Genomic DNA, 57,671 nt, shown 5'->3' on the forward strand with positions numbered 1-57,671 from the left:
GGCCAATTTCTGGATTAGGAGAAAAAATAGTTACCATACCATTTTCCGCAATCTTAATAAATGCATTAAAATCTGCAAAATTTAACTTCGTTATATCTATTGGCATCTCTGCCTTTTGTTTACATGCTGTAAAAAGGTTAAAACCAATTAACAATCCGCCACTTGCTAAAGAAGAAGCTTTTAAAAACCCTCTTCTACTAAAATTAGTATTATTTTCTGTACTCATTTTTTTTAGTTTTTAAGGTTATCCTATTTTCTCTGAGGCAATTGCAACTGCTTTCTGTATACGGTTATATGCAGAGCAACGGCATATATTACCATTCATTGCAATTTTAATTTCTTCTTCTGTAGGTTTAGGATTTGTTTCTAAAAATGCCGAAGCTGTCATTATTTGACCCGCCTGGCAGTAACCACATTGTGGCACATCTACTTCTTTCCAAGCTTGTTGCACTGGATGCGAACCGTTTTCTGAAAGTCCTTCTATTGTTGTTATTTCTTTATCTTCTAGTGCAGAAACAGGCAATAGGCAACTCCTTGTTGCTGTACCATTTACATGTACTGTACAAGCCCCACACTGCCCTATTCCACAACCAAATTTAGTACCTACTAAATCTAAATGATCTCTAAGCGCCCATAATAAGGGGGTATCTGACTCTGCTTCAACTACTTGTTTTTCTCCGTTAACTTTTAAATTGTATGTTGGCATAATTAGTAATGATTGGATTATTAAAAAAACTTACATAAGATAGTCTAAAAATAATTATAAAAGATACTACCTATATAGAATAAATGTATTTTTAACTTTTAATTATGTTAACACATAGGCTTATTTTTTATTTACTACCTGAGCATTATTTGGCATCTTAAAATACCCTTCTTTTATTAAATTTGAATTTAATACTACATTTTTAAACTCTAAAACATGGCCTGGTTCTATTAAATTTCTACCCTCATAGGTATACCATGAAATAGATTTTGGAAGCACTACATTATTAACAGTTTGCCAATTGTTGTAATGAATCCACTTTACATTTTCAGAAACCTCGCCAGTCCTATAGGTAACAGTATACCCCAACCATTCCATCTTATACGTTTCTGGATTATAATGTAGGTAATAATTATCTTTAGAAGAGGTTCCTACACCTGAATTAAAGTTAATTTTTATTCCAGGGAAAGACACTCCATTAAATTCTAAATCTTGGGTCTCACTATATACAATTCCATCATCCGCTAAAACAAATGGCATTGCATAAAAATAAAAATATAGATTGTGAAAAAATATTGGATCTCCTTTAAAAAGACGCTTCTCATTTAATTCCCAAATATTTTCTCCATCAAAACCAAAAGAATACCCTGGTGCATCTACCCTATCTTTTCTAGATTTTAAATCTATAGAATGTTTTTCTGAATATCCTTCTTTAGCAATTTCAAAAGTAAGCAACCTATTTTCTTTCCAAGCATTTAATCCCCCATGCGCATTAAGAACTTTCTTAAAAACATCTGGATAATTATGTAGAGCAGATGTTTCTATTTTTTCTTTCTCCTGTTTTACTGTTTCTACTTTTTTAGTATCCTCTTTACATGAAAAAAGCATAACAGATAAACACATTCCGATAATGGACTTTCTAATCATATTTCTTTAATTTTTTGATTTTTAGTATTGTCACTCTATTAAAGTTTGAATTACACTATTTTTGTAATAATGAGCAAAATTAAACATTTAAGTAGTCTTCAAAATTCTTTAATTAAGAAAGTATTGCTACTCAAAGATAAATCTAGAGAACGCAAAAAAGCAGCACTTTTTGTAGCGGAAGGTCAAAGAGAGTTAGAATTAGCCCTAAAAGGAGGATATAGTATTTCTACTTTATTTTTTGAACCTTCTTTATTTTCAGAAACATCCTTAGAAAAATACAATGCTGCCAAAGAAATAATCTCTGTAAGCAAAGAAGTTTATCAAAAAATAGCCTATAGAGGTACAACCGAAGGTATAGTCGCTCTTGTTGAAAGCAAAAACAACACTTTAGAAAACTTAAAATTTAAAAACAAAACTCCCTTAATTCTTATTGCAGAAGCCCCTGAAAAACCAGGAAATATTGGTGCTTTGTTACGAACGGCAGATGCTGCAAATTTAGATGCTGTATTAATCGCAAACCCTAAAACAGATTTGTACAACCCTAATATTATACGTTCTAGCGTAGGTTGCGTTTTTACAGTTCCTGTAGCCATGGGGAACACCAGTGAAATTATCTCTTTTTTAAAAACCAAGAACATAGCTATTTACTGTGCGGCATTAACAGCATCTGCAAACTATACGAGCATGGATTACACAAATGCAACTGCAATTGTAGTTGGCACAGAAGCTACTGGCTTAACGGACACTTGGTTAAATGCTTCTAAAAAAAACATAATTATACCTATGGAGGGTGAAATAGACTCCATGAATGTATCCGTATCAGCTTCTATAATAATCTTTGAAGCAAAAAGACAACGCCAATTTTCTTAATAGCAGAACTTTACACAATGAATAGTACTACTTTATATTATGTAATAATTGGAATTTTAGTTTTTCAGTTTATTCTTGAAACAATTTTAGATTATTTAAATGAAAAAAAATATAACGATCCTATACCAGAAGAACTACAAGATGTTTTTGATGCCAAAGCTTACAAAAAGTCGCAAGAATATAAAAAAACAAACTATCGTTTTGGGGTACTAACCTCTACATTTTCTTTAGCATTAACATTGGGGTTTTTACTATTTGGAGGATTTAACTTTGTAGACCAATTTGTACACACTAGTACCAATAATTCTATTTTACAAACCCTATTATTTTTTGGTATTATATTAATAGGTAGTGATATTATTACAACTCCTTTTTCTTATTATCAAACATTTACAATTGAAGAAAAATTTGGATTCAATACATCTACACCTGCTCTTTTTTTTAAAGATAAAATAAAAAGCTGGGTAATGATGAGTATTGTTGGCGGTAGTATTTTAGCTTTAATAGTGTGGTTTTTTCAATGGGCAAGCACTAATTTCTGGATATACACTTGGGTATTAATTTCTGTATTTACGCTATTCATGAATCTTTTTTATAGCAAATTAATAGTCCCTTTGTTTAACAAACAAAATCCTTTAGAAGAAGGAACATTAAAAAACAAGATTAAAACGTATGCACAAAAAGTGGGGTTTGCTTTAAATAATATCTATATTATAGATGGTTCTAAACGCTCTACAAAAGCTAATGCTTACTTTTCTGGATTTGGAAAAGAAAAACGAGTAACACTTTATGATACATTAGTAAATGATTTAGAAGAAGACGAAATTGTAGCTGTTCTAGCACATGAAGTTGGGCATTATAAAAGAAAACATATAATTTTTAATTTAATTTCTTCTATTGCGCTTACTGGTTTTATGCTTTTTATTCTTTCCTTATTTATTAATAACCCAGAAGTTTCCTTGGCAATTGGAGTTTTAAAACCAAGTTTCCATGCAGCATTAATTAGTTTTGGCATTTTATATAGTCCTATTTCTGAACTAACAGGATTAGTAATGAATAGTATCTCTAGAAAATTTGAATACCAAGCAGATGATTATGCTAAAAATACCTATGCGGCAGATCCACTAATTAGTGGTTTAAAAAAACTTTCAGAAAATAGCTTAAGTAATCTTACTCCACATCCAGCATATGTTTTTATGCATTACTCCCATCCACCATTAATTAAAAGAATACGCAATTTAAAGGAATAGTTTTTGTTGTATACCAATAAAGAATGTATTAATTTTAATGTAGTATGACGGATGTAGAAATAGAAAAAGAGAATAAACAAATTGCAAAGCAATACAAAGAGTTGCTTCGTATTAGCTACCAAACATTGTCTGATGATGATAAGAAGCTAATACGTTCCGCTTTTGAAATTGCTGTAGATGCCCATAAAGACCAACGTAGAAAATCTGGCGAAGCTTATATTTTTCATCCTATTGCGGTTGCAAAAATTGTAGCATCAGAAATTGGTTTAGATGCTGTTTCTATAGCATCTGCCCTATTACATGATGTGGTTGAAGACACGGAATATACGCTAGATGATATAGACCGTATGTTTGGAGAAACCGTTGCACGTATTGTAGATGGTCTTACAAAAATAGCGCATCTAAAAAAAGACATGAATATCTCCCAACAAGCGGAGAACTTTAGAAAAATGCTATTAACCCTTAATGATGATGTAAGAGTAATTATTATTAAGATTGCAGACCGTTACCACAACATGCTTACCATGGATTCCATGCCAGAGCATAAGCAAGTTAAAATAGCATCAGAAACTCTCTATATTTATGCGCCACTAGCACATAGAATTGGCCTATATAATATTAAAACAGAACTAGAAGATTTAAGTCTTAAATACACAGAACCTAATGTGTATAGAGATATAAAAAGTGAAATAGAAGACTCTAAAGAGGACAACCTAGCATACATTGATGCCTTTTCTGATGTAATTGATACTTCTTTAAAGAAAGAAGGACTAAACTACATTATAAAAGGGCGCATGAAATCTATCTTTTCTATTCGTAAGAAAATGAAGGTTCAGAATGTTGTCTTTGATGAAATATATGACAAGTTTGCAATTCGAATTATTTATAAATCGGACCGAGCAAATGAAAAGTTTTTAGCATGGAAAATATACTCCATCGTAACAGACCACTTTACTCCTAACCCAGTACGTTTACGAGACTGGATTTCTTCTCCAAAATCTACAGGCTACGAGGCGTTACACATAACCGTAATGGGACCAAAAAGACGTTGGGTAGAAGTTCAAATTAGAAGTGAGCGCATGCATGAAATTGCAGAAAAAGGATATGCTGCACACTTTAAATACAAACATGGCGACCAAAAAGAACAAGGTATAGAAGTTTGGCTAAATCGTTTACAGGAAGCTTTAGAAAATGCGAACACGAATGCTGTAGATTTTGTTGAAGAATTTAAATTAAACCTATACTCTAAAGAAATATTTGTTTTTACCCCAAAAGGAGAATTAAAGTCTTTGCCTAAAGGAGCTACTCCTTTAGATTTTGCATTTAGCATACACACCCAAGTTGGTATGCGAACTCGTGGAGCAAAAGTAAACGGAAAGCTTATACCATTAAATACGACTCTTAATAGTGGCGACCAAGTAGAAATTATTACTTCAGAACAAGCAAAACCTAATCAAAACTGGTTAGATTATGCCACAACGGCAAGAGCAAGAGCCAAAATTAAATCTTCCTTAAGAGAAGAGAAAAAAGCTATGGCTCTGGAGGGCAAGGAAATTTTGCGTAGAAAATTAAAATCGCAAAAAATTACCCTTAATGAAGATACTATTAACAAAATGGTTACTTTTTTTAAGCTAAAAACCAGTTTGGATTTATTTTATAGAATTGGTATTGGCTCTATAGATAACCAAATGCTTAAAGACTTTGCTTCTTCTTACAGCAATGCCTTTATAAGTTTCTTTAAAAATAAAATTAGAAGAAGTCCTGTTCCTGAAAATGTAGACAAAGATGAAATTACAAGTAAATATGATGTATTAGTATTTGGAAAGGAAGAAGAAAAATTAGACTATACCTTATCCCAATGTTGTAACCCAATTCCTGGAGACCCAGTTTTTGGTTTTGTTAGCGTATCTGATGGAATAAAAGTGCATAAAAAAAACTGTCCAAATGCTATTTCGCTTCAGTCTAATTATGCTTATAGAATTATTACAGCAAAATGGATAGATTCTTCTCAAGAGGAATTTAAATCCGATATTATGCTTACAGGTATAGACAATCTTGGACTTGTTAGTCAAATCACAGAAATGATATCTAAAAACATGCATGTAAATATTAAACATATAAGTTTTAACACAGATGGCGGCACATTTAAAGGAAAAATAACGGTAGTAGTAAAAAATATTGCAATCCTTAAAAAATTAATAGGGAACCTAAAACAAATTAACGGCATTGATAAAGTAACAAGACTATAGAAGAATGTATCAAAATTTAGCTGTACATTTGCACATTAATGCTGTAAAAAAGTATGGCTCAGAATAAGAATCAAGACATTGTAAAAAACGTTTTTACCACTTTCCTAGAAGAAAATGGGCATAGAAAAACACCCGAACGTTACGCTATTCTTCAAGAAATATATGAAAGTGAGGATCATTTTGATATAGAATCTCTCTATATTAATATGAAAAACAAAAACTATCGTGTAAGTAGAGCAACGCTATACAACACTATAGAACTTCTTATGGATTGTAAGTTGGTTCGTAAACACCAATTTGGAAAAAACCAGGCACAATACGAAAAATCATATTTTGACAGACAGCATGACCATGTTATTTTAACAGACACTGGTGAGGTTATGGAATTTTGTGACCCTCGTATTCAATCTATAAAAAAAACAATAGAAGAGGTTTTTGATATTAAAATTAACAACCACTCCTTATACTTTTACGGAACAAAAAATAAAACAAATAATAAAACCAATTAACTAGTTACTTAAATGGCAGTAGATTTATTGTTAGGGCTTCAATGGGGAGACGAAGGAAAAGGAAAAATCGTTGATGTACTAACCAAGGACTATGATATCATAGCAAGATTCCAAGGAGGACCAAACGCAGGACACACTTTAGAATTTGATGGAATTAAACACGTTTTACACACTATCCCCTCTGGAATATTTCACAAAACAGCCATGAATGTTGTTGGTAATGGTGTTGTTATAGACCCTGTTATTTTTAAAAAAGAATTAGATGCCCTAAGGAAGTTTAATATAGATTTTAAATCTAAACTATTAATTTCTAGAAAAGCACACCTAATTTTACCTACACATAGGTTATTAGACGCTGCTTCGGAAGCCTCTAAAGGAAAAGCAAAAATTGGTTCTACATTAAAAGGTATTGGCCCAACATATATGGACAAAACCGGTAGAAACGGAATGCGTATTGGAGACTTAGAGTTATCAGACTGGAAAGAAAAATACCGCTCATTAGCAGACAAACACGAAGCTATGATTGGTTTTTACAATGTAGACATACAATATGATTTACCAGAGTTAGAAACTGCATTTTTTGAAGCTGTTGAAGAATTAAAAGAACTTACCTTTATTGATAGTGAAGAGTATTTATACCAAGCACAAAAAGATGGTAAAAAAATACTAGCAGAAGGTGCGCAAGGCTCCTTATTAGATATAGATTTTGGAACCTACCCTTTTGTAACTTCTTCTAATACCACTGCAGCAGGTGCCTGTACTGGCCTTGGTGTTGCTCCAAACCAAATTGGTGGTGTTTTTGGAATTTTTAAAGCATACACTACTCGTGTAGGTAGCGGCCCTTTCCCTACGGAATTATTTGATGAAGACGGGGAAACCATGGGAAGAGTTGGTAATGAGTTTGGCGCTACCACAGGTAGACCAAGACGTTGCGGATGGTTAGATTTAGTTGCCCTAAAATATGCAGTACGAGTAAATGGTGTTACCGAATTAATGATGATGAAAGGAGATGTACTTAGCGGTTTCCCTAAATTAAAAGTATGTACAGCATACCAATATAAAGGAGAAACTATTACACATTTACCTTACAATATAGAACCAGAAAACGTTACCCCAATATACACAGAAATGGATGGTTGGGATAAAGATTTAACAAAAATGAGAAGCCCAGAAGAGTTTCCAGAAGCGTTAAATAACTATATAAACTATTTAGAAAAAGAATTGGAAGTGCCAATTAAAATAGTTTCTGTAGGACCAGACAGAACGCAAACAATACATAGATAAAAAAAAGAGCCATTTAAAAATGGCTTTTTTTTATACACATACTTTATTAAATGTATCCTAAAGGTGGTAACACTCTTTTAAAAAATCCTATTTTTGAAAAAAAGATTGAATTGCAACAAATATACTACACAATACTACTTCTACTAATTACTTCTATACTATGGTCGCAAGACGCCAGCACAGAAGAAAGCAACCAAATTAATATTGTTTACGGCGCTAATTTTACTAAAAATGAAGCCAAATATCCTGGAGCTTCTATTTTTAGTAAAGATGAAAAACAAGTGCAATTTGAGCACCAAGGAGCAGATTTATGGTGTGATATTGCTATTTTTTATCAACATGAAAATAGATTAAAAGCAATAGGAAACATACGCTTACAGCAAGGGGACTCTGTAAAAATGACCAGTGGAAAAATTGAGTATGATGGCAATATAAAACTTGCAAAAGCTTACGAAAGTGTGGTATTAGAAAATACTGACATGACACTAAAAACAGATACGTTACGCTTAGACCGCGAAAAGCAAGAAGCTTTTTACCAAGACTTTGGTACCGTTGTAGATTCTGCAAATACACTAACCAGTGAAATTGGAAAGTATTTTATGGAAACTAAAAAATATCAATTTTTAGATAGTGTTCATGTACAAAACCCAGAATACACTTTAGATTCTGAGCAATTAGATTATTACACGACTTCTAAAAATGCATACATGTATGGCCCATCCACCATTATAGGTAAATCCTATAAAATTTACTGCGAGAGAGGTTTTTATGACACTAAGGTAGAAAGTGGTTATGGTATAAAAAACACAAGGATAGATTATAATGACCGTATTATTGAAGGAGATAGTGTTTACTTTAATAAAGCTAAAGAATTTGCATCTGCCACCAATAATATAGTAGTAACAGACACTATAAATAATGGCTTAATAAGAGCGCATTATGCCGAAGTTTATAAAGCAAAAGATTCCTTATTTGCAACAAAAAGAGCCGTGTCTATTAGTGTCATGGAAAAAGATTCGCTATACATGCACGGAGACACTTTAATGATAACCGGCAAACCCGAAGAACGCATATTAAGAGCTTTTAGAAACGCTAAATTTTACAAGAAAGATTTAAGTGGTAAGTGTGATTCTATACATTCTGAACAAAAAACCGGAATTACGCAATTAATTAGAAATCCTATTTTATGGAATGGTGAAAACCAAATGACAGGAGATAGTATACACCTAATATCGAATCTAAAAACAGAAAAGCTAGATTCTTTAAAAGTATTAAACAATGCTTTTATTATTTCGCAAGATACGATTGGAAAAACTGGGTTTAACCAAGCTAAAGGAAAAGATTTATTTGGTCAGTTTGAAGAAAATGAACTAAAAATAATTGATTTAATTAAAAATACCGAAGTCATTTATTACATGTATAATGATGACGATGAACTTATTGGAATTAATAAAACAATTTGTAGTGAAATACGAATTACAATGGCCAATAATGATGTAGAAGATTTAGTATTTAAAACAAACCCAGATGGCACTATTTTCCCGGAAACCGAACTACCCGAAAATAGCAGAAAACTAAAAGGATTTATCTGGAGAGGAGAAGAAAGAATACGAACAAAAGACGACATCTTTGATGAAGATGACAACAATATAGAACTTGTAACTATACGTGGTATAAGCAACCCAATAGACATTGATGCCGAAGAAGAAGAACGCAGCAAAAATGAAGGAGACCCAATAAACAATCCAAATAAAGATGCTAGAAAACCAAAGGAAACTAAGGTGAAAAAATAATATTTACCCTACATTGTTTTAACAAAACATGCAATATGTATTTTTATGAAAGATGATTTTTTAAAATACCAAGCACAAACCTCTCCTCACCCACTAGCCTTACAAGTATCTCATGCTAAAGGCTCTTATATATACGATTCTGAAAATAATGCACACTTAGATTTTGTTGCAGGTGTTTCGGCTTGTACACTAGGTCATTGCCACCCTGCGGTGGTAGATGCCATACAAAAACAAGCAGAAAGCTATATGCATGTTATGGTGTACGGAGAATACATTCAAGAACCAGCAGTTAAGTACACCAAAGAACTGGCTTCTATTTTACCCGATTCTTTAAACGCAACGTATCTGGTAAATTCTGGTACCGAAGCAGTAGAAGGCGCCCTTAAATTAGCCAGAAAATTTACTGGTCGCTCCCAAATAATTGCTGCAAAAAATGCATACCATGGCAATACTATGGGAAGTTTAAGTTTAATGGGCTTAGAAGAACGTAAAGCTCCTTTTAGACCTCTTATTCCCGATGTTGCCTATATTTCTTTTAATTCTTTTCCTGAAATAGAAAAAATCACCTCCAAAACTGCAGCTGTAATATTAGAAACCATACAAGGTGGCGCTGGATTTATTGTTCCAAAACAGGAATACCTAACAAAAGTTAAAAAACGCTGTGCAGAAGTTGGAGCACTCTTAATATTAGATGAAATTCAACCAGGATTTGGAAGAACAGGAAAATGGTTTTCTTTTGAGCACTATAATTGTACTCCAGACATCTTAGTTATTGGAAAAGGCATGGCATCTGGAATGCCAGTTGGCGCTTTTGTAGCCTCTAAAAAAATAATGGACTCCTTAAAAGACAAGCCTAAATTAGGTCACATTACTACATTTGGAGGAAACCCCGTTATTGCTGCAGCAAGTTTAGCGACATTAACAGAGCTTAAAAAAACAAAACTCATACATCAAACCACAGAAAAGGAAATTTTATTTAAAAAATTACTAATACATCCACTCATAAAAGAAGTAAGAGGAAAAGGCTTAATGCTTGCTATACTTTTAGAATCTGGAGATTTAGCCACAAAAATAATAATAGAAGCAGCTAAAGAAAAACTAATACTTTTTTGGTTATTATTTGAACCAAAAGCAATTAGAATTTCTCCTCCTTTAACTATTTCAACAGCCGAAATAGAGAAAGGTTGTACTATAATTCTTACTATTCTAGACAAGCATTTACAATAATTTGTTAACTAATTTGTTAATAATATAGCTGCAACAAGGAAGATAAAGTAACAGCAATAGCGTACTTTTAATTCTATAGACCAACTAAAATGTTCCTATGGCATTAGAATCTAACGAAAGGCCAAACAGGCCTATAGCGAAGTTTGAATCCATGTTAAAGACGGATGATGTATATTTCTTTGACTCAGAAGATTTTGAAGATATTATTCATCATTACCTAAACAACGGAAAAATTTCTTTAGCTAAAAAAGCCATTAAAATAAGTTTAAAACAACACCCAGACTCTATAGAGCTAAAACTCTTAGACGTGGAAGTTATGGTGTTTGAAAATAATTTTGAAGCAGCAGAACAGCTTTTAGATAAACTTCAGCTATTAGATAATAGTAACGAAGAAATTTATATTCAAAGAGCAAATATTTTCTCTAAAAAAGATAATCATCAAGGCGCCATACAGCTTTTAAATAAAGCGCTAGAATTATCCGATAACACTTTTGATATTCACTCCCTTTTAGGAATGGAATACCTTTTTATGGATGATTTTAAAAAAGCTAGAGAAAATTTTATGAAATGCGTCTCTTTTGATGAACAAGATTATTCTTCACTTTACAATGTTATTTACTGTTTTGAATTTCTAGAAGATTATGAAGGTGCCATTCTATACTTAAATGATTATTTAGACAGAAACCCCTATTGTGAAGTTGCTTGGCATCAATTAGGAAAACAATATTATGCAGAGAAAATGTATAAAGAAGCGCTTGCTGCTTTTGATTTTGCCATAATTTCTGATGACAATTTTATTGGAGCTTATTTTGAAAAAGGAAAAGTTTTAGAAAAACTTGGAAAATATAAAGAAGCAATAGAAAATTATGAAACTACTATAAAAATAGAGGATCCAACATCTCATGCTTTTTTACGCATTGGAAAATGCTATGAAAAACTAGAAGATTATGAAATGGCTAAGTATTATTATTACCAAACCGTTCATGAAGACCCTCTTTTAGATAAAGGCTGGTTAGCAATAACCCGTTTTTATATGAATAGAAAAAACTACGACAAAGCGTTATACTATATTAACAAAGCTCTTAATATAGATGGAGAAAGCCCTATTTATTGGAAAAAATGTGCAAAGATAAATACCGAGTTACAAAATTATGATCAAGCAGATTTTGCATATAAACAAGCTGTAGATTTGGGCAACTATGAATTAGAAACATGGTTAAACTGGTCCACTATTGCTGTTCATAATGAAGATATTCCTTCCGCTTTACAAATATTAGCACAAGGAAAACAATTTTATCCAGACAGTCCTGAAATAAATTATAAAATTCCGGGTTTATATTTACTAGAACAAGATTTAATAAACGCAAGAATTACGCTTATAGATGCTCTAAAGCAAAACTTTAATGCTTTTTCCATTTTTAAAGAACAGTTTCCGCAATACAGCGAAACAGAATGGACGCAAGAAATAGTAAATTCTATGAAGAATAAAATGTAACTATTACGTACGAATGACAGAAAAAAGAACCCCAATTCAATACCTGTTTATTACACTTAAAGGAATAGCAATGGGAGCTGCAGATGTAGTCCCTGGAGTATCTGGTGGAACAATTGCCTTTATTTCTGGTATTTATGAAGAACTTATAAACTCTATAAACAATGTAAGACCATCCCTTTTTACAACCTTAAAAAATGATGGACTAAAACCTTTTTGGAAGCATGCAAATGGCAATTTTCTCGCTGCACTATTTTTAGGCATATTTATTAGCCTATTCTCATTAGCAACTATTGTAAGCTGGCTATTAGAAAACGAACCTATTTTATTATGGTCTTTCTTTTTTGGGCTAGTATCTGCCAGTATATTTTTTGTTGGCAAGGAAATAGAAAAGTGGAATGCAACCGCAGTTATTGCTCTTATATTTGGTGCCGCCATAGCTTTTTACATTACAACACTCCCTCCAAATGAAAACGTAGAAAGTTTACCATTTCTATTTTTATCAGGAGCTCTTGCAGTTTGCGCTATGATTTTACCAGGAATATCTGGGGCGTTTATACTTGTATTACTAGGGTCTTATAAAACCATACTTGAAGCGGTACATGAACGTAATATAAAAATTGTAATTACAGTAGGTCTAGGGGCTATATTTGGTTTACTAAGTTTTGCAAAGCTATTAAAATGGATGTTTGCTAATTACAAAAATATTACGCTAGCACTACTAACAGGATTCATTGTTGGTTCGTTAAATAAAATATGGCCTTGGAAAAAAGTTTTAGAAACCAAAGTTTTTGACGATAAAATAATACCTATAAATGAGCAGAGTATATCTCCTTTTTCTTTTGATGGAGATCCAAAAATTATGTTTGCCATACTACTTGCTATCCTAGGTTTTTCCCTTATTTTTATCATGGAAAAAGTAGCAAACAAAAAATAAACGCTGCTTTAGCAAACTACCTCGGGGCAAGCTCACGAGGCATTAGAAGGAAAATTAGCATTGATTTCGACGCAAGGTCGGAGCATTTAAATCTCGATTATCGAGTAAAAGCATGAGCAGCGTAAGAACTACAAAAGACCAATTACTTTTAATCCTAAAAGGGTTATTTATGGGTGCTGCAAACAAAGTACCTGGAGTATCTGGAGGAATTGTTGCCTTTGTTGGTGGTTTTTATGAAGAATTTATTTATTCGTTACAAAAAATAAATCTAAAAGCCTTTAAATTACTAATTAGCGGTAGATTAAGAAGCTTTGTTCAATACACAAACGGAAGATTTTTAGCGCTTTTAATATTGGGTATGCTAATAAGTTATTTTAGCATTTCTAAGGTATTAGATTACTTTTTAGCTCAAAAAGAACTTTACGTTTGGTCTGCTTTTTTTGGGATGATTCTTGGGTCCATATATTATATAGCCAAAGATTTTAATCATTGGAATAAAAAAACTATTAGCATTGGTTTTATCGGTTTGCTAATTGGCATTTCAATAAGTTTTTTAAACCCAGCCAAAGAAAACGACAACTTAGTATTTATTTTTATTTGTGGAATGATAAGTGTTTCTGGCATGACACTTCCAGGGCTATCTGGTTCCTTTATCTTAATGCTCCTTGGTAATTACGTATTACTCTTAGTAGACTCTGTAAATGCCTTATATGATACTTTTTCAGAAATCGTTACTGGAGATTTAAGTTTTGTAAAAAATCCTAAAAGAATTAATACTTTAAAAATACTAGCTGTCTTTACAACAGGTTCTGCAACCGGTTTGGTTACGTTATCGCATGTACTAAGTTATGTTTTAAAAAATTACAAAAACAATACTACAGTATTAATAATTGGTTTTATAACAGGTTCCTTAGGGGTTGTATGGCCATGGAAAAAAACTATTTACAAAACTAGTGCTAGCGGAAACATTCTTCTAGACAGTAATGATAAAAAAATAATTAGCAACTATGAACGGTATTTTCCCAATTTTGAAATTAGCGAAACATGGTGGGCTATACTTTTTATAGTAGTAGGAATATTTATTTTATTAGGAATTGATTGGTATGGAAAAAAAAGAAGAGAAACAATATAAGTTTGGGTTAGTAGGCAAAAATATATCCTACTCCTTTTCAAGAGGATATTTTTCAGATAAATTCAAGAATATGGGATTAGATAATTACTCCTACGTTAATTTTGATTTAGAAAACATAGAAGAGTTTTCCAAAATAATACAAAAACCTAAAGCTATACATGGCTTTAACGTAACTATCCCATATAAAGAAGCAATAATTCCTTTTCTTAATAACTTAGATGCAGACGCTAAAAAAATTGGGGCCGTAAACACTATAAAAATCACCCCAGAAGGACTAAAAGGCTTTAACACAGACACCTACGGATTTAAACACACCATTCTTCCACATTTACAAAAACACCATACAAAAGCATTAATATTAGGAACTGGTGGCGCTTCTAAAGCTGTTGCGTTTGTTTTTAAGGAGTTAGGCATTGCATACACTTTTGTTTCCAGAAATTCTGGAGAAAACAAATTATCCTACCAGGAATTAACCAAAACTGTATTGCAAGAGTATACCGTGATTGTAAATTGCACGCCACTTGGCACACATCCTAATATTACAGAAAAACCAGCACTACCCTACAACCATATAACAAAAGAGCACTTACTTTTTGATTTAATATACAATCCAGAAAAAACTGCTTTTTTACTTGCCGGAAAAGCCCAAGGCGCATCTATTTGTAATGGACAAAAAATGTTAGAATTACAGGCTGAAAAGTCGTGGGAAATATGGAATTCTTAACACCTATTTCCCAAATTAAAAGAATATGAGATTACCTTTTTAATTACAGTTTTTAGTAAACTACCTCTGGGCAAGTCCACGAGGCATTAGTAGAAAAATTAGATTGATTTCGACGCAAGCGTCAGAGCATTTAAATCTCGATTATGGAGTAAACAAGAAAACAGCATTTTTTTATTTAAATCATTGTAACAAAAAAGAAAGTCTTTTATCTTTTGCTATATGTTTTGTTGTCACTATCTTAACAGTGTACTTTTTTTAGAACAAAAAAACACAGTATAATGCAGGAAGAAAAAGACGATAATCTACAAGAAAATGTAGAAGAACAAAATAGCTCAGAAACTACCAACACTACTAGTGGGTTGGAGAAAAGCACTGAAAACTCTACTCCAGAAACAGCTGAAGACACTAATGGCGAAGAATCTATACATAAAGAAATAGATGAAGAAAACGCTGAAGATGCCGAGGATACAAACAACCAACAAAGGCATGAAATTCCTATTCTAGACTACCATTCCATGAGTATGGAAAATTTAGTTGGGGAACTGCAACGTCTTGTTCGTAATGAAAAAGTACAAGCCATAAAAAAGCATGTAGAGGGTATTAAAACAGAATTTGATTTAAAATTTCAAGAATTTTTAGATCAGAAAAAAGAAGAATTTATTGCTTCAGGCGGTAATGAAATTGATTTTAGATACAACTCTGTTACCAAAAGACAATTTAATGAAGTTTATGGGGATTACAGAGAAAAGAAAAACACTTACTATAAAAGCTTAGAAAAAAGTTTAAACGAAAACCTTAAGAACAGACTTAACCTTATCGAGAATCTTAAAGGCTTAGTTAATGTAGAAGAAGATATTAATACTACCTACAAAAACTTTAAAGACATTCAAGAACAATGGCGTAACGCAGGACCAATTCCTAGAACAAATTATAATGATGTTTGGAAAACATACCAGCATCATATTGAAATCTTTTATGACTTTTTAAATATTAATAGAGAGCTCAGAGATTTAGATTTTAAACACAATCTAGAAGAAAAACAAAAAATTGTAGAAAAAGCAGAAGAGTTAGGTAGTGAACCAGATTTAAATAAAGCTTTTAGAGAATTACAAACCCTACACAAAATCTGGAAAGAAGATATTGGACCTGTCGGCAAAGATCATAGAGAAGAAATTTGGGCTCGTTTTAGTACTGCAACAAAAGTTTTACATAATAGAAGGCAAGAATATTATATAGAACAGGACAAAATTTATGAGAAAAACTTAGAGGTTAAAAAAGGGATTATAGAAGAAATTACTGTTTTATCTAAAAATGTATCTCATAATCACAAACAGCTACAACAACAAATTAAAACACTAGAATCGCTTAGAGAATCTTTTTTTAAAGCTGGTAAAGTTCCCCAAAAAGAAAACGAAAAAACATGGGCTCTTTTTAAAGAAGCAGTAAGGGAATTTAATCGTAATAAAAACAGTTTTTACAAAAACTTAAAGAAAGAACAGCAAATAAATCTTGATAAAAAGAGAGAGTTGTTACACTTAGCTATTTCTCTTAAAGATAGTGAAGATTGGGATAGCACTACTCCCAAAATGAAACGCATACAAAGCGATTGGAAAAAAATAGGGCACGTACCAAGAAAATATTCCGACAAAATCTGGAACGAGTTTAAAACCGCTTGCAATCATTATTTTGATAGAGTTCATGCTGTTAAAAACAAGTCCAATAAAGAAGAAGAAGCTAATTATGAATTAAAAAATGCTTTTTTAGAAAAATTAAAAGCATTTACGCTTTCTGGAGAAAGAAACGAAGATTTAACTGCTATAAAATCATTCATTGCCGAATGGAAAAGCTTTGGCAGAGTTCCATTTAACAAAAAGCATATCAACCAAAAATTTAATAAAATACTGGATGCTCTTTTTAATAAATTAGATGTTAGCAGACAGGAATCTGAGCTTTTAAAATACGGTAATAAAATACAACAACTTGCTAACTCTCAAGATAATGAAAGAGCCATTTACAATGAACGCACTTTTATTCGTAAAAAAATTAAGGAGAGTAAAGATGAAATTAGGCAGCTAGAAAATAATTTACAGTTTTTCTCCAATGCATCCGAAGATAACCCTTTAGTAAAAGAAGTGATTAAGAGTGTGCAAAAACATAAAGATGATTTAGCCACATGGACAGAAAAATTGAAAAAATTAAATGTTCTAGAAAATAATCTAAATAAAGAAGAATCAGAAGCAAACGGAGCTACTTCATCTGAAGAAGAATAAATTTAATACTATAGGTGTTAAGATATACTCTAACTTTACCTTAACACCCATAGTACTTTTTCTAATGTATACCGTTTAACTGTTTATCGAATTTTATAACCAATAAACGTATTTGCAAAAGTGCATTTTATCGAAAAAATACACTTTCATAAAAACCAAAAAATACAATCAAAAAACTGCTTCCCTTGTGTTTTATTACTTGTTTGCGTACTAGCCTATTTTATTTTCAAAGATTATTAGAATCTAATTTTTATTTTTTTTTGCCAAGAGAGAAATCTGTAATTATATTTGGTCAAAAGCTTAAAAACTTTTCTCCCAAATATTCCCTACTAAGATTTAACGTATACGTTAAACCTGTGCCTATATAGAGAATGTTATAGTTTATGGTATGGATAAAATTTAAGTTACGTTTCTAAGTAGAAGAATGAGAAAATTTAAAAAATCGCATTTAATTATACCTATAACTATTATACTACATTTATGTATAATAAATGGTACACTTTTATTACTTACTCCAGAAACATATTTACCCATAAACAACATTCTGTATTATAATTTTTCATGGTTATTAATAACCTATGGTTTAAACTATTACCCTACTGGTCGTAAAGATACTTTTATGACAAATGTCACAAAAATGTTTCAACTGTATCTTATTTACGGTTTGGCATACTTGGCTCTTTTTTCCATTACCAGAACCCCTATAGAATCATTACGGCACCAACTTTTAGTATATTTATTAATTTGCTCTTCTTTAACTTGGTATCGTATCATTTTCTTCTGGGGCAGAAGAAACTATAGAATGATTGGAGGAAACTTTGTTAATGTTGTTGTATTAGGAAGAGACCCTAACTTAAAAAAAATACGTCGAATTTTTGATGACCCATATTTAGGGTATCGGTATAAAGGCTATTTTGATAATGAAAAATCGAAAAGCCCTACGTATTTGGGTAACATAGATACTAGTTTTAGGTATATTTTAGAAAATGATATTGATGAAATTTATTGTGTAGCTTCCAATTTTAATACCGAAGAGCTAAAAAATTTAGTGCATTTTGCAGATAATAACCTTATTAAATTCAAAATTATACTAGACAACAAAGAAGTCTTCTCTAAAGCTATGTCTATAGAAGCGTACCAAAATATTCCGGTACTTAACCTTAGAAAAGTTCCCTTAGATACAGAATACGCACAAATAGTGAAACGAACTTTTGATATTCTTTTCTCTCTTTTTGTAATTATTGGTATTTTATCTTGGTTAACCCCTATTCTTTATATTTTAATAAAACTAGAATCTAAAGGTCCACTATATTTTAAACAAAAAAGACATGGTTTTAAACGTAGGGTATTTTGGTGTTACAAATACCGTTCTATGACTGTTAATAGTGATTCGGACTCTAAAATGGCTACCAAGAATGATGCGAGAATTACCAAAATAGGGAAATTTATGCGTAAAACCAGTATAGATGAGTTACCACAATTTATTAATGTTCTCAAAGGAGAAATGAGTGTTGTTGGCCCAAGACCGCATATGGAAGCACATACAGAAGATTACCAAGGTTCCGTAGACAAATACTTAGTACGCCACTTTGTAAAACCAGGTATTACAGGCTTAGCACAAACCAAAGGGTATCGTGGAGAAATTGGAGCTAAATCTGATATATTAAATAGAACCCGCTTAGATATATTTTACGTAGAAAGATGGTCCTTAACTTTAGATATCAGTATTATTTATTACACCGTTGCTAATATATTTATAGGAGAAGAAAAAGCGTATTGATAATTTTAAAAGTATTATTAAAAAAATTATTTTTTTTAATAATCATAACAAAGTCGCAACTTAAAAAAAAAACAGCTATAAAGAATGAAAATTTACATTAAAAGAATATGTTAAATTCAAAAAAATACTAGTCGAAATTCCTCCAAATAACCATATAAATCTAGCTATAGATGAAGTTAAGGGTCTAACTGAACTAGGATACAATTGCAAAACCATTACATACGCAATAAATAATTACAATTTTAGATAAAACTACTTAAGAATCACAATCCAATAATTATTTAAATATGCTACAATAATTAATTTTTCTTTATTATATTTTTCTTTATTTTCTGCTTAACAAAACTAAAGATTGTCAATATCTTTTCTAACAAATTCGTATTCTTTTTAGAATATTCATTTTTATAAAACTCCTCATCATTACCATATCCATAACCGTAGTTATAATTTTTGGAATTGCCCAAATCAACATCATTAAGCACAAAAGCCATATTATGTAATTTTTTAGTGTTTTTTAAGTTTTCTGCAAAGTCAATTGCTCCTTTATCCGTGTATCCAGCTCTAATTACAAATAAGCTAACATCTGCGTATTCAGAAATTAACAATGTATCAGTCACCAGTAAGGTTGGGGAGGTATCTACCACAATATAATCAAATTCTGCTTTTGCTTCTTCAATAAATTCTCCAAAACGATTTCCTGATAATAGTTCCGCAGCATTTAAAGGAATGGAACCACCAATACACACCTTATGAAACTCCATATTTCTTTTACTATCATATACACACGACTTCCAATCCAATGTCGAATCACTTAGGTAATCACTAAGACCATGTTTCCCTTTACTATCAAAGTGATTATTTAATGCTGGACTACGTAAATCGGCACCAACAAGCAGTACTTTTTTCTTGATACTAGCATATGCTAAAGAAAGGTTAAGCGCAACTAAAGTCTTCCCTTCCCCTTTTACTCCAGAGGTTACAAATATAACTTGAGCTTGTCCTTTAGATTTTTTAGGCAACAAATAATTTACATTGGTACAACCTATACGAAACAACTCTGCTAGAATAGAATCATCATTAGGCCCATCAAAAGTCTTTTTTTCTTTTAATAAAGGAATTTCAGATACAATGGGAATATCTGATACTAATTTTTCTATATCAGATCTATCATTAACTTTAGTATCTAGAGTAAATCGTAGATATAGCAACAAAAAGGGAACTAAAAAACCAATAAATAAACAAAATAAATATATAATTTTTGTCTTAGGCGAAATTGGAATTTTACCAGTTAAAGCATAATCTATCACTTTTATAGAAGGTACAGTTGCTGCTAATGTTATAGCAGCTTCTTCACGTTTCTGCAATAATAGTAAAAATAAATTTTCTTTAATACTTTGTTGCCTTTCTATAGAACGTAACTCTTTTTCTTTTTCAGGCAGTTTTGAAAATAAATCTCCTGTTATATTCTTTTTCTTATTTAACCTATTCAGTGAATTATTTAATTGTGCTTGATAAACATTTATTGATTTGAGTATATTGACTTTACCTCTTTCTAATGCTCCTGAAAGTTCGAGCAAAGAAGGATGATTACTACTCACACTTGTATTTAGTTTCTCCCTTTTTAAAGCAAGTTTATTATAGTCTTGCACAAAGGTGTTTAAACCATCATTTTCCAAACCTATATCAGCAGGGAGTAAACTATATTCCGCCTGCCTAACTATTGTATTTTTTAGCATTTGTGCTAATGAAATCTGAGCTTCCAACTGAAAAACTTCAGATTCAGTATCTGATTTTTTCTGCAAAGCTTCTCCTGCGTCTGCTTCTATATAAGAAAGTTTATTTGCTTGTTTAAAAGCCTGTTTACCAATCTCAATGGAATCTAATTCACCAGCCAAATACACAAAACGCTTATCTATTACCTCTAACGTACGTTTAGAGACCAATTGGCGATCCAATATACCATCTTGATCAAAATTATTTATGACTGCATTAATTATTTTTTCAGACTTCTTAGGATTTTCTCCTTTAATAGAAAGTGAAATAATATCACTGTTTTTTGAAGTAACATTTGCCTCTAAACTTTTAGAAAGACCTAATACTGCGTCCTTAAAAGGAGAGATTATTAAATTATAGCATTCCCCAACATAAGCTTGTAAACTACTCTCTTCTAAAATATTAATACTAAAAGGCAAGCCTTCAACAGCCATAGTATTTTCTTTAAAATTTAATTTATAGTCTTTATCCTCTTGGTCTGTTATTAAAAAAAAGTCTTTATAAATAACAATATTATATGCTACTGTATTTTGTAAAGTATCTAAATTAGAACCTTTATTAATTGAAATTGGAAAATTCCAAATATTTTTGGTTCTAAATCTTCCTTTTTTATATAGATTAACATCTAATTTTAAATCTGAAACTACCTGACTTAGAAGGCGATAAGATTTTATAACTTCAATCTCGTTTTCTAAATTAATTGCCCCTTTTCCAATAAGTGAAAGAGCGTCTGCAGCAACATTCAATTCTTTACTATCATCTATAATTCTAATTTTTCCCGTTGTTTCATATTCTTTAGGTGTAATCTTTGCATAAAATAAACCAACAAGTAAGCATAAAAACATTGTAAGTAAAAACCATCGCCAATAAGTAAAATATTTTAACAAAGACACTTTTAAGTTAAAATCCTTAGAGGGTTCATCAAAATTTAAATTATCTACATTAAAAGGGGTCTCTTTCATTTTTCTAGGAATAGAGTATAATTGTTTTAAGGACTGCTAAAATAATAATAATAAACACATTACTATATTTTGCAATTAAAAAGTATTATTTATAAGCTGACAATAACTTAGACTGCACTATTGAGGAGGTAAATTTACTAGCAACTATATCTTGCATATCCTTAGAAAATTTTGTCCAGTCATTTTTCTCCCATATGTCAATAATTAAATTACTATACAATTTTACATCAAACTCATTTAAAATTAAACTATCAGAATTTACAATCTCACGGTTAAACCCATAATTGCTACATATAGGTATAATACCCAATGACATTGCTTCTGTTAAAGAGTTAGAATGACCTTCTCTTGGTTCTTCAGTCGGAAATATAAAAAAATGTTTACCCTTTAACCTATCTACTAAATCATCACCAAACAATGGTGGAGATAATTTTACACAATCAGATAGTTTTTCTTTATTAATTTTTTCCTTTATAAGATTTATATAATCCAAAGGTCCTTCTCCAATTAATTCTAATTTAAAAGGAATTTTTTTACTTTTCAAATCTATACAAATATCCAATGTAAATAGAACATTTTTAGTTGGAGACATTCTTCCAAAATATACCAATTCAATGAGTTCATTTTCTTCTAAAATATTTGTTTTTCTTGGTATTACATTACCTAAAATATAGTTCGGATAATGCACCACTTTTTTTGCTCCTAACCCCTCTAATAAATTTACATACCTTTCTCCTTGTACCATTACCATGTCGGAAATGATAATTGCCTTTCTAAATAAAAATCTATAAATACTTGTACGATTCTCATAAGCTTTTTTAACCCCTCCAGCTCTTAACTCATAAATACATTTTTTATTTAAAAGTTTAATAATACAAATACAAAACAGTTCTTTAAAAATAAGCTGTTCATAAAAACCAGATATATGAACAATTTTAACATCATTATTTTTTAACATCTTTACAAGAAGAAATAAGGGCATAAAACTTAAATGCAAAATATGTGTTATTTTCCCTACTATATTTTTGGAAGGATATGGTTTTCTAAATTGTAATACTGTATATCCTGACTTTTCTAAAACTGAAATAGTTTTAAGATTACCAGATTCACCACCACCAACAACTTTAGAATTCTCTCTACCTAAAGGACCATAAAATATAACTTTTTCCATTAATTATTTTTTTTAACAACTCTTGCTGGGTTACCAACAACAATTGAGTTTGGAGGAACATCTTTAATAACCACACTACCGGCTCCAACTATAGAATTTTCACCAATATTAATTTCGCCTATAATAACAGTATTTGCACCAACTACAACATTATCTCCAATAACAGGTGATTTACCTCCTGATTTAGAATTACCAATAGTAGTATTATGACGTAAAGTGACATATTTACCAATAAGGGCATTATTATTTACAACTAAACCTTGCCCATGAAGTACTTTAAAACCTTCTCCAACACAAGTTGTATCTGGAATTTCAATACCTAAAACCCATTCTACAAAAAATTTATAAAATACTCGAATTGGTAATCCAATAATCTTTAAAATTAAATTTTTTGTAAAAAACTGACTTACTCTAAACAGAATTATAAATAACAATCCCTTAGTATTTTTTTTATTCACTAAAAAATCTGCTTTCATCATTTATCTAAAAGTAAATTATACATATCAACATACTGAGTTGTCATATTGTTTAAACTAAATTTAGTTTTGATCGTACTTTTTGCAGCATGAGAAAGCTTAATTTTTAATTTTTCATTATTTAATATTTCGCAAATTCTCTCACTTAAAATCTGACTATTATGCTCTTCAATTAAAAAACCATTAACATCTGTTTCTACTATTTCTGGAGTTCCTCCATCATTTGTAGCAATTACGGGAACACCAAAAGCAAAAGATTCCATAATTGCATTAGACACCCCTTCTTTATGTTTACTAGGGTTTGTACATAAAACTGAAACATCAGTTATACTTAAGATGTTTTCCACATCAGACCGAAAGCCAAGAAAATAAATGTAAAGGCTTTCAAACTCTGTAATAAGAGTTTGTAAATATTCTAAATTTGGCCCTCCTCCAATAATAAGAAAAGTAACATCTTTTCTTTTTCTTATTATTTCTTTAGCTGCAAGTATAAATGTTTCTTGATCTTTATTAGCGTCTAAACGAGCAATCATTGATACTACATATGTAGAACTAACACCTATATCCTCTTTAAATTTAACTTTATTAAAATCATTATTAATATATCTTTCTTCATTAAATCCATTATAAATCACTTTAGCTTTTCTTCTAGGTATACTATAAGCTTTTATTCCTGCTTCAGAATTACCAATAACATAATTAGATAACAAAGAATTCAGTCGAATATTAAAATTTTCAATTGAAAACTTTTTTGGTTTATTACAGTTTGCTACATAAGACCCAATATATTTAAATCGCATAATACAACGAATTGGGTTTATAAAAAATGTAGAAAAAACACCCCAGACTTGTACAATATCTGAGTTAAATTTTCTTAATAAGTAATATAGTATTATAAATGTTTGTAAAATATTTAACCCTCTTTTTTTTCTATCAATTATATGTAACTGTGCATCAACAAGGTATAATTCTTCATATGCAACATCATTATTTACTATTATTATTTGAATATCAGTATAACCTTGCTTATTTAATCCCTGTAAAAGCTGGAGGCATCTACGTTCTTTACCTCCACCACCAAAAGTATCTAGAACAAATGTAATTTTCATTTTACCTTAGAGAATTCTTTTTTATAAAGCCGTCTGATGGCATTTTTTCTAATAATTGTTTTTTACCGTTATTATTTTTAAGATCTGTATTTAGTTGCAACATTTTTAATTTATATTCTTCTGTTGTGCAAATATACCTTGCAGGAACCCCAGCAACCACCATATTATCTGGTATACTTTTAGTAACTACGCTATTTGCTCCTATTACACAGTTTTTTCCAATATGAACTCCAGGCATTATAACGGCATTATTACCTATATAAGTATTATCATCAATAGTTATTTTCCCAAATACATCAAAACCTGGAATTTCGTCACGAAATACCCATACCCCTCCATCATGATTAATAAACTGAACATTTGTAGTAATATGCACATGGTTTCCCAACTTAATAAGATAAGGCTCTGAACCCCAATTTTTAATTGCAATTTTGCAATTTTCCCCAATGGAAACTCCTAAACTTTTAGCATAATCTATAGGGCTTTTTCTATATTTATTTATGATTGCAATTATTTTGTTCCACATTTTAAATTTCTTTTAAAAAATTATGAATTTTAAGAGATAACACTTTGTAGTCAAAATTATTTTTAGAAACTTTATAAGCTCTATCTGAAATTTCTTTTGCCTTCTCAAAAGTTATATTATTTATTTTATCTACATAGTCATTAACATTATAACTATTTATCAAAAAACAATTGTCCTTACTAAAATAATTACTCACCTCACCCCAATTATTAGAAATAAACGGTGTATTACATGCTGTATATTCTGCAATTTTATGCGGAAACCTAGCTTTATGTTGTTCTATTTCGGGTAATGGTATTAATAACAAATCCGCTCCTTTATACAGCCCAATTAATTCATTATAAGGTATTCGGCTTTTTAAATGTATATAATTACGTTTTGTAGACTTCTGTATTAATTCCTTTACTGTTTTCATTTGCACCTCACTTCCAGACACAACTAAAATAAGATTTAACTCTCTAGTTATTTTTTCAAAAACTTCAATTACAAACTTTAGAGTGTCTAAATATGCTGCAGATGCACAATAAAGCAAACTTTTTTCTCTCAAATTAACAGCATCAATTTCATCTAGTTTTGCAATATCACATATTACAGGAATTTTTAATTTAGGAATTTTCGATTTATAACTATTCATTAAACTATCACTAATTAACAATACTCCATCATATAAAAATTGACCATATTTATCAAAAAATTTATCGTTTACACTAGCATCTTTCGTAGCTCCTAAAGCTTCGTTAATATCTCCAATGTATTTATATCCTAATATATATGAAAGACCCCTATAATATAGCGTACTATAAAGACTCGTTCTTACAGTAAATAATATATTTTTAGTTTTTAACTTTCTGTTTTTAATTATATAATAGGTTTCTAAAAATGTTCCTAAAACTTTATTTCCTGAACGTAATATAAAATTAGAAGGCCTATAAGCAACAGGACTAGAACATAAATAATGTACCCCTTCTACTTTGCCTTTTCGTTTAATAATTTTTTTATTTTCTTGCACCCCAAACCTAGAAAGCACAAGACAAGTATTACCCTGCAAAACAAAGCCTTTTGCAATTAATAATTGGCGTTGTATTGTTGCCATACCAAAAGGAAAGCCATTTGCTCCTACATATATAATATTCATAATTATTTTAGATATTTTTATAATAAAATCGTTCCGTAAATTCTTCAAACGGTTTTAAAATATTCTTATTTGGCACACCAACAGCTACCGAATTATCTGGTATATCTTTATTAACTAGCGCATTAGCACCTATTACGACGTTATTACCAACATTTACTCCACCAACTATTACAACTCCTGGAGAAATCCTAACTTTATTGCCAATAGTTGGAGCTTCATTTTTTTCAGAAGCTAATGTTACACTATGCGTTAGCATTACATTATCGCCAATAATAGATTTAGAATTTACAACCAAAGCCATACCGTGGTTAATTTTTAAACCATAGCCAACTTTTACGGTTAATGGAAAGTCTATGGAATATTTTGCACTTAACCTATTAAATATTAACCTTGTAATAATGGAGAAAATGTACGTTGCTTTATTTTTATTTAAAATATTATAATGACGTGCCATTCTAAACCAAACAATAAATCGGAATAATTTATTAGTTCTATATGCTTTTAAAAAGGATTTTTTAGATATACCCATTCCTAATCTATATAAATCAGATTTGATATATGTAGTAAAATTTATGTTATCTTCAGTCATAAATTTAATTTTTCAAATCTTTAATTACTTTACAAGGATTACCGGCTGCTAGCACATTTGATGGTATGTCTTTTGTCACAACACTATTAATACCTATAATAGTGTTTTTTCCAATCGTTACTCCTTTCATCACAACAACACCATAACCTAACCATACATTATCATTAATAAAAACTGGTTTTGGACCGGAAACCCTTGGATCATCTAAATGCCAATCACTGTCGGTAATTAATACATTAGCACCAACTTTAACGTTATTCCCAATGATGATTTTTTCAAAACAACCTATAGAAACACCACTAAAACCTGATTTAGAACCAATTTCCAAAACAGCCCCATTATTCAATGTAGAAATCATACATCTATGGTTAATTCCTATTCTATTGGAAGTGGTTCTAGAATTAAAACGACAATTTTCACCTATTTTAATATTAGAATCATTTGCAAGCTCAAAAGACGGCCATCCCCTAAAACTTGTGTTTTTACCAAGATTCACACCTATCGACTTTAAATAAAAACACTCCAAAAGAGAAATTAAACTATTCTTAAAATTTGCTATTATATAATTAAGTTTGTTGAAAATTTTATTTGTTATTTTTTTCATTATTTAACAATGGTTAATTTAATTCAAATTTGATTTTTCTTCAACTGTTGTATTTTAAAATCGACCTTATACATATTTAAAGGGGATGATTTATAAAAAAAATATTTAAGCTTATCCTTCAATGTATAGTTTTTAATTTTTAAATAATGCGCTTTTGATTTTAATAAAGCTTTGTTTTTATTGTAAAAAATAATAAACTCTTGAGTATCCCATATATGACGACTAAATGACAAAGTAGCTTGTAGATTTCTATAAATTATATATTCAAAAAAAACTCTATCATCATTAGAAACATAATTATTTTTAAATTCTTCTAATGAATAAAAAATCGAAACTAAATCTTCTAGGTTTTTAATTTTAATGTTTCTCATTATAGAACCCGAACTTCTTAATAAATAATTATAGACAGGTTCTTTTAAAATATCTAATTTATTAGCACTGTATAACATTTTTGGACCAAATTCAGCATCTTCGTGCAAAACATTTGGCATAAAAAAAAGTTTGTTCTTAATTAAAAATTCTCTTTTAATAATAAAACGTTGAGCAGTACCTGATTTTAATCCTTTAAATAAATATTCTTTCCCTTTAATAACTCCATTAATATTTGGAAAATCTTCTATTTCTACATCTCCATTTAATTCATTTACTCTATTAAGTTTAGTAACAAGGACATCAACATTATTAAACTGTATTGCTTCGTAAACTAACTTTAATGCATTATTTTCAATAGTATCATCACTATCAACAAACCAAACGTATTTTCCAATTGCCATATTTAAGCCTGTATTTCTTGCAATACTTAAACCTCTATTTTTTTGTCTAATTAATTTAATATTATTAAACTTTTCTATAAAGGTATTGACTGTTCTTATACTATTATCTGGACTACCGTCATCTACAATAATAATTTCATAGTCTTCATTTATTTTTTCTTGATTCACAACACTTTCTAAGCAATTGTAAATATATTTTTCAACGTTGTAGACAGGAATAATTATGGATATAAACATATTATAATTTATTTACTTTTTTCCATTTCTCAATAATCTTGTCATAAGATCTAACTAATATATACTCCATAGTTATTATATTTTTCAAAAAGTTATATTTAGATTTTATTTTTCTTAAAAATTCTTTAATAAATTTTAATCTAAATTCAGGATTATGGATTTCTTTATAGTTCTGTATAAGATAATTTTGATCTAAAGACTTTAGAAATAATTCTTCCCATTGCAATAAAATTACTTCGAAAGAAAAATTAGACTTGATAAAAGCTAAAACATCTTTATATTCATTACTCTGTTCTATTAAAAGTTTAGTAATTTGATTTGTTAATGAGCTTGCTGATTGATACAAATTGTTTTTATTAAAAACAGTATCTAAATAACCTGGACATTTAATAGTGGTTACATTACAGCCCATTGCTTGCATTTCTATTGAAGTAAAACCAAATGTTTCACTTATTCCAGAAGGGTTTGGCACACCTACTTTACATTTAAGCAATAAGTTATTTTTTTCTTCACCTAAAACACCCATAAAATGTACAGATGGATGAATTTTATTATCTTCAACCAAAAATTTCATAAATTTATTTTCATAATCTTTTTCAGCTATTCCCCATTTACCTAATTTTAATTTTCTATCATATAATTTTCCAGAACCTAAAATAAATAATTGAGCATCTGGAACTTTTTTTAAAATATTTGGCCAAGCTTGTGCTAAAAGGTGAAACCCCTTTGACGGCACTATACTTCCCATATATATTACATTGTTCTTTCGTTTTTGAAAAGGGTATGAAGAGACATTGTATTTTTTAATTGAAGATAGTGATAAAGCGTTATAAATGTAGTCAAGTTTATAGGCTATTTTATGATCTCTGTGTAAATCTCTTTGCTCACGACCAACATTAATAATTCGAATTACATTTGCAGCGTTATAATAAAATTCAAGATCACTCTCATTCATAAAATTATGGGCCCAAATAACAAATTTAACTGTTGGATATTTTGAAATAAGTTCTTTAGGTATACGTTTATGATCCACAAGAAAATAGTCAACTTTTTTTTTTATAGAGCTTAATATTGCGTTTTCTATGGTGTTAATAATATTGCAACATATTTCCTTTGGAAATAATCCTTTCCTTTCTGTAAATAATATAACATTTAGTGCGTTTTTTCTAACTGATAGTGAATGTGCGATAGAAAGTATTGCATATTCACTGCCTCCAATGCCAGGGTTGGAATTTGCTAAGTTTCTACAATCAATGGATTCTATGCCTATATTGTTTAAATAAAAAGCGACGTTTCTCATATTTTATTCTGGTTAACATATATAAAAGTAATGCTTGTATAAGCATACTGCTTTGCTGGTAAGCTTCTGGATGCGTTATGGAAATAATTAACAAAAAGATAAACCATGCCCCTATGTATTTATAGGGCTTTGGCACCTTCATTCTAATTGCCTTTATCATATAACCTATAATACATAACACTAATGGAATACCCCCAATCCAACTCAACCCTAACAATCCCCAATCGGCTAAATTAATACCTTCATTTCTTAGATCCATTACATATTTTCCATAAGGAGAATCCCCTATAAGACCTGAACCAAAGAAATATTCTATATTACTTTTAAAATGATCGTTAAAAAAATATACTAGCTGAATTGTTCTTGCATAATCTTCATTGTCTAAGGTCTCTCCGCCACTTTGCCTTTCTAACATATGATTCAAAGCCTCTTGAACAGGCGGGATGAAATACGATGCTGCTAGAAATATTAGTATACCAAAAAACGTTGCTAAATTTTTTACAGTAAAAAGTTTTTTATTATGAGCATAAATCAAATACATACTAGACACAACCATAGAAAAAAGCATAATTCTAAAACCACGCATCAAAACGGCAATGAAACAAATTATTATTAATATTAAATATTTGTATTGTTTTGTAGTTAAAAATTTATTCAATCCATAAAAAACACCTAAGGATAAAAGAGATTGTCCATGAACTTGTATAAAACGCCATGCAGTTTTACTATTTATTATCCAATCATAACTTGATGCAATAAAATAAATTCTAGGAAACATGATTTGTTGAAAGAAATAACAAAAAGCAGCGCCTAAAGTTAAATAAAGCATAGCTTTTTCAAGCTTACTTACAGAAATATTGATGTAAGCCAAAAAATAAAAAAAGAAAATATCCAAGATATAGAAAGCTGCCTTAAAACTTGTAAATAAACCTTGTCCTCTATAGTAGAAGCTAGAAATAGCATTAAAGACTAAAGCAAATATAATCGCAACAAAATAACCTTTAAATTCTTTTTTTTTATTAAAACCTAAAATTGTTCCTAATGCGAGAATTGCTAAATGAATAGTATTCCCTAAAGGCACATTTTTAAAAGCTATAAAGCCATAAAAATATGTCAACAATAAAAATAGAGAAATAACTTTAACATTTTTACTCATAAAATATATTCACTACTATTTAAAGTTTTATTAGTTTTAATTTATTAATTAGAATTTATTCTCCTTTCTAATTGAACTTGTTTTTTAGTAATACTATTTTTTCTTCTACAAATGCTTTTTCCACTTTATTTAGACCAACAAAGTAAATCGCTAAGCTGACAGAAAACACACAACTTAAACCAACAATTACAAAAGAAAGAAAATCTTCTGTTAGATTTAAAGCAAGTATAATTGGTATTATAATAGAAATAGCTACTACCTTTAAACTAGTAATTACAACTTCATTGAAATAACTTAACAAAGAAAGGTTAATCATATTTTTAATTACAAGTAACCTTGCTATTTCAGCTATAATCGAAATTATGATTTGTACAATAAAAACATATTCTGGCACTGAATACATTTTAAGAATAAAATAAGCAATTGGTACTATGGTAATATTAATGCCTCCCACAATTAATTGAAAGTTACGTATTTTACCTTGTGATCCTGCAGCCGCGGATATTGGATTTCCCACAGCGGTCAATATTCCTATAAATATCATCAACTGTACAAATTGTATAGTATGGTCTGGGACTTCTTTTAGCCAAATAGAAAGAATATACTCGGTTTTAAGAAGTACAGGAAGGGATAAAAATAATAGAAGATAAAATGAATATTTGCAAGCAGAAAGAAGTAACTCATGCATATACTTAAGGTTTCCAGAAGCATAAGACTTATGTAATTGCGGATTTAGAGCTTGCTGAAAGCCAGATGTAAATTTTTGAAGTGCCATTTGAATTTGAACGGCTATTCCCCTCGCGGCATTAACAGCAGGATTAAAGAAAATATTTAACAGGATATTAATCCCTTCTACAGTTAATAAATTAGTTATACTGCCGCTTAAACTCCAAAATGCATAAGAAGACATTTCTTTTACAAGTTCTTTCTCTACTTTAAAACTAAATTTTACATTTGTAAAATTTTTTCTACAATAAATCTGATAAACTACTCTAGTAACTAGGTTTACTAATAACATAAAAGATGCATATGTAATTAATTTATCCCCTGAAAACTTAACTAACAGAAGAACCAAAAAAAGCTTTAAGGCAGTTTCTATTATTGATACATAAGCGTAAATATTCATTTTTTCATGAGCAATAATTAGAGCATTATAAGGTACGCTTAAAACCATTATCATGGTTGAAGCAACGGATAAATGAAAAACCCAATTTGCAGCTACAATTCTATCACTTGGGATTGTCATCTTATTGTTTAAAAACCAAAGCCCTATAATTTCTGCAAAAATGAAGATTAATATTGCAATAAAAATATGAATTAAAACACTTGTACTAAAGACAATATTTAATTTTGATTTTTTTTCATCAACTAGATAGAAAGACATAAACCTATTAGTAGCACTCCCCATCGCATAATTAATAAAAGTAAATAATACCACAACACCTCCTATGACATTATATATTCCATAATTAGTTTCTCCCAACTCTTCTAGTACTATCCGAGCAGTAAATAGGCTTACACCCATTATTACCAACATACGTATGTATAGTAAGCCAGTATTTTTTGCGATTTTTTTATTTTTTTCTCTACTCAAAATACTTACAATTCAATTTCATACTACTTCCTAGAATACTATTTTAATGAGCTTCATTATTAAAAAAAACAATCATAAAAAATTAAATATCTCTATTATATTCTTTAAACCAATTTACAAAATTAGCTACTCCTTTATCTAAATTTATCTTAGGTTTATATCCCACATTTTTTTCTAATGCAGTAGTATCTGCCCAAGTTCTTTTTACATCCCCATCTTGCATAGGCATAAAATTCTTTTCTGCTTTTTTACCTAATTCATTTTCTAAACAACTAATAAAATCCATAAGTTTTACAGGTTTAGAATTACCAATATTATAAACTACAGCTAGTTTTTTGTTTGGCAGTGCTGTAATACATCTTGCAACCCCCTCTACAATATCATCAATATAAGTGAAATCACGTTCCATATTGCCATTATTAAATACTTTAATAGCCTCCTCTTTATTAATTGCTGTAGCAAAAAGCATAGGAGCCATATCTGGGCGCCCCCATGGGCCATATACCGTAAAAAAACGTAAGCCCGTAGTAGGTAAATTATACAAATGGCTATACGTATGCGCCATTAGCTCGTTACTCTTTTTGGTTGCAGCATATAAAGAAACTGGATGATCTACCCTATCTTCTTCAGAAAAAGGAATTTTTGCATTAGCACCATATACCGAAGAGCTAGAAGCATATAAAAAATGTGCTATCTTATAATTTCTACAACATTCCAATAAATTTACAAAACCAACTACATTAGATTGTACATAAGCATGGGGGTTTTCTAAAGAATAACGAACCCCTGCCTGCGCTGCTAAATTAACAACATGCGTAAAGTTTTCCTGCTTAAAAAGTTCTTCTAATTTTGGTAAATTAGTAATATCTGTTTTAATAAAACGATAATTGCCATATATTTCACTAAAAACTAATGTCCCATCTTCTGGGATATTAGTTTGTTGTATTCCCGTTTCTGCTAATCGTGCATATTTTAAATTAACATCGTAATAGTCATTAATACTATCTAAACCAATTAACTCTACACCACCTTTAATTAATTCCATTACTAAATGAAAGCCAATAAAACCTGCTGCACCCGTAACTAATATTTTCATCTCTTCTTTTTATTTTTTAAAATTCAAAAACAATTCTTCCTAAAAACAAAGCTGTCATTATAATTTCTTCCTAAAAAATAGAGAGTTTTTTTAATTTCTTTAATTATTAGGGAACAAAACTTTTACAAATTTAGAATTGCAAGATACTGTATTATTAAAAATTCTACTTTAAGCATCTCTTATTATTCGATAAATAGCATATAAATTATGTTTAATATTAAACAAGACGAATTTGTTAAGGAAGTTGTGCCTTAGTTAAAGTACTAGAGGAGTTATCTATACTTTTCCAATCTAGCTCATGCAAATCGGAATATTCCCAATTACCAAACCTACCAAAAGGCATAATAGCATTTTGCTTTACAATTTCAATACTTTGTTGTGTTTTCACACCACTAACGGTTTCTAAAGGGTATGCCATTTCTACAAATAATTCTTTTGCAAAATGTAAGTCTATAATATTAGGTACTAATTGTTCTACACGTTTTTTAACTGTTTCTGGAGTAACTTTACCACGGCTTTGACCACCAAGTTGTGCTAATAAAAAATTATCTTTTACCGAAAATATTCGGGTAGTAGCAGAGGTATAGTCACAATCGTAAATCATTTGGTTTTCTTTAAAACCAGAATCGTAAGTAAAAAAATAAAATAAGGCACTAGCACAAGCAGTATTATGATCCTGCTCTAAACCACAATAATGTAATAAATTATGCAACGGTATCGTAGATAGTAAAGTATCATACCTAATAATACTATTATTTAAATGTACCTCCTTTTTTTCCACATCAATATGCTCTATACTATTATACAACCATTCATTTGGGTTTAATTGATCCACAGCATATTTATAAAGTGATTTTCCGTTAACATAGCCTAATCTAGTATTACCAGAAGAAGACATATAATGCTTAGCAATTTTATATTGCACCTGACTTAGAGGTTGTTGTAGCATACTTTTACCCCATTGCTTAAGCCCTAAACATAAATTACGATCTATACCTTGTTTATTAATCATAAAAGATGCTAAAGAATCTTTACTCGCTTTTATGTTGTTCAAATTAAAATTTTCTAAAGGAGAAAAGCTTACTTTAATTGGGTCTTGCTTTGGGATACTTTTAAACAAACTAGAACTATACAATGTAGATTCTTCTACAGGGTAAATAGGTAAGGGGCTAAAGTCTTCACCATTATGTTCTATGGTAAAAATAGAGGACGAAGTCTTGTTTTTAAGAATCAGAATATCCTCTTTTTTATGTGTTAATGCTAATTTATGGTAAGCAACTAAAGAAGCATAGCCATAACCAAGAAGACAATATTTTACATGCTTTGTGTTTTTTTGCATTGGATATGTTGAGTGGTGTAATCTCTATTATTAAAATACGTTAGAAAATTAATGCTTTTAGGTAATTAATAAAAACATATCGGTTTAATACCCCAAAAGGCTCTGTATAACGCTAAAAGCACTTCATTTATTTTAGATAATTTATTGAAATAAAAAACAGCTCCCAATATATTTACTAACAGTACTGTAAGTTTTTTAGGTTTATTTTAAATTTAAAATAAATAACTTTACTTGTACAAAATACAATAATTAATACCCAATTATTGTTAGCAATAAACTTTAGTAATCATGCCCATCATAATATTTATAGAGTAGTACATGAAGAAAGTTTTATTAAGTGCCTATGCTTGTTCCCCATTTAGAGGATCCGAGTGGAATGTAGGATGGTCTTGGGCAACAGGGCTTGCCCAAAAAGGGTATAAGGTATTTTGTGTTATAAACGTAGAAGATCAGGAAGATTGCGAAAAAGAAAAAAAACGGTTACAATTACACAACCTTACTTTTGTTCCAATAGGCTTATCCTATAATCTAGATAAATACCTGTTAAACAATTCTTCTAAAACTATTTACTTACACTATTACCTTTGGAAAAAAAAGGCCGCCAATAGTATACAAAAACTACATAAAAAAGAATGTTTTGCTATTGCACACCATGTTAGTTATGGCAGTTTTCAACAAGGTAGTCCGTTATATAAATTAGAAAATTGTAAAATTATTTTTGGACCAGTCGGTGGCGGACAAATGGCATTACCTATTTTTAAACCCTATTTTGGAACTTCTTGGCGTATCGAAATTATTCGTAAATATGTATCTAAATTTCATATGCGTTATAACCACTCTTTAAAGGCTACCTTAAAAAAAGCAACTATAATTTTAACCGCAAACCAAGAAACTACAGCGCTATTAAAAACTTCTAAATTTTACAAAGAAGGTAGTGATTTTTATGTAAGCGATTCTGCTTTACCCGTACGTTTTGAAAAAAATACATTTACGCCTAAACTAGCTAAAAAAGAATTTAGAATTTTATGGGTTGGTAGGTTATTAGCGCGTAGAGGTTTAGAACTTTCTCTAAAATCTTTATCGTATTTACCGGACAGTATACCTTATAGACTAATAATTGTAGGGGATGGGGAGCAAGCCAATAAAATAGACTGCTGGATAACAAAATACCAATTAGACAAAACCAAAATAGAACATTTGGGTTGGGTTGCTTATGACCAAATGCATCAAGAGTACAAAAATGCCGATATACTCCTTTTTTGTCCTCTACGAGATACGGCGGGTTTACAAGCTACCGAGGCAATGGGGTTTGGCCTACCTGTAATTACCCTAAATATTAGTGGTATGCGTACCATTGTTCCGAGCAATTGTGGTATAAAAATAGACCCTACTACTACCAATGGCACAGCAAAAGATATTGCACTTGCCATAGAACAAATGTATAAAGACGAGGATTTTAGAAAAAAAGCTAGTGAAAACGCTTTTAACGAAGCAATACAAAATACTTGGAAACGTAAGATAGACCGTATTACCCGTAAGTTTTACGAAACAAAAGATAAATAATATCTCCTACCCTATTTACTACTACTTTGTTATATCGATTTTATTTACCAAATAACTAATATAAAAAGAGGTATCGTATTTATTTAATAAATTTACAAATTGATGTAAAAACCTATTAAGTTAAATAGGTATTAGAAAAATGCTATGAAAAATTTACTTCTTATACTTCTATTTATTTATACCAATTTAGTAATTGGTCAAATTAAAATTGGAGATAATCCGGAAATACTAGACACAAACTCTTTACTAGAATTAGAAAGCGACTCTAAAGTATTAGTTATTAGCAGAATGTCTGAAGCACAAATACTTGCCTTAACTCCTTTACAAGGAGCCATGGTATACAATACAGATGCATCTTGCATTTTCTATTTTGATGGAAGTAACTGGAATAATTTGTGCGAAGGAGGAAGTACTGGCGCCATTTCATGGGGAAATATTACAGGTACCATAACCGACCAAGCAGATTTAGTTACCGAATTACAAAATTATGTAGACCTAACAACTGCGCAAAATATAGCAGGTGAAAAAACATTAACGGAAAAATTTACGGTAAACACTGGAGACACCAGTGCACAAATTGCAGAATTTTTAGGAAGAGTAAAAGGTGAAAATGCCGTAGATCCTGAAGATTTTATAACTAAATTTCAATTAGATACTTTATCTACAACGGGGAGTGCAACTACCACTTGGGCAGACATTACAGGAGATATTGTAGATAATACAGACTTAACTACAGAATTAGCAAATTATGTAAATCTAACAACTGCTCAAAATGTAGCAGGTGAAAAAACATTAACCGAAAAATTTACAGTAAACACTGGAGACACCAGTGCACAAATTGCAGAGTTTTTAGGGCGAGTAAAAGGTGAAAATGGAACAGAGGATGAAGATTTTGCAACAATGCAACAGCTAAATGCTGTTAGTGCAGGGGCACTAACTGGAACACCTGGATCTATCTTTTTTGCAGATGATTATACCGAACCTACAGTAGATAATGCCAATTTATTTTGGGATGAAGATAACAAACAACTTAGGGTTGGTGATAATTCTCCTCCTTCTGGAACAAATGAATTAACAACATTAAACTTACAAGGTTCTATTTCTACACCAATAGGTTACCCAACAACTTTAACTGAAGAACATCATACAACTATTATCGACTGGTCTACATGGGTAACACTACCCAATCCTGAAACCTGTGTAGGAAGAATATATATAATAAAAACATCTGAACTAAATAAAAACAACCCTAGTGAAACAACTAGGGTTAGAATAAGAAATAATGCTGGATATAATGCAAGCTATTATGATACAGGATCTGTAGAAAGATATGAATTTCCACCAGGTACTGTAACACAGATACAAAGTTCGGGTACTAGATGGGAGCAAATTAACTAAACCTACCTAAAGTTTGTAAACCCTAAAACTGCTCCAACATATAATTCAATAAATCTGTAGTACTAATAATACCCACTAATTTTTTATCGTCTATTACTGGAATGGCATGAAATTCTTTTTTAGATAATAACTGTGCTACTTCTCTAATAGTAGTCTTAGAAGTTACACTTACTAAATTTTTAGCCATTACCTGTTCCAAAGTAAACATATTATAAACCACAGTTTCTACAGAGTCATCATCTTCATCTACAGAATCGGCAAAACTAATACGTAATAGATCGGTATAACTTAATATACCTTTTACTTCTTCCCCATTAACAATAGGTATATGTCGTATATGATGCTTTTTAAATAAATGTTCTGCTTTATCTAAAGAATCTACAGTATTTAGAGTAATGACCTCTTTTGTCATTATTTCAGAAATTGGTGTGCTCTTTTTCATAGGATTAATTTTTGTTTCTTCCCTTAAAGTTATACACAACAAATTCTACCACACATGATAAATATCAGTCATAAAAAAAAGCTATTACAAAACATATTTACATGTTTTGCAATAGCTTTTAAAATTATCTGTTTTTTAGCGAAAATGCTTACTTAGCCACATTAACAGCTCTTGTTTCTCTAATAACTGTAACTTTTACTTGTCCAGGATAGGTCATATCCGTTTGTATTTTTTGTGAAATTTCAAAAGACAATTCAGCAGCTTTATCATCATTCACCTTTTCGCTTTCTACAATTACACGTAACTCTCTACCCGCTTGTATTGCGTATGCTTTTTGTACGCCATTGAATCCAAATGCTATTTCTTCTAAATCTTTTAAACGTTGTATATAAGAATCTAATACTTGTCTTCTTGCCCCTGGTCTTGCGCCACTAATAGCATCACAAACTTGTACTATTGGAGAAATTAACGTTTTCATTTCTATCTCGTCATGGTGCGCTCCAATAGCATTACAAACGTCTGGTTTTTCACCAAATTTTTCTGCCCATTGCATACCCAAAATAGCATGTGGTGTTTCTACTTCTGCCTCTGTATTTGGCACCTTACCAATATCATGTAACAAACCAGCTCTTTTAGCTAGCTTAGGATTCAACCCTAATTCTGCTGCCATAACACCACAAAGTTTTGCTACTTCTCTAGAGTGCTGTAATAAGTTTTGTCCGTAAGAAGAACGGTACTTCATTCTACCAACCGCTTTTATTAATTCTGGATGCAATCCATGAATTCCTAAATCTATAACCGTACGCTTTCCTATTTCTACAATTTCTTGTTCTATTTGCTTTTCGGTTTTCCTAACTACTTCTTCTATACGTGCTGGGTGTATTCTACCATCGGTAACTAATTTGTGTAACGATAAACGAGCTACCTCTCTACGAACAGAATCAAAACAAGAAAGTATAATAGCCTCTGGGGTATCATCCACAATAATTTCTACACCTGTAGCAGCTTCTATAGCTCTAATGTTTCTACCTTCTCTACCTATTATACGTCCTTTTACATCATCCGATTCTAAATTAAAAACAGACACGCAATTCTCTACAGCTTCTTCTGTCCCTATACGTTGTATACTATTTATTACAATCTTTTTAGCTTCTTGCTGTGCTGTTAATTTAGCTTCTTCGATTGTAGATTGTATGTAAGACATAGCGTCTGACTTTGCAGTTTCTTTTAATGACGCTAATAGTTGGCTTTTTGCTTCCTCTGCAGATAAGCCAGAAATAACCTCTAATTGCTGCACTTGATTTTTATGCAATTTTTCTAATTCAGATTGCTTCTTTTCTAAAAAATCTGATTTATGTTCAACGTCTTTTAGTTTACTTTCTAACTGACTGTTTATTTTTTTATTCTTAGCGAGCTCTCCACTTACTTGAGATTCTTTATCCCTTGTTCGCTTTTCTGCTTCACCAATTTTCTTATCCTTATTAATTATAACTTTTTCATGCTCCGCTTTTAGCTCTAAAAACTTTTCTTTAGCCTGAAAAATTTTATCTTTTTTAATATTCTCTCCTTCAATTTTAGCTTCCTTTAATATGCTTTGCGCATCTTTCTTTGCCGAGGCAATGGTTTTAGAAGCCTTACCCTTTTCCATAAATTTTGCTATTACAAAACCTATTGCAAGACCTACTATTCCTGCTATAATCAATATACTGTTATCCATAGTGTTAAATATTTAATATAAAAAAGCCCACATTAGCGAAGTTTTGTACAAACTCCAAAATACAGGTTTAGGGCTAACAAATAGATCAAGGATCCTTATACAAGTAAGGCTTGCTTTTACCATTTAAACTCACCCTTTTTAAACAATTTAATGTTGAGTTTGTCAAAAGATATTACCAATGTGGGCAGTAACTTTAGTTTATTTATAAGAACTTATTTTATTCCAAGTTTAGAACTCACTAATAAATCTAACGCTTTTAAACGTTCAGTAGCTTCATCAGTTCCTTCTGCTTTTTCAATGCCTTTTTGCTCTATTTTCGAAGCAAATTGCAAGGCACACATTGCCAGTACATCTTGCTTGTCTCTTACTGCATAGTTTTGCTCAAATTTCTTTGCAAGCTGCTCTATATTTTTAGCGGCTTTACGCAGTCCTTCCTCTTGACTAGGGTCTATGGTTAAAGGATATACCCTATCTGCAATAGAAAGCTTTATTTTGAGCTTTTCTGACATATGTATTATTAAAACATTATTCTGCTAGTTGTGCTATACAATAGTCCAACTCTCTAATTAATGTATTTATTTTAAGCTTAGCTTCGGTTTTATTTGTATCACTGCCCAGCATTGAATTTGCCAATTTAAGGGAATTGTATTTGTCCTTCCACTCTGTAATACTCTTACGAGTAACATCATGATCCATTTTAATAGTCACTAATTCTTTTTCTAACTTTTCATTAGCCCGCTGTTGCACTTCTAATTTATGCAATAACTTGCTAATTTTGTTTTCTAAGGAATCAACAATTTTAACCAATTCACTCATACACAAAAATCAATGCGTTTTACACAAAGTTAACATACATCTTAAGACTTAGCAATATTTTTTTAATTATTATTTATAGAATACTTTAAATCATTTAAAAACGTTGCTTATTAAACAGGAATTTTAATTAAAACACCAAGAGTTTGTTTAAGGTTTAATTCCTATTAATTACTTTCGTAGTAACTTATCTATATTTATGAAACGTGCTTTTTTATTTTTTACTTTTATTTTATTTTTTACTTTCCAAACAAACGCTCAGACCGCATACCCACAAGATACTTTTAGATCCCCAATGGACATTCCTTTAATTTTAGCAGGTACATTTGGAGAGTTACGGTCCAACCACTTTCATTCTGGAATAGATATAAAAACAAAACAAAGAGAAGGACTTCCTATTTATGGCATAGGAGATGGTACAATTACTAGAATAAAAGTTTCGCTCTGGGGATATGGAAAAGTAATTTACATTGCGCATCCTAATGGATATACCTCGGTATATGGACATCTTCAAAAATTTTCTCCAAAAATTGAAAGCTATATTAAGAAATTACAATACCAAAAAAAGTCTTATGAAGTAGAAGTTTTTCCTGACTATGGGGATTTAAAGATTGAAAAGGGAGAACTTATTGCTTATAGCGGTAATACAGGTAGTTCTGGAGGACCGCATTTACATTTTGAAATACGTAGCAGTGCTACAGAAAAACCAACCAACCCATTACTTTACGGATATAAGGTTGATGATGCTACAAACCCTACGCTATTAAAATTATTTGGATATCCTCTAAGTACAAATGCTATAGTTAACAAAAGCAACGAAAGAATACAATTGAATTTTAAGAAACAAAAAGACGGTTCTTTTTTAGCAGACAAAGTAACAGCTATAGGTACCATAGGTTTTGGTTTTGTTGGTTTTGACCGACAAGATATGGCTGCTAATAAAAACGGCATTTTTTCTCTAGAACAAATAGTAAACGGGAAGGTATATACAGAATTTGATTTTGAAAAATTTTCATTTTCGGAATCTAGATATATAAACACCCTAATTGATTATGAGTTTTATAGCAAATACAGACAACGCATTCAAAAATGTTTTAAAACACCTAGTAACAGACTTAGTATTTATAACAAAATTAAAAATAACGGTAAAATCTCTGTAGTAGAAGGACTGTCTTATACCGTAGAAATTAGATTAAAAGATGTAGAAGGGAATACAACTAAATTAATAATACCTGTTGAAGGAAAAAAAGAGGAGTTACAAAAAGTAAAAAAGGCGCTAAAAACGGACTACTATGTTGTTGCTAAAAAGCCAAATAATTTTAGCGCAGGCCCTGCCAAAATTTATTTTCCTTCTAATACTTTCTATGAGGATTTTTATATGAATTTAGAACACACAAATGATACAATAACATTTCATAATAGTAGTGTTCCTGCACATAGAAATTTCACCATTACTTTTGATGCTTCTAAATATTCTAAAGAAGAACAAAAAAAATTATTCATTGCCCGCTTAGATAGTAAACTAAAACCTAGCCATGTAACCACATACAAAAGAGGTAATACCTTTACAACAAAAACTAAATATTTAGGCACATACACTATTGCAAAAGATACTGTTGCTCCAAAGATTTCTCCTAAAAATTTTAAAGCCAAACAATGGTTAAACAATTACAAATATTTGAGTCTTAAAATAACTGATGATTTTAGTGGCATAAACACCTACTCTGCTACCATAAATGGAGAATGGGTTTTAATGGAATATGAGAGTAAAAAAAACACCATAACCTATAACTTTGAAGACAAAGTACTAAAAGAACAAAAGTGCAATCTTAAAGTTTTAGTTACAGATAATGTTGGTAATACTAAAGAATATACCACTACTTTTTACAGAAAATAATTTTGTTTGAAAAACTTTAAGTCTATACTCCTATTAATTTTCTTGTGTACCTCTTTTATTGGGTACACGCAAACAGCTACTATTACAGGAGTTATCTTAGACGAACAAAACCAACCTATTGCCAACGCTAATATAAACACAAAAAATTACGGCACTTACACAGATACTAATGGTTATTATATACTCCAAATAACAGCCGACCAAAAAACAGACATTACCTTCTCCCATATAGGTCATAAAAATGTAGTTATAACTTCATTAATCTTGACCACTAATGAAACCTATGAATTTAATCCTGTTTTAAAAACAAACACCATACAAGTAGATGAAGTTACTGTAACAGCATATGGAGAAAAGAAAGTGGATGGTATTATAAATTTATCTACCAAACAAATAAGTAAAATTCCTGGAGCAAATGCTGGTGTAGAGAATATTTTAACGTTATTACCAGGAGTAAACTCTAATAATGAACTTAGTACCCAGTATGCTGTTAGAGGCGGAAATTACGATGAAAACCTTATTTATATTAATGAGATTGAAGTGTATAAACCATTCCTTATACGTTCTGCTCAACAAGAGGGCTTAAGTAGTATAAATACTAACATGGTACAAAGTGTTAAATTTTCAGCTGGAGGTTTTCAGGCAAAATATGGCGACAAACTTTCTTCTTCCTTAAATATAACCTACAAAACGCCAGTAAAATTACAAACGCAAATAGACCTTAGCTTGTTAGGAGCTAGCGCCACCCTAGAAACTGCTTCCAAAAACAAAAAATTCACTAGTATTACAGGAGTTAGATATAGAAATAATAACATATTAGTAAATAGTACCAACACCAATGCAAACTTTAATCCGACCTTTGCAGATATACAAAGTTATTTTACGTATCAATTTTCAGAAAAATTTAGACTAAACTTTCTAGGAAATATATCTATTAACGATTACAAAAATGAACCTCTAAATAGAGAAACCAATTTTGGAACTATTAACAATCCGCAAACTTTACTAGTACACTATCAAGGACAAGAAAAAAATAGATATACTACTGCATTAGGCGCCTTAAAAGGCAACTATTATGTTAATGAAAATCTTACTTTCAAAGCTATTTCATCTATTTACCATACCACGGAAGAAGAATATTCTGATGTTATTGCCGCGTATAGATTAGGAGCATCTGGCACTGATTTAAACGATACTAATATTTCTAAAGGAATTGGCTCACAATACAATAGAGCAAGAAATGATTTAGATGCAGTACTATTTAATTTTGAAATAAAAGGGATACATCGTAAAAATAATAGTGTTTTAGAAATGGGTATAAAATATACCCATGAAGACATAAGAGACCAAATAAGAGAATCTGAATTTATAGATTCTGTTGGGTTTTCTATACGTCCTCCACAATCGCAATTTATAAATGACCAACCTAATATCCCTTTTACAGCTCCCCTAGTACCGTTTACGGGGATAAATGCTACTAATTTTGTTAAAACAAATAGGTTTTCTGGTTATCTTCAATACAGTAACACAAAAAATTGGAACCAACATAACCTATATTATAACTTAGGAATTAGAAGTCAATATTGGACCGTTAGCGGCACAGGTATTGAGAAAAAATCGCATGCCATACTTAGCCCTAGATTTCAATTTGCATGGAAGCCAAACTGGGAAAAAGACATGCTTTTTAGGCTAGCAACAGGAGTATATCAGCAACCTCCTTTTTATAGAGAACTCAGAAATCAAAATGGCATAATAAATTCCAATGTTAAAGCTCAAAAAGCAATACATTTTGTAGCTGGCAATGAATACAGTTTTCTTTTATGGGAAAGGCCATTTTCACTAATAAGTGAAGTATATTATAAAAAAATAACGAATGTAAATCCCTATACTTTAGAAGATGTTCGCATTAGATACGCTGCATTAAATAATGCAAAAGCCTATGCTTATGGTGCAGAAGTTAGATTAAATGGTGCATTTGTACCTGGAACAGAATCTTGGGTATCTCTTGGATATTTAAAAACTGAAGAAAACACTAACAATAGAGGCTATATTTTTAGACCTACAGACCAGCGTTTAAAGCTTGGAATACTTTTTCAAGATTACGTACCCAATATGCCACAATTAAAAATGTATTTAAACTTAGTTTACAATACTGGAGTACCAGGCGGTTCTCCTAGTTATGCAGATCCATATATTTTTCAGAAAAGATTAAGAGATTATAAAAGGGCAGATTTAGGAATTTCTCATATTTTTGTCGACGCTGACAAGAAGTATCCAAAAAATCATTGGTTGCATGGTTTTAAAGATCTTAGTGTAGGGATTGAAATTTTTAATCTTTTCAACAATCAAAACTCCATAACCAATACATGGGTAAGAGATGTTGACAGCAAACAACAATATGCAATTCCAAATTTCATGACCAGTCGTGTTCTTAATTTAAAATTAAGTATGCGCTTATAAACTAAAAAATGTCTAGATTAATTTTTACCGCCATAGTATTCATAACCTTCTCTTTAAATGCACAGAAAAACATTTATGAGAGTTCTAAATTTAACTCCTTAAGCAAAACTCATAAAACACTTGCTATATTACCTTTCTTAACTAATTTAGATTTAAAGGAAAAACTAAATAAACAAGATCTAAAAAGTTTGGAAGAAAAAGAGGGGTATGCTGTGCAAAACGCATTAGAAACCTATTTTTCTAAACGCAAAAAAAAGAAGAAGTTTTCCGTAGAATTTCAAAATACAAAAAACACAAAAGCAATCTTAGCTAAAAATAATATTGATTATAAAAACATAGATATTTACACGGTAAAAGAGCTAAGCTCTATACTTAATGTAGATGGTGTAATTAGCGGAAACCTAGATCTTACCATTTTATTATCTAAAGGAATACCTTCAGAATTTAATATTGCAGATTACTTTTTGGGAAATTCTAATTACGGCAGAATTGGAATGAAAATAAGTGATGGCGCCACAGGTAAACTCCTATGGAAATACGAAAAAAGAATCACTAAAAAAACAGGTAAAAATACCAACGACCTTATTGATCGTATGATGAAACTAGCAATTAGAAAATTCCCTTATGACAAAGAGAGAAAGAAAAATAAAAAGTAATTATTTTTATTTTTCTATAAACTCTTTTAAAACACTAATTGTATAATCTATTTCCTCTTTAGTATTATATTTTGAAAACGAAAATCGTATTGAAGGTTTAGCTAAATCTTCTTTAGACAAAACCTGAGTTAACACATGGGACCCCATATCACTACCAGATTGGCAAGCACTACCCTTAGAACAAGCAATACCTTTTATATCTAAATGAAATAACAGCATTAATGCTTTATCTTGAGGTACAGGCAAACAAACATTTACTAAGGTATAAGTACTCTTTTCTAAATCTCCAGAAAGGCCATTAAATTTTACATCAGGTATAGCATTAGAAATAGTATCTATAAAATATTTTTTTAGCCCTTTTACATAAAGAGTCTCTTCTTCCAAATTTTCATAAGCTTTTACAAAAGCTTCTTCTAACCCTACAATATTATGAAAAGCCTCTGTCCCTGCTCTAAAACCTCTTTCTTGTGAACCTCCAGAAATAAAAGGCTTTAAGCCAGAGTTTTTTCTAATAAACACAAAACCAATTCCTTTTGGACCATGAAATTTATGTGCCGCAGCAGTTAAGAAATCTATTTGAGTTTTTTGAACATCCCAAGAATAATGCCCTACAGATTGCACAGTATCTGAATGTATAAGTGCATCATTTTCTTTACATATAGCACAAAATGCATCAATATCAATTTTATTTCCTATCTCATTATTAATATGCATTAGACTAACGAGTTTTTTAGAAGCATCTTCTTTTAAAAGATACTCTAAATGCGATAATTCTGGACTCCCATTTTCATCTAAATCTACATACTTTACAATAATGTTATTCTCTTTTTCTAAATCCTCTACAGTATGTAACACAGCATGATGCTCAATTCTTGAAGTTATAATTGTTTCTACCCCCATATCTCTAACAGCACAACGCAAAACCATATTATCTGCCTCTGTGCCTCCAGATGTAAATATTATTTCTGAAGCCTGGGCATTTAAAGATTTAGCAATAATTTTTCTAGCACTCTCTACTGCTGTTTTTGCAGAACGCCCAAAACTATGCGTAGAAGAAGGATTGCCATAAAAATTTAATAAAGCACCTTGCATTTTCTCAATAACACTTTGCCTTACTTGTGTTGTTGCCGCATTGTCTAAATATACCTTTTCCATAAAAAATTATAACATTAAATCACTTATTTTAACAAGTGATAAGACAAAAGTAGGCATTTAAAACCAAAATTAGTTAATATAGTTAACTAATTTTTTCAATAGTTAATTTAGACTTAAATATGTTACAGCTTATGCCATAGTTTTACTTTTTTAAATTAAATTTGAAATATGAGAAACTTGTTACTTTCTATTACCGTCGCCTTCTTTTTTTCTTGTGATGATGGTGATTTGCAAATTGAAACCATAGATTTTGATAGTATAACTACCATAAGCACCTGTAATACTGTAGAGGTATCTAATGCTAGTTTATTATTTAAGATAAATACCGTTGAAGCTTTAATTTTAGAGCTCCCAGCAAATGCTTTAAAAAATGAAGTCATTACAGACGCAGTTGTAAATGCAATTACAGAAAGTGGTCCATATAAACTTACCTACAGAACATTTTCTGACAATGTTGCTAAAGATTATTTTTGTTCCTCTGTACCTTTAACATCCCCAACAGTTGTTGAAGAAATTATTGCAAAGAGTGGAAATGTACTCATTACAACAAGTGAGGAAGATAGTACTACGTACAATCATACTATTACATTAGAGAATATCACTTTTGAAACATCAGAAAATAATCGTATTACAAATTTGAGTATTAATGATTTTGGGAAAGTAGTAACAACAAAAGCTAATTAAGGGTTCTGATAAATATATACTTCTGTAGCTCCCATTCCATATTTTTGATAATCGGCATCATAATATTTTAAATTCTCATAGCGCCTAAAAAGATAACCCAACTCTTCTTTTAACACTCCCTCTCCTACTCCATGGATAAATACTACCTTTTGTATTCTTTTTCGCATAGCAAACTCCAATTGTCGTTTTGCTGTTTCAAGTTGTAAATTTAGTTTTTCATAACTACTCATATTACCAAAGTTTTTAACCAACTTATGCACGTGCAAATCTACCTCCATTTTAGGAGCGTTACGTTCTTTTGCTTTTAGAACCACATTTTTACGTTTCTTAGGGGTTTCTTTTTCCGACTTTATTTCAGCAACCTCATAATTGGTTACCCTAATATCTCCTCCAACTTTCATTAACTCTTTCTCTAAGTAGGATAGTACAAAGCCGTCTGTATCTTCTATAGTAATTTTAGAACCTTCTATTTTAAGAATGGTTCCAGAAATAATATCATCTATAGTTTCTACTTTATCTCCAATATTAAAAACACGCATTGTTTTATTTTAAATACCCAAAAATAATAGTAATTTTCAGCATCTTTCTTTAAAAAAGCCATGAAATTAGCAATTACCCTATTTTTAGTGACTCTTGAAGAGTTTATGTTACCATGTATAACCAAAAAAATTATAGGTATAGATTGCCCCGGTTGTGGACTACAGCGATCTTTTATCTCTATATTAAATGGTGATTTTGCTACGGCTTTTACTACCTATCCTCCCATATATACTATTTTACTATTATTAAGTTTTTTAATTTTTCAAAACTTCATTAAGATTAAATACGCTAATAAAATTATACTAACTTTGACTTTAACCACTGTAGTAATCATTGTAACTAACTATATTTTAAAATTCATCTAACTCAAATAATATTATGGAACAGAAACTACCAAACACAGGAGCAATAATTGGATTAAGTATAGCATCAATTTTATTATGCTGGTGCTACGGCGTGTTAGGACTTTTATTAGCAATTGTAGCTTTAGTTTTAGCTAGTAAGGCTACTAAAGTATATAATGCCAACCCAGAAAATTATTCAGATATTGGGTCCGTAAAAACAGGAAAAATATTAGCTATTATTGGGCTTGTTTTAAATATTCTTTTTATGGCTTTCATTGCATGGTTTATTATTACCGTTGTAGGCTTAGACGCTTTACAAGATGAAGAACTAATGCGAGAAAGAGTTGAAGAATACATGAGTAATCGCTAAAGAAGATTACAAAATATGATTCAAATAAAATCCCCGATTTGTAAATCGGGGATTTTTTATTCACTTAGTATATTTTAAAACTATTTTTCAAATTGTTTTAACGTCTTTGTAATAATAGAAATACAATCTAATAATTGCTCTTTATTCATTACCAAAGGAGGTGCAAAACGTATGATATTACCATGCGTTGGTTTTGCCAATAAACCATTTTCTTTCATAGCCATACAAATATCCCAAGCAGTAGAACTATCTTCTGTATCATTAATAAGAATCGCATTTAAAAGTCCTTTTCCACGAACAGCAGTAACAATATTACATGTTGGTATAAACTGGTTTAATTTATCTCTAAAAACCTGCCCAAGCGTCTCTGCGTTTTCGGCAAGTTTTTCTTCTTCAACAACTTCTAACGCTGCAATACCTACAGCTGCTGCAACAGGGTTACCACCATAAGTACTACCGTGATTTCCAGGACGTATAACCCCCATAATTGGGTCATTGGCTAAAATTCCAGAAACAGGGTAAGCACCTCCAGATAAAGCTTTCCCTAGCACTAAAATATCTGGCTTCACATTCTCATGATCTACTGCTAACATTTTACCTGTTCTAGCAACTCCCGTTTGTACTTCATCTGCAATAAACAATACATTATGCTTTTCACATAACTCTGTTGCCTTAGCTAAATAATTTTCTGATGGAACATACACACCTGCTTCCCCTTGTATAGGTTCTACTAAAAATCCTGCAATATTTTTTGTGCTAGCCAAAGTAGTTTCTAAAGCCTGTAAATTATTATATTCAATTTTTAAAAATCCATTTGTATATGGCCCAAAATTAGCTCTGGCAACTGGATCATTTGAAAAAGAAATTATTGTTGTTGTTCTTCCATGAAAATTATTTTCACAAACTATTATTTGCGCTTCATTCTCTGGGATACCTTTTACTTCATAAGCCCATTTTCTACACACTTTCAAAGCGGTTTCTACAGCCTCTGCTCCAGTATTCATTGGCAAAAACTTATCAAAACCAAAAACACTAGTTACTTTTTTTTCAAACTTACCAAGCATATCATTATAAAATGCTCTAGAAGTTAGCGTTAAAGTTTGAGATTGTTTTGTCATTGCATCCACAATTTTTGGATGACAATGCCCTTGATTTACAGCAGAATAAGCTGATAAAAAATCATAATACTTTTTTCCTTCTACGTCCCATACATATACTCCCTCTCCTCTATGCAGTACTACTGGTAAAGGGTGGTAATTATGCGCTCCGTACTTGTTTTCTAAATCTATCGCTTGTTGCGATGTTAATTGGTCTAAAACAGCCATTTTAATTTTGTTTAAATTAATAAAATAACCATTCCTTATCTACCTTTATCCTTTCGAAGATCCCGAAAACTATCGGGACGAAAATTCAGCGTGGGAAAGAAATCATCCCTAAGAGCTTGCAAATTACAATATTTTTTAAAATTTAAACTGCTTAAAAGTGACCATTTAAACTAAACAGTGTCATAAGGATAGATACACTAACCTTTTAAACATTATACAAAATGGAATTTTTAGAAAAAACCTTGAATAGTCTTGCTTCATCTACCGGAGATTTTTTACCTAGTACAATTGGCGCTTTACTTATTTTAATTATCGGCTGGTTTGTTGCCGGTTTCCTTAAAAGAATCACTACCAAATTAGTTAAAAAGACTAATATTGACTCAAAATTGAACTCTAATAAAATTACAATTTCTAAACTTATTGGTAAGTTAGTATACTTATTCGTTATGATTTTTGTTTTTATGCTTGCATTAGAAAAGCTAGGCATGAGAAGTGTTTTAGACCCAGTTAAAAACTTACTTAATGGCTTTGCAGACTTTATTCCTAATATTGTTGGTGCTGGCTTGGTTGGTTATATTGGCTACATGCTTGCAACTATTGTTGCGGAACTTGTTGGGCTTTCTGGTGATACTATTAGAAGCTTTGTGCCAAAACTTAAATTACCGGAAAACATTGATATTGTAAACATTCTTAAAAAAATAGTTTTCATATTTATATTTATTCCACTATTAATTACAGCTTTAAATATTTTAAATATGGATGCAATATCTGTTCCTGCAACAAATATGCTAGAACAATTTTTTACTGCAATTCCAAAAATATTAGTAGCGGTACTAATTCTTATTCTTTTTGTAGTAGGCGGTAAATTTGTTGCTGGTTTACTAACCGATTTATTAGAGAGTCTTAAACTAGATGGTATAGTAAGCAAAATGAATTTAGGAGAGGTTTCTTCTAATACCAATCTCCCTAAAATGATTGGAAATATTGCTTATTTCTTTATTATTCTTTTTGGGCTTACAACCGCAATAGAAAAGTTAGAGTTTACTAAACTAACAGAGGTTCTTGATACTATTGTAGGTTTATCTGGAAGTATTTTATTTGGATTAGTAATTTTAATACTTGGAAACTGGATAGCATCTATAGCTTATAAAGCAATGTCTAAAAGCAATAACAATTTATTTGTTGCCTCAATTGTTAGAATGTCTATTTTGGCAATTTTCTTAGCCATGGGACTTAAAACAATGGGAATTGGTGATGACATTATTAATATGGCATTTGGTATTACCTTAGGAACAATTGCTATTACTATAGCGCTTTCTTTTGGTTTAGGAGGTAGACCAGCAGCAGGAAAGCAAATGGAAAAAATATTAGATAAATTCAATAAATCTAAATAAGCTAAAATTAATATTTATAAAAATGGGATGTATAGCTATACATCCCATTTTTTTTATCTCTTCATTTTTAATTGATTTTGTTTTAGATAATCCAAAGATTTTCTTGTAACAATGGTTAAAGACCAACTACCAAAACTATTTTCATCTTTAAGCTTATAAACAGAATTTATAATAGCCCGCCAGCTATCTTGTGCAATATCTTTAGATGCATCTATATCTTTAGTATACCAATATGCATGCTTACAAAATTTGGCATGATATCTTTTTACTAATAAGCCTAATGCTTTTTTATCGCCACTTTTATACTGTAGCACTAACAAACCATCAAATACCTTATTTACTGCCATTAAACTGTCTTTCTATAACTAAGACTTTTATAATCTAAAAAAGTTCACTTTTATTTAACTTAATTTAATGAGATTCCTTCTTAAAGTTACTATTTTAAATGAAGTGCTATTCTTATTTTTGCACTATGCGAAAAAAGAATAAAAGAATAATTCTTGAAAATATTGAGATTATTGATGCTGGTGCAAAAGGAAAAACTATTGGCAAAGCTCCCGATGGTAGAGTAGTTTTCACTACTAATGCTGTTCCTGGAGATGTTGTAGATATACAAACAACAAAAAAGAGAAAAGCATATTTTGAAGGTACTGCAATAAATTTTCATAAACTTTCTGACAAACGTTCTGAACCTGTTTGCGAACATTTTGGTATTTGCGGCGGATGTAAATGGCAAAATATGAGTTATGAAAACCAACTTTTTTATAAAGAAAAAGAAGTCTACAATAATCTTTTACGTATTGGCCATTTAGATTTACCCGAAATTACTCCAATCTTAGGTTCTAAAGAACAGTATTTTTATCGCAATAAAATGGAGTTTTCTTTCTCTGATAGTAAATGGCTAACATTAGAACAAATACAATCTGGGATTCAAATTGAAGACAAAAATGCTCTTGGTTTTCACATTCCTGGTATGTGGGATAAAATTTTGGATGTAAAAAAATGTCATTTGCAAGCAGACCCTTCTAATGCTATTAGAACAGCTACTAAAGAGTTTGCAAAAAAAACCGAAATGTCTTTCTTTAATCCAAGACACCATACAGGTATGCTACGTACACTTATGGTTAGAACAACATCCACAGGAGAAATAATGGTTTTAATACAATTCTTTGAAGACCATAAAGAAAAAAGAGAAAACTTATTAGAATTTCTAAAAGAAAAATTTCCAGAAATTACTTCGCTACAATATGTAATAAATCAAAAGCAAAATGATACTATTTATGACCAAAATATAATATGCTATTCTGGTCGTGATCATATTATAGAAGAGATGGAAGGCTTACATTTTAAAATAAATGCCAAATCTTTTTACCAAACCAATTCTAAACAAGCGTATGAGTTATATAAAATAACTAGAGACTTTGCCGGTTTAACCGGAGAAGAGTTGGTATACGATCTATATACAGGAACAGGAACCATAGCTCAATTTGTCTCTAAAAAAGCAAAAAAAGTTATAGGAATAGAATCTGTACCAGAAGCTATAATTGATGCAAAAGAAAATGCAAAGAATAACAATTTAACGAACGCAGAGTTTTATGTAGGGGATATGAAAAATGTGTTTAATGAAACATTTATTGCAGAACACGGAAAACCAGATACTATTATTACAGACCCTCCAAGAGTAGGTATGCATAAAGATGTAGTAGACCAAATTTTAAATATTGCTCCTAAGAAAATTGTATATGTAAGTTGTAATAGCGCTACACAAGCAAGAGACCTTGCCTTAATGAAAGATTTTTACAAAGTTACTAAAGTACAGCCTGTAGATATGTTTCCACAAACGCATCATGTAGAAAATGTTGTACTTTTAGAAAAGATATAATAGTATGGTTAAATTAAAAGGCATAGGAATAGCACTTATAGGCTTAATTTTGTTTTTAGCATGTGAGAAAGATGACATTTGTGTAGATGGAGACACTCCCTTATTAGTTATAAGATTTTATGATATTAATGATACTACCGCTTTAAAAAAAGTTCCTAAACTTAGGGTATTTGGCGTAGGTAAAGACATTACTGTAAATACTTTTACAGATAGGACAGATTTAGACTCTATAAATATTCCGTTAAGAATTACAGAAAATAGCACTTCATTTAATTTTGTACTAAATTCTGCAGATACTTCTAGTACAGATACCACAGACACCGGTAATTTAGATGAAATAACTTTTAATTATGGGCTATCTGATGAATATGTATCTAGAGCTTGTGGTTTTATAGCTACCTATAATGGAGTTTCAGAAACCCTAACACCAGACACCGATAACTGGATTAAAAGAATAGAATTTATTACTACAGATATAAATCTTGAAACTATAAATACTGCGCATGTTAAAATTTATCATTAGTCTATTATTCCTAATTAGCAGTATTGGCTTTTATGGGCAAAGTAAGCCTATAGACACTAAACCCAAAGATACTGTAGTATATAAACAAGCCTATGGTTTAAGAGTTGGTGTAGATTTAAGCAAACCTATATTAAATTTCACTAATAACAATTATGAAGGATTTGAAATTGTTGGCGATTACAGACTAACACAAAAGCTTTTTTTAGCCGCAGAAATAGGAAATGAAACTAAAACAAGACAAGAAGAAATAGGACCTAATTTTACCGAAACAACCACTAACCCACTATATAATTTTACAACTAAAGGCAGCTATATTAAACTTGGGATAGACTATAACACATACGCAAATTGGTACGGAGAACAAAACTCTATTTTTATTGGTGCAAGATATGCATACGCCACTTTTTCTCAAACACTAAACAATTATCAAATATATAACAGTAATAATTACTGGAGAGAGGATAGCGCATTTATTAATGGGTCTACAACACCACAAGAATTTGGGAGTCTTTCTGCGCATTGGCTAGAGGCGGTTCTTGGTGCCAAAGTAGAAATCTTATCAAATCTATATCTTGGAGCTAGTGTTAGAATAGGTATATTAGTTGCAGATAAAGACCCCGACCCGTCAAGATTTAATAATCTTTGGATACCAGGATTCAATAACGTCACAGACAATAGTGCTTTTGGAGTAGGATATAATTACAGTATCTCCTATTTTATTCCTTTATACAAAAAAGAGAAAAAGAAAAAAACAGAAGTAGAAAAAGAAATAACAGAGTAATTTAAAATTCTTTTATTTCTTTTTTTAAAATCCATTTCATAACCATTTTTTCTTTCCCTTTGATTCTTGCTAATGCAAATTTTGGAGCAAAAACAGTTGCTGTAATAGCCGAAATTCCAGCCAATAAAAAACGATGCATTGGAACAAAATAACCTAACAAAAGTCTAACGATTATAAATATAAAAGTAAAACCAATAAAGTTAAATAAGAGCGCTTTATGTTTAAGTTTCATATTTTACTCTTCTTTATTTTGATATTTGGCTTTTTTACTACCAGAATACATTACATATTTTACCAATTTAGATTCTAAATGGCTATTAAAAACTTTAATTTTTCTAGAAGGCCTAAGCCCTACATATTTTAAAGCCTGTAAGTTTGATGTAATAAACCAAGCATCAGTACCAGGATATTTTTGTTTTAAAGTATCTCCAATAGATGCATAAAAATCTTGCATATCTATATCTAAACGTTCTCCGTAAGGAGGGTTAAAAACCATATGCAATTGGTTCTCTGTAAATTTTTCGGTGTCAAAAAAATTCTTTCTCTCAACCGTTATGTATTCAGATAAATTTGCGTTTTCTATATTATCTTGTGCCTTACGAACAGCAGATGGTGCTTTATCATAACCAACAATTTTAAAATTAAAATCTCTAGTTTTATTTAAAGAAACATCCACAATTTTATCAAAAAGAGCTTCATCAAAATCTTCCCATTTTTCAAAAGCAAATTCTTTTCTATTAATATTAGCAGGTATATTACATGCAATCATAGCTGCTTCTGTTAACATTGTTCCACTACCACACATAGGATCAAGGAAATCGCTTTGTCCTTTCCATCCACTTAACAATAATAAACCAGCTGCTAAAACTTCATTAATAGGAGCAATATTTGTTGCTGTCCTATATCCTCTATGGTGCAAAGACCGCCCGGAACTATCCAAAGAAACATTACATTGCTCATCATGTATGTGAATATTAATTCGCATATCTGGGAATTTAACATCTACATCTGGTCTTTCCCCGTCGGTATCTCTAAACTTATCTACAATAGCATCTTTAACCTTCTGCGAAACATATAAAGAATGCGTAAAATTATCAGATTTTATTGTAGTATCAATTGCAAAACTAGTATCCACAGTTAAAAACTGCTCCCAATCCATTGCATAAATTTTTCTATATAATTCATTTTCATTTCTAACAGAAAAAGAATGTATTGGCTTTATAATTTTTATCGCAGTACGTAAACAAAGGTTTGCCTTGTACATAAACCCAGTATCTCCTTCAAAAGAAACACTTCGAGTTCCTTCTACAACATTTACTGCTCCTAAATCCTTAAGTTCCTTAGCTAATATTTCCTCAAAACCAAATAAGGTTTTCGCCAACATTTTAAAATTATTGTTCATGGTATCTGTAAAAATTCACACAAAAATACACTAATTTTACCCCTTGTAAATATTTTCAGTACTTTATAAAAACTTGCAACCAATTTTCATGACCTATATATTACCAATCTTAGGTGTTTTATTAAGTTTTCTCTTTGTATATTTTGTTAAACCACAAAAAAAAGAAAACTTTAAATTACTTCTTGCTTTTAGTGGTGCTTTCTTATTAGCTCTAACGCTTTTTGAATTATTTCCGGAAGTATATGAACATACCAATTCTAAAACGGTAGGTCTTTTTGTAATGCTTGGAATATTATTGCAAATATTTTTAGAATTCTTTTCTAAAGGCGCAGAGCATGGTCATGTGCACGCAAAGAACGATACTAAAAAATTTCCTTGGCTATTATTTATAAGCTTATCCATTCATTCTATATTAGAAGGTGTTCCCATAGAACATAACCATACTATGTTATATGGGATATTAATTCATAAAATTCCTATCGCAATTATTCTCAGTATTTTTTTGCTAGGGTCTAAATTAAAACTAACAAACGCAATATTTTTTATCTCTCTTTTTGCGATAATGACACCAATAGGGAGTTATATTTCTGCTAATTTTGAGTTAGCTCCTAAATACTTTGCCATGTTAAATGCCCTAGTAATAGGTATTTTTCTTCATATTTCCACTGTTATTCTCTTTGAAAGTTCAGAAGGTCATAAATTTAATTTAAGAAAAGTAGCTGTCATAATATTGGGAATAGTAATTGCTTATATGCTATAAATGTTTAGTAAAGAAGAATCAAAACGTTTAAAACAAGACTTTTGGACAGCATTTGGAAAATCCTTTCCAAGAAAATGGACCTTATATAACACGAAAATAAAAGGTCTAATTTTTAAATTTCAGTTTGACTTAAAAACCGCAGAAGTAGCAATAATAGTTGACCACAACAATTTGGAAATTAGAATGGAGCTTTGGGAAAAACTAATTTCTTTAAAGAATATTATTAAAGAAGAATACTTACCTAATGCTACATTTAATGATTCTTACCCTATTAATAATGGTAAAGAAATTTCTAAAATTTATGTAGAAATTAAAAATGTTTCTATACATAATAAAAATACCTGGCAAGAAACCATGGTTTTTTTATCAGACAACATGAAAAAAGTGGAAGAATTTTTCCATGAATATAAAGATATAATTGAAGCATAAAAAAAGCATCAACATATAATGCTAATGCTTTTCAATAAAATTTTTAAATGTACTATTTAACTATAAATTTAGCACGCATAATTTTAGAATGCCCAGGAAAAGTACATACCATCCAATATTCCCCAGGGGTATTAGGTGCTTCAAAA

At 30.5% G+C, this 57,671-nt stretch carries 55 protein-coding genes and 1 other RNA gene (2 of these 56 running past the window's edge); 27 read left to right on the forward strand and 29 right to left on the reverse strand.

What is annotated here, in order from left to right; all coding sequences use genetic code 11:
* The 3 genes from Q0820_RS14315 to Q0820_RS14325 form a co-directional block, all read right to left on the reverse strand.
* A protein-coding gene (locus tag Q0820_RS14315; RefSeq protein ID WP_298488531.1) for a molybdopterin cofactor-binding domain-containing protein crosses the window boundary here: on the reverse strand, positions 1-226 show its beginning. Its footprint begins 1,991 nt before the window's first position; the window shows 226 of its 2,217 coding nt (coding positions 1-226); it begins with the start codon at positions 224-226; its stop codon lies beyond the left edge, outside the window.
* 18 nt (positions 227-244) lie between these two features.
* On the reverse strand, positions 245-706 hold the full coding sequence (locus Q0820_RS14320; protein WP_298488533.1) for a (2Fe-2S)-binding protein: 462 nt from the start codon (positions 704-706) through the stop codon (positions 245-247).
* Between the two features lie 120 nt (positions 707-826).
* A complete protein-coding gene (locus tag Q0820_RS14325) occupies positions 827-1,633 on the reverse strand; it encodes a DUF6503 family protein (RefSeq protein WP_298488535.1) in 807 nt (268 codons plus the stop codon).
* 69 nt (positions 1,634-1,702) lie between these two features.
* Between Q0820_RS14325 and Q0820_RS14330 the strand changes: the two genes are divergently transcribed.
* The 13 genes from Q0820_RS14330 (at position 1,703) to Q0820_RS14390 (ending at position 19,150) form a co-directional block, all read left to right on the forward strand.
* Positions 1,703-2,503 carry an RNA methyltransferase gene (locus Q0820_RS14330; RefSeq protein WP_298488538.1) on the forward strand — a complete coding sequence of 267 codons (801 nt, stop codon included), beginning with the start codon at positions 1,703-1,705 and terminating at the stop codon, positions 2,501-2,503.
* Positions 2,504-2,520: 17 nt separating this feature from the next.
* Entirely contained in the window at positions 2,521-3,753 is a 1,233-nt protein-coding gene (locus tag Q0820_RS14335; RefSeq protein WP_298488539.1) for a M48 family metallopeptidase, read from the forward strand.
* A gap of 44 nt (positions 3,754-3,797) precedes the next feature.
* Positions 3,798-6,002: a RelA/SpoT family protein gene (locus Q0820_RS14340; RefSeq protein WP_298488541.1), complete on the forward strand. Its 2,205-nt coding sequence runs from the start codon at positions 3,798-3,800 to the stop codon at positions 6,000-6,002.
* A gap of 53 nt (positions 6,003-6,055) precedes the next feature.
* A complete protein-coding gene (locus Q0820_RS14345; RefSeq protein ID WP_298488543.1) occupies positions 6,056-6,511 on the forward strand; it encodes a Fur family transcriptional regulator in 456 nt (151 codons plus the stop codon).
* A gap of 12 nt (positions 6,512-6,523) precedes the next feature.
* Complete coding sequence (locus Q0820_RS14350) at positions 6,524-7,795, forward strand: adenylosuccinate synthase (RefSeq protein WP_298488545.1); 1,272 nt, start codon at positions 6,524-6,526, stop codon at positions 7,793-7,795.
* A 50-nt stretch (positions 7,796-7,845) separates the two neighbouring features.
* Positions 7,846-9,588 carry an OstA-like protein gene (locus tag Q0820_RS14355; protein WP_298488547.1) on the forward strand — a complete coding sequence of 581 codons (1,743 nt, stop codon included), beginning with the start codon at positions 7,846-7,848 and terminating at the stop codon, positions 9,586-9,588.
* Positions 9,589-9,633: 45 nt separating this feature from the next.
* Entirely contained in the window at positions 9,634-10,815 is a 1,182-nt protein-coding gene (locus Q0820_RS14360; protein WP_298488549.1) for an aspartate aminotransferase family protein, read from the forward strand.
* Between the two features lie 97 nt (positions 10,816-10,912).
* On the forward strand, positions 10,913-12,310 hold the full coding sequence (locus tag Q0820_RS14365) for a tetratricopeptide repeat protein (protein WP_298488551.1): 1,398 nt from the start codon (positions 10,913-10,915) through the stop codon (positions 12,308-12,310).
* Between the two features lie 13 nt (positions 12,311-12,323).
* Complete coding sequence (locus tag Q0820_RS14370) at positions 12,324-13,244, forward strand: DUF368 domain-containing protein (RefSeq protein WP_298488553.1); 921 nt, start codon at positions 12,324-12,326, stop codon at positions 13,242-13,244.
* 112 nt (positions 13,245-13,356) lie between these two features.
* Positions 13,357-14,376, forward strand: a complete 1,020-nt coding sequence (locus Q0820_RS14375; protein ID WP_298488555.1) for a DUF368 domain-containing protein — start codon at positions 13,357-13,359, stop codon at positions 14,374-14,376.
* Positions 14,348-15,100 (forward strand): shikimate dehydrogenase, encoded by a 753-nt coding sequence (locus tag Q0820_RS14380; RefSeq protein WP_298488557.1) that lies wholly within the window; start codon positions 14,348-14,350, stop codon positions 15,098-15,100. The genes Q0820_RS14375 and Q0820_RS14380 overlap by 29 nt, the downstream gene beginning before the upstream one ends.
* 278 nt (positions 15,101-15,378) lie before the next feature.
* Positions 15,379-17,370, forward strand: coding sequence for a DUF349 domain-containing protein (locus Q0820_RS14385; protein WP_298488559.1), 1,992 nt, complete (start codon positions 15,379-15,381; stop codon positions 17,368-17,370).
* 424 nt (positions 17,371-17,794) lie between these two features.
* The gene (locus Q0820_RS14390) at positions 17,795-19,150 is read left to right on the forward strand and encodes an exopolysaccharide biosynthesis polyprenyl glycosylphosphotransferase (protein WP_298488561.1); all 1,356 of its coding nucleotides are present in this window, start codon (positions 17,795-17,797) and stop codon (positions 19,148-19,150) included.
* Between the two features lie 299 nt (positions 19,151-19,449).
* Here Q0820_RS14390 and Q0820_RS14395 read toward each other — a convergent pair whose 3' ends face one another.
* From Q0820_RS14395 to Q0820_RS14460, 14 genes are all read right to left on the reverse strand, one after another.
* Complete coding sequence (locus tag Q0820_RS14395) at positions 19,450-21,885, reverse strand: tyrosine-protein kinase domain-containing protein (protein WP_298488563.1); 2,436 nt, start codon at positions 21,883-21,885, stop codon at positions 19,450-19,452.
* Positions 21,886-21,970: 85 nt separating this feature from the next.
* Positions 21,971-23,056: a glycosyltransferase gene (locus Q0820_RS14400; protein WP_298488565.1), complete on the reverse strand. Its 1,086-nt coding sequence runs from the start codon at positions 23,054-23,056 to the stop codon at positions 21,971-21,973.
* Complete coding sequence (locus Q0820_RS14405) at positions 23,056-23,535, reverse strand: hypothetical protein (RefSeq protein ID WP_298488567.1); 480 nt, start codon at positions 23,533-23,535, stop codon at positions 23,056-23,058. Before Q0820_RS14405 ends, Q0820_RS14400 begins: the two co-directional genes overlap by 1 nt.
* A complete protein-coding gene (locus Q0820_RS14410; RefSeq protein ID WP_298488569.1) occupies positions 23,532-24,641 on the reverse strand; it encodes a glycosyltransferase in 1,110 nt (369 codons plus the stop codon). Before Q0820_RS14410 ends, Q0820_RS14405 begins: the two co-directional genes overlap by 4 nt.
* 1 nt (position 24,642) lies before the next feature.
* Complete coding sequence (locus Q0820_RS14415; RefSeq protein ID WP_298488571.1) at positions 24,643-25,167, reverse strand: acyltransferase; 525 nt, start codon at positions 25,165-25,167, stop codon at positions 24,643-24,645.
* Between the two features lies 1 nt (position 25,168).
* A complete protein-coding gene (locus Q0820_RS14420; RefSeq protein ID WP_298488573.1) occupies positions 25,169-26,302 on the reverse strand; it encodes a glycosyltransferase in 1,134 nt (377 codons plus the stop codon).
* Between the two features lie 7 nt (positions 26,303-26,309).
* Positions 26,310-26,891 carry a hypothetical protein gene (locus tag Q0820_RS14425; RefSeq protein ID WP_298488575.1) on the reverse strand — a complete coding sequence of 194 codons (582 nt, stop codon included), beginning with the start codon at positions 26,889-26,891 and terminating at the stop codon, positions 26,310-26,312.
* Between the two features lie 4 nt (positions 26,892-26,895).
* The gene (locus Q0820_RS14430; protein ID WP_298488577.1) at positions 26,896-27,387 is read right to left on the reverse strand and encodes an acyltransferase; all 492 of its coding nucleotides are present in this window, start codon (positions 27,385-27,387) and stop codon (positions 26,896-26,898) included.
* Positions 27,388-27,518: 131 nt separating this feature from the next.
* Positions 27,519-28,505, reverse strand: coding sequence for a glycosyltransferase (locus tag Q0820_RS14435; RefSeq protein ID WP_298488579.1), 987 nt, complete (start codon positions 28,503-28,505; stop codon positions 27,519-27,521).
* 1 nt (position 28,506) lies between these two features.
* A complete protein-coding gene (locus tag Q0820_RS14440; RefSeq protein ID WP_298488581.1) occupies positions 28,507-29,805 on the reverse strand; it encodes a glycosyltransferase family 4 protein in 1,299 nt (432 codons plus the stop codon).
* Positions 29,756-30,961 carry a hypothetical protein gene (locus Q0820_RS14445; RefSeq protein WP_298488582.1) on the reverse strand — a complete coding sequence of 402 codons (1,206 nt, stop codon included), beginning with the start codon at positions 30,959-30,961 and terminating at the stop codon, positions 29,756-29,758. The genes Q0820_RS14440 and Q0820_RS14445 overlap by 50 nt, the downstream gene beginning before the upstream one ends.
* Positions 30,962-31,028: 67 nt before the next feature.
* Positions 31,029-32,555 (reverse strand): oligosaccharide flippase family protein, encoded by a 1,527-nt coding sequence (locus Q0820_RS14450; RefSeq protein ID WP_298488584.1) that lies wholly within the window; start codon positions 32,553-32,555, stop codon positions 31,029-31,031.
* 82 nt (positions 32,556-32,637) lie between these two features.
* Complete coding sequence (locus tag Q0820_RS14455; protein ID WP_298488586.1) at positions 32,638-33,651, reverse strand: NAD-dependent epimerase; 1,014 nt, start codon at positions 33,649-33,651, stop codon at positions 32,638-32,640.
* A 235-nt stretch (positions 33,652-33,886) separates the two neighbouring features.
* Positions 33,887-34,990 (reverse strand): hypothetical protein, encoded by a 1,104-nt coding sequence (locus tag Q0820_RS14460; RefSeq protein WP_298488587.1) that lies wholly within the window; start codon positions 34,988-34,990, stop codon positions 33,887-33,889.
* 318 nt (positions 34,991-35,308) lie between these two features.
* On the opposite strand from Q0820_RS14460, the gene Q0820_RS14465 reads away from it, so the two are divergent.
* Together Q0820_RS14465 and Q0820_RS14470 are read left to right on the forward strand one after the other, a co-directional pair.
* The gene (locus Q0820_RS14465; RefSeq protein WP_298488588.1) at positions 35,309-36,553 is read left to right on the forward strand and encodes a glycosyltransferase; all 1,245 of its coding nucleotides are present in this window, start codon (positions 35,309-35,311) and stop codon (positions 36,551-36,553) included.
* Positions 36,554-36,697: 144 nt separating this feature from the next.
* A complete protein-coding gene (locus Q0820_RS14470) occupies positions 36,698-37,951 on the forward strand; it encodes a hypothetical protein (RefSeq protein WP_298488590.1) in 1,254 nt (417 codons plus the stop codon).
* Positions 37,952-37,973: 22 nt separating this feature from the next.
* Here the strand turns inward: Q0820_RS14470 and Q0820_RS14475 are convergent, their stop codons facing one another.
* The 5 genes from Q0820_RS14475 to Q0820_RS14495 form a co-directional block, all read right to left on the reverse strand.
* Positions 37,974-38,393 (reverse strand): CBS domain-containing protein, encoded by a 420-nt coding sequence (locus Q0820_RS14475; protein WP_298488592.1) that lies wholly within the window; start codon positions 38,391-38,393, stop codon positions 37,974-37,976.
* A gap of 148 nt (positions 38,394-38,541) precedes the next feature.
* On the reverse strand, positions 38,542-40,110 hold the full coding sequence (gene rny, locus Q0820_RS14480) for a ribonuclease Y (RefSeq protein WP_298488594.1): 1,569 nt from the start codon (positions 40,108-40,110) through the stop codon (positions 38,542-38,544).
* A 49-nt stretch (positions 40,111-40,159) separates the two neighbouring features.
* Positions 40,160-40,269: non-coding RNA, 6S RNA (ssrS, locus tag Q0820_RS14485), on the reverse strand.
* Between the two features lie 53 nt (positions 40,270-40,322).
* Positions 40,323-40,619, reverse strand: a complete 297-nt coding sequence (locus tag Q0820_RS14490; RefSeq protein ID WP_298488596.1) for a cell division protein ZapA — start codon at positions 40,617-40,619, stop codon at positions 40,323-40,325.
* Between the two features lie 16 nt (positions 40,620-40,635).
* Positions 40,636-40,926 (reverse strand): hypothetical protein, encoded by a 291-nt coding sequence (locus Q0820_RS14495; protein WP_298488598.1) that lies wholly within the window; start codon positions 40,924-40,926, stop codon positions 40,636-40,638.
* 196 nt (positions 40,927-41,122) lie between these two features.
* On the opposite strand from Q0820_RS14495, the gene Q0820_RS14500 reads away from it, so the two are divergent.
* The 3 genes from Q0820_RS14500 to Q0820_RS14510 are packed head-to-tail and all read left to right on the forward strand — an operon-like array spanning position 41,123 to position 45,936.
* Positions 41,123-42,820: a peptidoglycan DD-metalloendopeptidase family protein gene (locus tag Q0820_RS14500; RefSeq protein WP_298488600.1), complete on the forward strand. Its 1,698-nt coding sequence runs from the start codon at positions 41,123-41,125 to the stop codon at positions 42,818-42,820.
* Positions 42,821-42,826: 6 nt separating this feature from the next.
* Positions 42,827-45,280, forward strand: a complete 2,454-nt coding sequence (locus Q0820_RS14505; RefSeq protein ID WP_298488602.1) for a TonB-dependent receptor — start codon at positions 42,827-42,829, stop codon at positions 45,278-45,280.
* Positions 45,281-45,288: 8 nt separating this feature from the next.
* A complete protein-coding gene (locus Q0820_RS14510) occupies positions 45,289-45,936 on the forward strand; it encodes a hypothetical protein (protein WP_298488604.1) in 648 nt (215 codons plus the stop codon).
* A gap of 6 nt (positions 45,937-45,942) precedes the next feature.
* On the opposite strand, the gene Q0820_RS14515 is transcribed toward Q0820_RS14510, so the two are convergent.
* Entirely contained in the window at positions 45,943-47,091 is a 1,149-nt protein-coding gene (locus Q0820_RS14515) for a cysteine desulfurase family protein (RefSeq protein WP_298488606.1), read from the reverse strand.
* A 168-nt stretch (positions 47,092-47,259) separates the two neighbouring features.
* On the opposite strand from Q0820_RS14515, the gene Q0820_RS14520 reads away from it, so the two are divergent.
* Positions 47,260-47,775, forward strand: coding sequence for a hypothetical protein (locus Q0820_RS14520; RefSeq protein ID WP_298488608.1), 516 nt, complete (start codon positions 47,260-47,262; stop codon positions 47,773-47,775).
* Here the strand turns inward: Q0820_RS14520 and Q0820_RS14525 are convergent.
* Positions 47,772-48,314: a Smr/MutS family protein gene (locus Q0820_RS14525; protein WP_298488610.1), complete on the reverse strand. Its 543-nt coding sequence runs from the start codon at positions 48,312-48,314 to the stop codon at positions 47,772-47,774. The genes Q0820_RS14520 and Q0820_RS14525 overlap by 4 nt on opposite strands.
* 105 nt (positions 48,315-48,419) lie before the next feature.
* Here Q0820_RS14525 and Q0820_RS14530 point away from each other — a divergent pair, with 105 nt between their 5' ends.
* Positions 48,420-48,680 (forward strand): DUF2752 domain-containing protein, encoded by a 261-nt coding sequence (locus Q0820_RS14530; protein ID WP_298488641.1) that lies wholly within the window; start codon positions 48,420-48,422, stop codon positions 48,678-48,680.
* 13 nt (positions 48,681-48,693) lie between these two features.
* The gene (locus Q0820_RS14535) at positions 48,694-49,029 is read left to right on the forward strand and encodes a CCC motif membrane protein (RefSeq protein WP_298488612.1); all 336 of its coding nucleotides are present in this window, start codon (positions 48,694-48,696) and stop codon (positions 49,027-49,029) included.
* An 80-nt stretch (positions 49,030-49,109) separates the two neighbouring features.
* Here Q0820_RS14535 and rocD read toward each other — a convergent pair whose 3' ends face one another.
* Positions 49,110-50,354, reverse strand: a complete 1,245-nt coding sequence (gene rocD, locus Q0820_RS14540) for an ornithine--oxo-acid transaminase (protein ID WP_298488615.1) — start codon at positions 50,352-50,354, stop codon at positions 49,110-49,112.
* A gap of 221 nt (positions 50,355-50,575) precedes the next feature.
* On the opposite strand from rocD, the gene Q0820_RS14545 reads away from it, so the two are divergent.
* Entirely contained in the window at positions 50,576-51,748 is a 1,173-nt protein-coding gene (locus Q0820_RS14545) for a mechanosensitive ion channel (RefSeq protein WP_298488617.1), read from the forward strand.
* 53 nt (positions 51,749-51,801) lie between these two features.
* Here Q0820_RS14545 and Q0820_RS14550 read toward each other — a convergent pair whose 3' ends face one another.
* Positions 51,802-52,095 carry a sigma factor gene (locus tag Q0820_RS14550; protein ID WP_298488619.1) on the reverse strand — a complete coding sequence of 98 codons (294 nt, stop codon included), beginning with the start codon at positions 52,093-52,095 and terminating at the stop codon, positions 51,802-51,804.
* A 125-nt stretch (positions 52,096-52,220) separates the two neighbouring features.
* On the opposite strand from Q0820_RS14550, the gene rlmD reads away from it, so the two are divergent.
* The 3 genes from rlmD to Q0820_RS14565 are packed head-to-tail and all read left to right on the forward strand — an operon-like array spanning position 52,221 to position 54,934.
* On the forward strand, positions 52,221-53,630 hold the full coding sequence (gene rlmD / locus Q0820_RS14555) for a 23S rRNA (uracil(1939)-C(5))-methyltransferase RlmD (protein ID WP_298488621.1): 1,410 nt from the start codon (positions 52,221-52,223) through the stop codon (positions 53,628-53,630).
* Between the two features lie 4 nt (positions 53,631-53,634).
* Positions 53,635-54,153 (forward strand): DUF6452 family protein, encoded by a 519-nt coding sequence (locus Q0820_RS14560; RefSeq protein ID WP_298488623.1) that lies wholly within the window; start codon positions 53,635-53,637, stop codon positions 54,151-54,153.
* A complete protein-coding gene (locus Q0820_RS14565) occupies positions 54,134-54,934 on the forward strand; it encodes a DUF6048 family protein (RefSeq protein WP_298488625.1) in 801 nt (266 codons plus the stop codon). The genes Q0820_RS14560 and Q0820_RS14565 overlap by 20 nt, the downstream gene beginning before the upstream one ends.
* A gap of 1 nt (position 54,935) precedes the next feature.
* Here the strand turns inward: Q0820_RS14565 and Q0820_RS14570 are convergent, their stop codons facing one another.
* A complete protein-coding gene (locus tag Q0820_RS14570) occupies positions 54,936-55,166 on the reverse strand; it encodes a hypothetical protein (RefSeq protein ID WP_298488627.1) in 231 nt (76 codons plus the stop codon).
* A gap of 3 nt (positions 55,167-55,169) precedes the next feature.
* A complete protein-coding gene (locus tag Q0820_RS14575; protein ID WP_298488628.1) occupies positions 55,170-56,336 on the reverse strand; it encodes a THUMP domain-containing protein in 1,167 nt (388 codons plus the stop codon).
* 88 nt (positions 56,337-56,424) lie between these two features.
* On the opposite strand from Q0820_RS14575, the gene Q0820_RS14580 reads away from it, so the two are divergent.
* Together Q0820_RS14580 and Q0820_RS14585 are read left to right on the forward strand one after the other, a co-directional pair.
* Positions 56,425-57,096: a ZIP family metal transporter gene (locus Q0820_RS14580; protein ID WP_298488629.1), complete on the forward strand. Its 672-nt coding sequence runs from the start codon at positions 56,425-56,427 to the stop codon at positions 57,094-57,096.
* The gene (locus Q0820_RS14585; RefSeq protein WP_298488631.1) at positions 57,097-57,525 is read left to right on the forward strand and encodes a DUF4268 domain-containing protein; all 429 of its coding nucleotides are present in this window, start codon (positions 57,097-57,099) and stop codon (positions 57,523-57,525) included.
* 52 nt (positions 57,526-57,577) lie between these two features.
* On the opposite strand, the gene Q0820_RS14590 is transcribed toward Q0820_RS14585, so the two are convergent.
* A protein-coding gene (locus Q0820_RS14590) for a plastocyanin/azurin family copper-binding protein (RefSeq protein WP_298488633.1) crosses the window boundary here: on the reverse strand, positions 57,578-57,671 show its end. Its footprint extends 1,877 nt past the window's final position; 94 of the gene's 1,971 nt are visible here — the last part of the coding sequence; the start codon falls outside the window, past its right edge — the gene reads right to left on this strand; it ends in the stop codon at positions 57,578-57,580.

The sequence above is a fragment of the uncultured Maribacter sp. genome (assembly GCF_947495965.1).
GTDB lineage: Bacteria > Bacteroidota > Bacteroidia > Flavobacteriales > Flavobacteriaceae > Maribacter_B.

Excerpts from the sequence above, each read along its gene's own strand:
- Q0820_RS14325 (WP_298488535.1), bottom strand. The coding sequence starts at position 1,633 with ATGATTAGAAAGTCCATTATCGGAATGTGTTTATCTGTTATGCTTTTT.
- Q0820_RS14500 (WP_298488600.1), top strand. The coding sequence starts at position 41,123 with ATGAAACGTGCTTTTTTATTTTTTACTTTTATTTTATTTTTTACTTTC.
- Q0820_RS14585 (WP_298488631.1), top strand. The coding sequence starts at position 57,097 with ATGTTTAGTAAAGAAGAATCAAAACGTTTAAAACAAGACTTTTGGACA.
- Q0820_RS14515 (WP_298488606.1), bottom strand. The coding sequence starts at position 47,091 with ATGGAAAAGGTATATTTAGACAATGCGGCAACAACACAAGTAAGGCAA.
- rlmD (WP_298488621.1), top strand. The coding sequence starts at position 52,221 with ATGCGAAAAAAGAATAAAAGAATAATTCTTGAAAATATTGAGATTATT.
- Q0820_RS14525 (WP_298488610.1), bottom strand. The coding sequence starts at position 48,314 with ATGCGTGTTTTTAATATTGGAGATAAAGTAGAAACTATAGATGATATT.
- Q0820_RS14495 (WP_298488598.1), bottom strand. The coding sequence starts at position 40,926 with ATGAGTGAATTGGTTAAAATTGTTGATTCCTTAGAAAACAAAATTAGC.
- Q0820_RS14470 (WP_298488590.1), top strand. The coding sequence starts at position 36,698 with ATGAAAAATTTACTTCTTATACTTCTATTTATTTATACCAATTTAGTA.
- Q0820_RS14560 (WP_298488623.1), top strand. The coding sequence starts at position 53,635 with ATGGTTAAATTAAAAGGCATAGGAATAGCACTTATAGGCTTAATTTTG.
- Q0820_RS14345 (WP_298488543.1), top strand. The coding sequence starts at position 6,056 with ATGGCTCAGAATAAGAATCAAGACATTGTAAAAAACGTTTTTACCACT.
- Q0820_RS14340 (WP_298488541.1), top strand. The coding sequence starts at position 3,798 with ATGACGGATGTAGAAATAGAAAAAGAGAATAAACAAATTGCAAAGCAA.
- Q0820_RS14465 (WP_298488588.1), top strand. The coding sequence starts at position 35,309 with ATGAAGAAAGTTTTATTAAGTGCCTATGCTTGTTCCCCATTTAGAGGA.
- Q0820_RS14365 (WP_298488551.1), top strand. The coding sequence starts at position 10,913 with ATGGCATTAGAATCTAACGAAAGGCCAAACAGGCCTATAGCGAAGTTT.
- Q0820_RS14385 (WP_298488559.1), top strand. The coding sequence starts at position 15,379 with ATGCAGGAAGAAAAAGACGATAATCTACAAGAAAATGTAGAAGAACAA.
- Q0820_RS14545 (WP_298488617.1), top strand. The coding sequence starts at position 50,576 with ATGGAATTTTTAGAAAAAACCTTGAATAGTCTTGCTTCATCTACCGGA.
- Q0820_RS14575 (WP_298488628.1), bottom strand. The coding sequence starts at position 56,336 with ATGAACAATAATTTTAAAATGTTGGCGAAAACCTTATTTGGTTTTGAG.
- Q0820_RS14510 (WP_298488604.1), top strand. The coding sequence starts at position 45,289 with ATGTCTAGATTAATTTTTACCGCCATAGTATTCATAACCTTCTCTTTA.
- Q0820_RS14330 (WP_298488538.1), top strand. The coding sequence starts at position 1,703 with ATGAGCAAAATTAAACATTTAAGTAGTCTTCAAAATTCTTTAATTAAG.
- Q0820_RS14335 (WP_298488539.1), top strand. The coding sequence starts at position 2,521 with ATGAATAGTACTACTTTATATTATGTAATAATTGGAATTTTAGTTTTT.
- Q0820_RS14565 (WP_298488625.1), top strand. The coding sequence starts at position 54,134 with ATGTTAAAATTTATCATTAGTCTATTATTCCTAATTAGCAGTATTGGC.
- rny (WP_298488594.1), bottom strand. The coding sequence starts at position 40,110 with ATGGATAACAGTATATTGATTATAGCAGGAATAGTAGGTCTTGCAATA.
- Q0820_RS14445 (WP_298488582.1), bottom strand. The coding sequence starts at position 30,961 with ATGAGTAAAAATGTTAAAGTTATTTCTCTATTTTTATTGTTGACATAT.
- Q0820_RS14530 (WP_298488641.1), top strand. The coding sequence starts at position 48,420 with ATGTTACCATGTATAACCAAAAAAATTATAGGTATAGATTGCCCCGGT.
- Q0820_RS14370 (WP_298488553.1), top strand. The coding sequence starts at position 12,324 with ATGACAGAAAAAAGAACCCCAATTCAATACCTGTTTATTACACTTAAA.
- Q0820_RS14490 (WP_298488596.1), bottom strand. The coding sequence starts at position 40,619 with ATGTCAGAAAAGCTCAAAATAAAGCTTTCTATTGCAGATAGGGTATAT.
- Q0820_RS14320 (WP_298488533.1), bottom strand. The coding sequence starts at position 706 with ATGCCAACATACAATTTAAAAGTTAACGGAGAAAAACAAGTAGTTGAA.
- Q0820_RS14425 (WP_298488575.1), bottom strand. The coding sequence starts at position 26,891 with ATGACTGAAGATAACATAAATTTTACTACATATATCAAATCTGATTTA.
- Q0820_RS14390 (WP_298488561.1), top strand. The coding sequence starts at position 17,795 with ATGAGAAAATTTAAAAAATCGCATTTAATTATACCTATAACTATTATA.
- Q0820_RS14400 (WP_298488565.1), bottom strand. The coding sequence starts at position 23,056 with ATGGAAAAAGTTATATTTTATGGTCCTTTAGGTAGAGAGAATTCTAAA.
- Q0820_RS14380 (WP_298488557.1), top strand. The coding sequence starts at position 14,348 with ATGGAAAAAAAAGAAGAGAAACAATATAAGTTTGGGTTAGTAGGCAAA.
- Q0820_RS14420 (WP_298488573.1), bottom strand. The coding sequence starts at position 26,302 with ATGAATATTATATATGTAGGAGCAAATGGCTTTCCTTTTGGTATGGCA.
- Q0820_RS14415 (WP_298488571.1), bottom strand. The coding sequence starts at position 25,167 with ATGTGGAACAAAATAATTGCAATCATAAATAAATATAGAAAAAGCCCT.
- Q0820_RS14460 (WP_298488587.1), bottom strand. The coding sequence starts at position 34,990 with ATGCAAAAAAACACAAAGCATGTAAAATATTGTCTTCTTGGTTATGGC.
- Q0820_RS14435 (WP_298488579.1), bottom strand. The coding sequence starts at position 28,505 with ATGTTTATATCCATAATTATTCCTGTCTACAACGTTGAAAAATATATT.
- Q0820_RS14475 (WP_298488592.1), bottom strand. The coding sequence starts at position 38,393 with ATGAAAAAGAGCACACCAATTTCTGAAATAATGACAAAAGAGGTCATT.
- Q0820_RS14350 (WP_298488545.1), top strand. The coding sequence starts at position 6,524 with ATGGCAGTAGATTTATTGTTAGGGCTTCAATGGGGAGACGAAGGAAAA.
- Q0820_RS14550 (WP_298488619.1), bottom strand. The coding sequence starts at position 52,095 with ATGGCAGTAAATAAGGTATTTGATGGTTTGTTAGTGCTACAGTATAAA.
- rocD (WP_298488615.1), bottom strand. The coding sequence starts at position 50,354 with ATGGCTGTTTTAGACCAATTAACATCGCAACAAGCGATAGATTTAGAA.
- Q0820_RS14410 (WP_298488569.1), bottom strand. The coding sequence starts at position 24,641 with ATGAAAATTACATTTGTTCTAGATACTTTTGGTGGTGGAGGTAAAGAA.
- Q0820_RS14395 (WP_298488563.1), bottom strand. The coding sequence starts at position 21,885 with ATGAAAGAGACCCCTTTTAATGTAGATAATTTAAATTTTGATGAACCC.
- Q0820_RS14520 (WP_298488608.1), top strand. The coding sequence starts at position 47,260 with ATGAGAAACTTGTTACTTTCTATTACCGTCGCCTTCTTTTTTTCTTGT.
- Q0820_RS14455 (WP_298488586.1), bottom strand. The coding sequence starts at position 33,651 with ATGAAAATATTAGTTACGGGTGCAGCAGGTTTTATTGGCTTTCATTTA.
- Q0820_RS14440 (WP_298488581.1), bottom strand. The coding sequence starts at position 29,805 with ATGAGAAACGTCGCTTTTTATTTAAACAATATAGGCATAGAATCCATT.
- Q0820_RS14570 (WP_298488627.1), bottom strand. The coding sequence starts at position 55,166 with ATGAAACTTAAACATAAAGCGCTCTTATTTAACTTTATTGGTTTTACT.
- Q0820_RS14360 (WP_298488549.1), top strand. The coding sequence starts at position 9,634 with ATGAAAGATGATTTTTTAAAATACCAAGCACAAACCTCTCCTCACCCA.
- Q0820_RS14355 (WP_298488547.1), top strand. The coding sequence starts at position 7,846 with ATGTATCCTAAAGGTGGTAACACTCTTTTAAAAAATCCTATTTTTGAA.
- Q0820_RS14375 (WP_298488555.1), top strand. The coding sequence starts at position 13,357 with ATGAGCAGCGTAAGAACTACAAAAGACCAATTACTTTTAATCCTAAAA.
- Q0820_RS14405 (WP_298488567.1), bottom strand. The coding sequence starts at position 23,535 with ATGATGAAAGCAGATTTTTTAGTGAATAAAAAAAATACTAAGGGATTG.
- Q0820_RS14535 (WP_298488612.1), top strand. The coding sequence starts at position 48,694 with ATGGAACAGAAACTACCAAACACAGGAGCAATAATTGGATTAAGTATA.
- Q0820_RS14580 (WP_298488629.1), top strand. The coding sequence starts at position 56,425 with ATGACCTATATATTACCAATCTTAGGTGTTTTATTAAGTTTTCTCTTT.